Consider the following 54069-nt stretch of genomic DNA (forward strand, 5'->3'; position numbering starts at 1 on the left):
CGCCCTGTTCGCCCTCCACGCCGTGGAGTCGCGCAGGGTTCCGACGATGGCCGTCGACCGGCACTGGCGCTGCTACGTCTCGCCCGCCTTCGTGGACCGGACCCCGGTCGAGGAACTCGCCGGGGTATGGGTGCACGAGGTGTCGCACCTGCTCCGCGACCACCACGGGCGCAGCGACCGGTACGCCAGGGAACACGGGCTGACCGGCCCGGCGGAACGGCTGCGGATGAACATCGCCGCGGACTGCGAGATCAACGACGACGTCTTCGGCGACGGGCTGGCCACACCCGAAGGAGTCGTCCAGCCCCGGCTCTTGGCCCTGTCACCGGGGGAGCTGATGGAGGACTACCTGCGCCAGTTCCGGCTCGGACCCCGTACGGAGGACATCGCCTGGCTGGACTGCGGCAGCGGCGCCGACGGGCTGGAACGGGACTGGGACCTGGGCCCGGACGGCGCGCACGGCCTCAGCGAACAGGAGCGGGACGCGGTCCGGTTCCGGGTGGCGCAGGGCATCGTAGGGCAGCCGGGAGACACCCCGAAGGGGTGGCGGCGGTGGGCGGAGGAGGCCTTCCAGCCGACGCAGCCGTGGCGGGACCTGCTGGGAGCGGCGCTCCGCTCGGCGATCTCCGGCTCCGGTTCGGGCGACGACTACAGCTACGGCAGGCCCTCACGGCGTTCCGCCGGGGTGCCCGGCGCCGTCCTGCCCAGCCTGCGACGCAGGCCGCCCCGGGTGTGCGTGGTCGTCGACACCTCGGGCTCGGTCAGCGACACCGAACTGGGCAGCGCCCTCCGCGAGGTCGCGGAGATCTCCCGGGCGGTGGGCGGCCGCCGCGACCTGGTCTCCGTACTGTCCTGCGACGCGTCCGCGCAGTCGGTCCACACGCTGTGCCGCACCGAGGGGATCGAGCTGGTCGGCGGCGGGGGCACGGACCTGCGCGAGGGCTTCGCCGGTGCCCTGCGGGCCCGGCCCCGGCCGGACGTCGTGGTGGTCCTGACGGACGGCCAGACGCCCTGGCCCTCCCAGCGGCCGCCGTGCCGCACCGTGGTGGGACTGTTCGCCCGGCAGCGCGGCAACGGTTCCCTCGACGAGCAGAACCCCGACTACGTCCCGGACACACCCCCGGAATGGGCCCGCGTGGTCCAGATCGGCTAGTGCCGTGACGAGAGTGCCTAGGTCCGGGCCACCACCAGGTTGCCGTCCGGGGTGCGGCGGGCGAGGAGGCCGGTGCGGAAGTGGCCGTCGGCGGTGAAGGAGCGCGCGTCGTGGTCGGGCGCCCGGTAGTAGCCGCGCACGGTGTGCGGGCCGCGGGCGAGGAGTTCGCCGGGTTCCCCGTCGGGCACGTCCTTGCCGTCGGCGTCCACGATGCGGATCTCGTCGGCGGGGGAGAGCGGGCGGCCCTGCGTCGTGAGCACGGTCTCGGCCGGGTCGGTGAGCCGGGTGAGGGTGAGCAGCCCCTCGGGCATGTCGAGGACCTGCTGGAGGCGGCAGTCCCAGGCCGCGCCCGCCCGTTCGACGGTCTCCCGGTGCGGGGGCGCCCCGCCGATCTGCACGAGGCGCAGACTGCTCAGGTCGGCCCGGACCGAGGGCAGTGCGTCGAGCCAGTGCAGGGCGACGGCGGGTACCACCGACGTGACGGTGACCCGCTCCCGTCCGATGGCCGTCAGGCACGCGGCGGGGTCCGGGCCGTCGGACAGGACGACGGTGCCGCCGACGGACAGGGTTCCGACGATGCCGGGGCAGCCGAAGGCGAAGTTGGACTCGGCGGGCAGCGCGGCGAGGTACACGTCGTCCTCGGTGAGCGACACCAGCTCGGCGGCGCCCCGCACCTGGTGGGCGTAGTCGTCGTGGGTGCGCGGAACGAGCGCGGACGGGCCGGCCGTACCGTCGGAGAGCAGGAAGAACGCGACCTGGTCGGCGCTTTGCGTGAGCGCCGGCTCGGGCGGGGCGTCGATGGACCCGAGCGAGCTGTACTGACAGCCCGACGGGTCGGTCGTCAGGCCGCCGTACGGGGACGAGGTGCCCGGCGCGTCGAGGGTGAACACCCGTCGCAGGAAAGGCCCTTGGGCGGCGATGTCCGCGGTGGTCGCGGCGGTGTCGAAGTCCGGGTGCGCGGCGGGTCCGACGTATCCGACGGCCTGGGTGATCCGCACGAGATCGGCCAGCCGTGACGCGGGGTACGGAACCGGGCAGAACACGGGGACCGTGCCGGCGCGCATGAGGGCGAACACGGTGATGACGAACTCGGGGACGTTCGGCAGCTGGACGACGACCCGCTGTCCGGGCCGGAGGCCGCGCAGCCGGAAACCGGCGGCCATGCGGTCCACGCAGCGGTTCAGGTGCGCGTACGTGAGGCGGGTGCCGTCGTGCACGAGGGCGGTACGCGGACCGTATTGCAGGGCCCAGCCGCGCATGAGGTTGTCCAGCGTGTTGCCGCGCCAGTGCCCGGCCGACCAGTAGCGGTCGACGAACTCCTCGGGCCAGGGCGTGCAGCCCTTGAGCATGGATGCCATTCGCTTCCTCCGCGGTGCCGGGGAGCGCCCCCGCCTTCTTGATCTTGGTCAACCCAATCGGCCGGCAGGCCCACGGGCAAGGCGCTGTCCGCACCATGGCCGCCGGACCCCGTCGGCGGAAGCACCAACGGGCGCCGCTGACCAGGCAGAACGGTGGGGCGGCCACCTCCGCGAGAAAACAGTCGCCATAGACATAGTAGCCATGTATTCTATTTTTCATGAGCAAGGTTTCCCCGGGTCCCACGCCCGGCTTCCTGGTGTGGCGGCTCGCCAACAAGTGGCGCGTCGCGGTCGATCGCGCGGTGGCTCCGCTGGGCCTCACCCACGCGCAGTACTCGCTGGTCGCGTCGCTGCACGGCATGCAGCGCACCGGCGAGCGGCCCAGCCAGCGCCGGCTCGCCGACCACACCGGCCTCGAAGCGCTGTACGTGTCGAAGCTGGCGCGGGCCCTGGAGTCGGCCGGGCTGATCGAGCGCACCCGCGATCCCCGCGACCCGCGCGCCGTACAGCTCGCCCTCACCGCGCAGGGCCGGACCGTCACGCGGCAGGCCATCGAGGTGGTCCAGGAACTGCTCCAGCAGTTGCTGGAGCCGCTCGGCGGCCCCGACGCCCCGCGGACCCACGCGTTCACCGAGGAACTGATGACCCTGCTCGACGCACCCCTCGCTCCATCCGCACCGACCGACGAGACCACCCGGGGGACGACACCATGACCAGCACCGCAGCCACCACCGCAGCCACCACCTCACCCGTCGCCGACGCCCGCGCCCTCGGCCTGGCCCACTACGCCGCCCGCGGGGTCCTGGAGCACGTCCTGGCCCGGCACGGCCGCACCTTCCCGCAGCAGGTCGTCCTGCGCGCCGCCGTCACCGCCGACGCCCCGCGGACACCGGACGAACTCGTCACCGAGGTCCAGGGGTCCCTCAAGGCGGACCCGGCCGACATCCGCACCGTCCTCGACGAGCTGCTGGCCGAACAGCTGCTGGCCGCGGACGGCGCGCACCTGCGCCCCACCGAAGCGGCCCGCGAACTGCTCACGGCCGTCGCCGCGGAGACCGCCCCCCTCACCGCCCGCATCTGGAGCGGCATGCCCGCCGAGGACCTGGCCGCCGCCGGCCGTGTCCTCGCCCTGGTCACCGAACGCGCCAACGCGGAACTCGCCGCACTGACCGCCTGACACCCGACCGCCTCGACTTCTCGGAGCCCGCGGGACACACAGCCGACAAGAAACCGTCACACTGCGGCGGAATGGGGCCCGGCCGCCGCCCGTTCCCCCTGACATGACTGTCGGAGTAGCTCTTCACACGACCGGCCCGGAGAACCAGATCGACGCCACCGTGCGGCTCGCCAGGGAGGCCGCGGCCGCCGGGCTGCGGTCCGCCTGGTTCGGGCAGACCTTCGGGGCCGACTCCCCGCAACTCGCCGCGATCGTGGGGCGCGAGGTGCCGGACCTCCAGGTCGGCACGTCCGCCGTCCCCGTCTTCGGGCGCCACCCCCTGATCGTCTCCAGCCAGGCGCAGACCGCCCAGGCCGCGACGCACGGCCGCTACCACCTCGGACTCGCCCTCGGAACCAAGCTGTTGACCGAAGGCGGCTTCGGCATCCCCTTCGAACGTCCCGTCGCCCGCCTGCGGGAATTCCTCACCGCCCTGCGGCAGCTCACCGACACCGGCACCGCCGACTTCCACGGCGAGCTCCTCACCGCCACCACCCCGATCCCCGCACGCGTGCCCGGAGCCGAGGGCGGCGTGCCGCTGCTCGTCGCCGCCATGGGCCCGCAGGCCCTGCGCGTCAGCGGCGAACTCGCCGACGGCGTACTGCCGTACCTCGCCGGCCCCCGAGCCCTGGACGGGCACATCGTCCCGGCCGTCACGGCGGCGGCCGAGGCCGCGGGACGGCCCGCACCCCGGATCGTCGCGCTGGTCCACGGCGTGGTCACCGACGATGTGGACTCCGTACGCGAGAAGGCCACCGAACAGCTCGCCTTCTACGAGCAGATCCCCTCCTACGCCCGGGCCGTGGAACTCTCCGGCGGCCGGCGCGCGTCCGACGTGGCCGTCATCGGGGACGAGAAGACGGTCGCCGCCGAAGTACGGCGCTACCGGGACGCCGGCGCGACGGAAGTGGTGTTCTCGGGAACCGACCTGGCCGGAGAGGCCGACCGGCTCCGTACCTGGGCGCTCCTCGGAGAACTCGCGAACTGACCTGTCCCGGGACCCGGTTCCGTACCATCGCCGCCATGGTGCCTTCCGAGGAGAACAGCCCGTCCGCCGCCCCCTGGCGCGTCGGCAAGCCGAAGCACGTGCGCCGGACCGGAGTCCCCCCGTACGAGCGGCACGGCGCCGCTGACGGCCGCCCGCTCGCCGAACGGGACGGCCTGAGCATCCACGGACGGGTGGGAAAGATCAGCTGCGTCGACGCCTCGGGCAGCACCCGCTGGACCCGGCCCTGCACGGGCCGCCCCAACGCCGCCCACATCAGCGGCGGCCGGGTCCTGCTCACCACGGACTCCCTCGAGTACACCCCCTGGGGCAACCTCGGCCCGGCCCTGCTGCTGGACCTGTCGGACGGCACCCCGGTCGCCGAACTCCGCGGCGAGCGCGGCGCGGCCCTCCGGGGCGGCCGCTTCCTCCTCGGCCTGGAGGGCTACGACTGCTTCGACACCTGGGAGTACGACCGCGACGGAAATCTCGTCGACTCCTGGCGCACCTACGGCCACTACGTCGTCGGCACCGGGGTCCGGGTCGTCGAATGCGACCGCCGAGTCCCGACCGGCAGCCGGGTGGTCCGGCTGCTCCCCGGCGGCGTCATCGAGCGCGGTCCGCGGCTGACCGACCCGACGGTCCCGCGCCCCCTAGTCCTGGAGGACGGCACCATCCTGGTCCTCGACGCCGGCGTGCTGCGCGCGGTGGACCGCGGCCTGGCCCCCACGGTCCTCGCGGAACTCCTCCCGGTCACCACCGACCGGGCGTCCGCCCGCATCAGCGCCCTCACCCGCGACGCCGGGCGGATCAAGGCGGTCATCGCCGAGCCACAGCCGGACCACCACCCGACCCGGTACACCGTCCACACCTGGACCATGACGCTCCACCCGCCCGGGACCGGGCGGTGACCCGCGCGATTGCGGGTAGGCGCAGGAGGTGCGGCGCGCGAGCGCGCCCGGTTCGACCGCCGACCGATGACGGAATTCGACCGCCGACCGATGACGGAAAGTGACCCCTGATGGCCAGTTCTCTGCAAACGGTGCGTCCGCCGCCGGCCCGGCCGGATCCGGGGAGTGACTTCGCCCGGCTCTCCAAGAAGGTCCAGGCAGCCGGACTGATGGGCCGCCGCCCCGGCTACTACGCACTCCGCACGGCCACCGTGTCGGCCCTCTACGCCGCCGGCTGGACGGCGTTCGTACTGATCGGCGACAGCTGGTGGACGTTGCTCGCCGCCGGCCTCCTCGCCTTCGTCTTCGGACAGGTCGCGCTCCTCGCGCACGACATCGCCCACCGGCAGGTCTTCCGCCTGCGCAAGGCCAGCGAACGGTCGGGCCGGCTCGCCGGGAACCTCGGCATCGGCATGGGGTACGGCTGGTGGCAGGACAAGCACACCCGGCACCACGCCAACCCCAACCACGAGGACCTCGACCCCGACCTCGACCCTGACATCCTCGTCTGGACGCGCGACCAGGCCCGCGCCGCGAAAGGCCTGCCCCGGTTCCTGGGCCGCCACCAGGCGTTCCTGTTCTTCCCCCTGCTCACGCTGGAAGGCTTTAACCTGCACGTGTCCGGGATCCGGTCGCTGGCGGACGAGTCCCTGAAGCACCGGGCCTGGGAGGGCACCCTCCTCTTCGCGCACATCGCGGCCTACCTCGGCGCCCTGTTCCTCGTGCTGCCGCCCGGCAAGGCGATCGTCTTCCTGATCGTCCACCAGTGCCTCTTCGGCATCTACCTCGGCTCCGTCTTCGCCCCGAACCACAAGGGCATGCCGACCCTGCGGGGCACGGACCGGCCCGACTTCCTACGCCGTCAGGTGCTGACCTCGCGCGACGTACGCGGCGGCCCGCTCACCGACATCGTCCTCGGCGGCCTGAACTACCAGATCGAGCACCACCTCTTCCCGAGCATGCCCAGCCCGCACCTGCGCAGGGCCCAGGCCCTCGTCCGCGGCCACTGCCAGGAGCTCGGGATCAGCTACCTGGAGACCAGCCTGATCGACTCCTACCGTCAGACCCTCGCCAGCCTCCACGACGCCGGTTCCCCGATCAGGGAGGCCCGCACCACCTGACCCACCGGCATCATGGGGGGATGATCACCATTCATCTGAAGTACGAGATCGACGTCGACAAGCTCGCGGACTTCGAGGAGTACGGGCGCCGCTGGGTCCGGCTGGTCAACCGGTTCGGTGGCACCCACCACGGCTACTTCCTGCCCAGCGAGGGCGACAGCGACATCGCGTACGCCCTCTTCTCCTTCCCCGGCTTCGCCGCCTACGAGCAGTACCGCACGGACAGCATGTCCGATCCGGAATGCCAGGCGGCCTTCGACCTCGCACGCGAAACCCGCTGCATCAAGCGGTACGAGCGCCGCTTCCTGCGCCCGCTCGACACCTCCGGCGACTGACCCGGCTGCCCCTTCCTGCGGCTCGCGGCCCGGGCCGGCCGTGCATTGGAGTGGCCCGCGGCCCCGCCGATGGCGTGGCTCCCGGCCGGGCCGCGGCCGCTGCCTAGGGTCGGCGGGACCGGACCGGCACGACGTGCGCACGGCCGGCCGTTCCGGAACAGGTGGGTGAATCGTGGAACGCATCACGGCCGAGTCACACGCTCACGAGCCCCCGCCACCCGCCGGGCGGCCCCGACGGCGGCTGCCCCGGCGCCTCGCCGCGCTCACCGGACTGCTGCTCCTGTGCGCGCTGCCCGCGCGCCCCGTGGACGCCGCCCAGTTCCACGACGTGAGCCCGCGGACCGGCCCGCCGCTGTACGTCTCCGACTACGGCAACGACCGCGTGGTCACCCTGCCCACCGACGACGACGGCGACCAGAGCACCCTCGCCCTCGACGGCCTGGTCCGTCCGACGGGCCTTGCCTGGGAACGGGCGGGACGCCTCTACGTCTCCGACACCGGCAACAACCGTGTGGTGCGGTCGTCCCCGGACGGGAGCGGACAGTCCACCGTCCCGACCGACGGCCTCTCGCGCCCCCTCGGACTCGCGGTCGACACCGCCGGCACCCTCTACATCGCCGACAGCTTCAACGACCGCGTCGTGAAGGTGCCGGCCGACGGCAGCGGCCAGACGACCGTTCCCACCACCGGGCTGCTGCACCCCTGGGGCCTGGCCCTGGAATCCGACGGCGACCTCTACGTCTCCGACTTCGTCAACGACCGCGTCGTGAAGGTGCCCGCCGACGGCAGCGGTCAGACCACCGTCCCGACCGCCGGCCTCTCCCAGCCCACCGGACTGGCCCTCAGCGCGACCGGCGACCTCTATATCTCCGACAGCGGCAACAACCGCGTCGTGAAGATCGCCGCCGGCACCGGCACGCAGACGACCGTCCCCACCACCGGGCTGAGCAGCCCGCTCGGCCTGGCCCTCGACCACCGGGGCGACCTCTACGTGGCCGATGCCTTCAACAACCGCGTCGTCCGCGTCCGCGCCGGCGGGGCGCAGACCACCGTGAACTCCACCGGTCTCAACACCCCCACCGGCCTGGCCTTCCCGCCGTCCACCGGCCGCCCGGCGGAACTGGGCCCGTAGACCGGCCGGGCCCCGTCGCGGACTTGACCGATCATCAGGAGGGCTGCCGTGGAACCCGCCGAGAAACCGTCCGCGTCCGGCAGCCTCGGCTGGAACCGTGCGACAGCCATGCTGGCGCTCCTGTCCTTCGCCATGCTGGTCGTCTCGCTCGACCAGTACATCGTCGTCGTGGCGCTCCCCGACATCGCACGTGACCTCGGCTATTCCGCGCAGACCCTCCAGTCGGTGATCAGCGCCTACGCCGTGGCCTCGGCCGGCTTCCTGCTGTTCGGCGGGCGGGCGGCGGACCTGCTCGGACGGCGCCGCGTCCTGGTCACCGGCCTCGCCCTCTACGCCGGGGCGGCGCTCGCGGGCGGACTCGCGACCAGCGCCGGCATGCTCCTCGCCGCCCGCGCGTTCCAGGGTCTCGGCGGAGCCTTCGTCTTCCCCACCACTTTGGCGCTCATCAACACCGCCTTCGCCGAGGGCCGCGCCCGCAACCGCGCGCTGGGGATCTGGGGAGGGGCGGGCGCGGCCGGCCTCGTCATCGGCGTGCTGCTCGGCGGTCTGCTGACGCAGGCGTTCGGCTGGCAGGCGGTCTTCCTCGTCAACGTCGCCCTGGCCGGCCCCGCGCTGCTGCTCGCCTTCGTGGTGATCCCCCGGGACGGCGCACGCGAGGAGGGCCGCGACTTCGACCTGCCCGGGGCGCTCAGCGTCACCTCCGGAGTCACCCTCGTCGTGCTCGCCCTCGTACAGGGCCCCGGATGGGGCTGGCTCTCGCCCGCGGTCCTGGTGAGCGCGGCGGCGGGCGTCCTGCTGATCGGGGCCTTCGTCGTCATCGAGCGGCGCAGCGAGGACCCGCTCATGCCACCCGGGCTGTTCTCCAACCCCAACCTGGTCACCGGTGTCGTCATCGCGTTCATGTTCATGGCGACCTTCGGCTCCGTGCTCTACTTCCTGTCCCTCTACTTCCAGGAGGTCCTGGGGTACGACGCCCTGGAGACCGGCGTCGGCTTCCTCATCCCCACGGCCGTGGTGGTGGCGGGCTCGGCCGTCGCCGGCCATCTCGTGACGCGGTTCGGTCTCCGGCGCACGCTGTCCGCGGCCCTTGCCGTCGGTGCGCTCGGTGCGGTCGCGCTGGGCCTCACGATCTCGCCCGACGGCTCGTACGCCGAACTCGTCCCCGGCCTGGTCGCGCTCGGCATCGGCGACGGGGTGGTGTTCACGGCGATGTTCATCGCCGCCGCCACCGGGATCGCCGACCGCGACCAGGGCATCGCCTCCGGCATCGCCGCCACCGGCTCGGGCGCGGGGGCGGCGGTCGGTCTCGCCGTCCTCGTCCTGGTGGCGACCGCCGGCCTGGAGGGCCTCTCCGGTGAGGAGCTACGGACCGCCACCGCCGAGGGCATCAGCACCACGCTCTTCGTCGTGGCGGGCGGCATCGCGCTGACCTTCCTCGTCGCCGTCAGCCGCTGCCCGACACCACCCCCGCCCGTGCCCGGGGTCGTGCCGTACCAGACCCGCCGCTGCTGAGCCCCGCTCGTCCGCCGGATCGGGAACGGCGGCCCGCGGTGCTGCGTCCTTCCGGGCAATCGGAGATGTGCCGGACCGGGTCCCGGGGCGCCGGCGGAAGGGCGGGGCAGTGCGGGGAGGACGAGGTAGGGGAGCGGGGTGGGTGGCCGTCGTGGTGGCGGTGCCGCTGGGCGTGGCCGCGATCGTCATGGCGGTGGTGTTCACCGGTACCGGTGTCACCGGGACGAGCCCGCTGCACGAGGCGGTGGACACGTACCTCGACACGGTGGGACGCGGCGCGCCCGCGCCCGCCACCGGGCCGGGAAGCGGCTGTCCGGACGGGGACGGGGATCCGGCGGCCGTCCTGCACGGTCTCGCGGAGACCTTCGAACACCGCATCGTGTCCTCCACCGAGACCGACGGCACGGCCGCCGTCAACATCGACCTCACCCCGCCGCACGGAGACCGGATCGCGGTCGTCCTGGACCTGCGCCGGACGGGGGACCGTTGGGACGTCTGCGCGGCCTCGACGGGCCGCGTGGCGATCGATCCGTTCTGAGGATCACACCCAGGTGTAGTCCGCGTCGGTGACGGCACCCAGGGACGCGTCGGTGACCGTGGCACGGGGGTGGGGGAGGGCGGCGAGAGCCGGGCCGATGGGCGGGAAGATCGGCAGGTCGGCGGTCTCGCGGTAGTCGATCCATTCGATCACGCCGACTTCGTGGCTGCCGTCGGGGAGTTCGTCCAGCTCCTGCTCGGCGAGGGTGGCCCGGACGTCGGGGGTGATGTGGAAACGGTAGATCAGGTGGAGCTTGCGCGGGGGCGGGGTGGGGCCGGGGCGGGTGACGCGCTGGTCGACCGTCCACAGCAGCTCTCCGCCGTCGGCCAGCGCCGTGTCGAGGTTCAGTTCCTCGGCGAGTTCGCGGCGCAGGGCGGCGACGAGGTCTTCGCCGTCCTCGACGTTGCCGCCGGGCGGTGTGTAGTGGGTGGCGTGGGCGCGGTCGCGGCGGACGAGGGCGACGTCGTCTCCGCAGAACACGAGCGCCCCGGTCCGGATCTTGATCCGTGAGAACGGGGCGGGTGGGACGGTGTGGTCGGTCATGGCCGCCAGTATCTCCCGGGCCCCTACGCGGCCAAGGGCCCGGACTCCAGGAGTCCGGGCCCTTGGCCAACGGGGGACCGCCGAGCAGCGGACCCTCCGCTACCAGCGGTACCAGCGGCCGCTACCGCCCTTCGGACGGGCGACGAAACCGACCAGCCACAGCACCAGGACGGCGATCGCCACCCACCAGAGGATCTTCAGGGCGAAACCCGCGCCGAAGAGGAGCAGGACCAGCAGCAGAACGAGAAGCAGGGGAACCATAGTTATCAACCTCCGCAACACCGTGTGCCCGACCGTGCCCGGCGCATGCGCAAGATCTTTATGTGTTTCTTATTCGAATACCGGGGCAAGTGACCTCCCCCGAGCCGGGAGCGCGGGCGGTCGCGGACGCATGAACCCGGACGTCCGAAGCATGTGCGTTCCATGGAATGCGTCGTGTACGAAGAACGGTCGGGCAGGTCGGAGGCGGTCGAGTGCGGACTCGACGACGAGGCCTGCCGGCTGGTGTTGAAACGACTGCGCGGGCTGGGCGACGGCGCCTTCGGCTGGGTGCGTCTGGTCGATCCGACCGAAGCCGAACTCCTCCAGCTCGCCGATGAGTTGGGCCTGCATCCGCTGGCCGTCGAGGATGCGGTCCACGCGCGCCAGCGGCCGAAGCGCGAGCGCTTCGGGGACGTCCTGGCCGTCGCGCTGAAGACCCTCTGGTACGTCGAGGAGGAAGCGGCGGTGGAGACCGGCGAGATGATGCTCTTCGTCGGACCCCGTTACGTCCTCACCGTCCGCCACGGCACGGTGGACCCCGCGGCCGAGGCGGCCCGCCGGCTGGACGCCGACCCGTCCGTGCTGCGCCACGGCCCCCTCGCGGTCCTGCACGCCGTCCTGGACTCCGCCGTCGACGCCTACGGCGAGGCCGCCGAGAAGGTGCGCGCCGCGCTCGACCGGCTGGAGGACCGGGTCTTCTCGTCCTCCCGCGTCGACCACACCGAGGAGATCTACTCGCTGAAGCGCGAGGTGCGCGAGTTCCGGGACGCCGTACAGCCCCTGGTGCCGGTCCTCCCGGGCCTGGTGGGCGGGCTGGGCGAGGACGAGCGCTCCGCGACGGTCCTGCCCTACTTCCGCGACGTGGCCGACCACCTGCACCGCACCGACATCGAGGTGCGCACCCTCGACGAGCTGCTGAACTCGGTCCTCGATGCCCAGCAGGCCAGGGTGGGCACCTGGCAGAACGACGACATGAGGCGCATCTCGGCCTGGGCCGCGATCTTCGCCGTCCCGACCATGGTCGCAGGCGTCTACGGAATGAACTTCGAGCACATGCCGGAGCTCGGCTGGAGCTACGGCTACCCGCTCGCCGTCGCACTCATGGTGATCGCGTCGGGCCTCCTCCACCGGGCCTTCCGCCGCAACGGCTGGCTGTAGCGAGCCGGACCGGGAAACCGGCTTTGCCGGGTACCGCGCTGACATGAGTGCCGCCGGCGTGGAAAGCCGCTCGGTATGACACTCGCACCGAACGAAGGCCGCGGCACCGGCCACGAACGTGCCGACCACGAACGCACCGGCACCGACCGGACCGGTACCGGCCCGGCCGCCCGCCCGGGACCGGACGCGCGGATCGAGGAGCGGGCCCCGGACGAGCCCACGGAGCTGCCCGCCCGCTCCTGGCGGGCGGTACTGCGCGGCACGGTCACGGAGTTCCGGAACGACGAGCTCGCCGACCGGGCCGCCTCCCTGACCTACTACGGGGTGCTGGCGATGTTCCCCGCCCTCCTGGTGCTCGTGTCCCTGCTGGGCCTGGCCGGCGAGTCGACGACCGAGCGGGTGCTGGACAACCTGCGGCGGCTCGTTCCCGGCTCCGCCCGGGACGTGATCAGCGACGCGGTCGAGCAGTTGCAGGGCAGCAGCGGCATCGGGTCGCTCATGGCGGTCGTCGGTCTCGTCGTGGCGCTGTGGTCCGCCTCCGGCTACGTCGCCGCGTTCATCCGCTCGGCGAACGCCGTCTACGACGTGCCCGAGGGCCGCCCGGTGTGGAAGGTGCTGCCGCTCCGCCTGGCGCTCACGGTGACCCTGATGGTCCTCGCCTGCGCCGGCGCGCTGATCGTCGTCTTCACCGGCGGCCTGGCCCGGCAGGTGGGCACCGCCCTGGGGATCGGCGACAGCGCGCTGACCGTGTGGTCGATCGCGAAATGGCCCGTCCTGGTGCTCCTCGTCATGGTCATGATCGCGCTGCTGTACTGGGCCGCACCGAACGCCAAGGGCCGCGGGTTCACGTGGGTCACGCCCGGAAGCCTCCTGGCCCTGCTGATCTGGATGATCGCCTCGGCCGGCTTCGCCTTCTACGTCGCGAACTTCGCCTCCTACAACAAGACGTACGGCACGGTCGCGGGTGTCATCGTCTTCCTGGTGTGGCTGTGGATCACCAACCTCGCGATCCTCCTCGGGCTGGAGTTCGACGCCGAACTGGCCCGCCAGCGGGCGATCGCCGGAGGGCTGCCCGAGGACGAGGAGCCCTACGTCCGGCCCCGCGACACCCGGGCCTGGAGCGACCAGGACCGTCGCCGCATGGAGCAGTGACCGTCGCTCCGCATCGGAGTCCGACGGAAGGGACGGCCCGGAACCTCGTGGTCGCGGGGCGGGTGCCGGGCGGATTGATGGGTAGTCGCGCGGTGACGACAGCGTGCGAACACAGGACGAAGGGCAGGGTGACCACGCCATGAGCACGGTAGAGCGGCAGACCCACGGCACCGACGAATCGGTGAGCGTGCTGGTCTCGCGCGCCTCCCAGCAGATCTCCGAGCTCGTCCGCGAGGAGATGCAGCTGGCCCGCGCGGAGATGACCCAGAAGGGCAAACGCTTCGGCAAGGGCGGCGGCATGTTCGGCGCGGCGGGCCTCGTCGGCGTCCTGGCGGCCCAGGCCCTGGTCGCGAGCGGCATCGCGGCCCTCGCACTGGTCCTGCCCGTGTGGGCCGCGGCCCTCATCGTCACGGCGCTGCTCGCGATCGTCGCCGCGATCACGGCCAAGGCCGGGAAGAAGCAGATCGCCGAGGCCGGTAGCCCCGCCCCCCAGCAGACCATCGACAGCGTCAAGGCCGACCTGGCCGAGATCAAGGAGAAGGCACACCGATGAACGACGACGCCCGCACCAACATCGGCACCCCCACCCCCGAGACCCCCACCCCCGAAGAACTGCGGGAGCGGGTCGAACGCACCCGTGACGAACTGGGCCGGACCGTAGAAGCACTGGCGGACAAGGCCGACGTCAAGGCGCACGCGAAGGAGAGGGCCACCGCCGTCAAGGAAGAGGCCCTGGAGAAGACCGCTCAGGCCACCGACCAGATCCGCGCCACGGCCCAGCAGGCCGCCCGGCTGGTCAAGGACAAGACGCCCGACCCCATACTCGACCAGGCCTCCCAGGCCTCCGAGCGCATCGCCCGGGCCACGGCACGCGCCGGCGAACTGGCCGCGGAGCACATGCCCGAGCCGGTGCGCGACATGGCCGGCCGCGCCGCGGCATCCGCGCGCGCCAACCGCAAGCCGCTGCTCGTGGCCGGCGCGGTCCTGGTCGTCCTCCTGCTGGTGCGGCGCGGCCGCGAACGCCGATGAAGGCCTCGAAGGTCGCCTACAAGCCGGTCGGGCTCGCCCTGGGAGCCGTGAGCGGCCTGATCGCGAGCGCCGCGTTCAAACAGGCGTGGAAGGTCATCGAAGGTGACGGCGACGCCCCCAGCGCCACGGACGAGGACCGCTCCTGGCGGCAGATCCTGATCGCCGCCGCCGTCCAGGGCGCGATCTTCGCCGTCGTCAAGGCCGCCGTCGACCGCTCGGGCGCCGTGGCCACCCGGCGCGTGACGGGCACCTGGCCGGGGTGACCGCCGCGGACGGCGGGCACTCCGCCGTCCGCGGCGGGAGCCGTGCCGGACAACACGGAAGATCGGCGGACCCACCGGTAAGGCCGTCGAATGGGGGTAGGCGCGAGGCATGATCTCCAGCGAAATTCTTGCAGCCGAAGGTCAGGGAGCGCTCTTCCTCCTCCTGGCCGGAGTGGTCGTGGTCGTCGTGCTGATCGGCGCCTTCTGGTACGGCAGCCGACGGAGCCGGCGCCGCCGCGCCCCGGCCCGGCCGGCCGAACAGAATCCCGTGGCACGGGAGCGCGAGGACTCCTGGCGGACGCCGGACGACGACATCGACCAAGGGCCCCGCGTGTGAGCCCCGCCTGGCCGCCACCGATCCAGGTGCGCGCAGGACACGGCCCGCCGCAGCAGCCCGCCCCGCGGGCCGCTTCCCACCCCCGGAGGTACGCGGTGCCCAGTACGATCCAGACCTCGGCCACCCTGCCCGGTGGACTGCTGGCCCTGCCCGGCGTCTACCAGCCGCAGGCGGACACCCGGCTCCTCGCCGACGCGCTCGCACGCGAACACCTCCACCCCCGCACGGACGTCCTGGAGATCGGCACGGGCACCGGCGCCCTGGCCCTGCACGCCGCGTCCAGGGGAGCCCGGGTCACCGCGGTGGACGTCTCCTGGCCCGCGGTGGCCACGGCCCGCATCAACGCCTGGCGGCGCCGGCTCCCCCTGCGCGTCCTGCACGGCGATTTCGCGGCACGCACCGCGGGCCGCCGCTTCGACCTCGTCGTCACCAACCCGCCGTACGTCCCCGCCCCCGGCGAACGGCTCCCGTCACGCGGCCCGGAGCGGGCCTGGGACGCGGGCCCCGACGGGCGCGGGGTCATCGACCGGATCTGCGCGGACGCCCCCGCCCTGCTGTGCCCGGGAGGCGTCCTCCTCATGGTGCACTCGGGAATGTGCGGGGCCGACCAGACCGTGGACCGGCTGACGGCGGCCGGCCTGGCCGCGGAGGTGACGGCCACGGCGACCGTGCCGTGGGGCCCCGTCCTGCGTTCACGACGGTCCTGGCTGGAGGAGCAGGGTCTGGCGGCCGAAGCCGAGGACCGGGAAGAGCTGGTGGTCATCCGTGCCCAGTACCTCTGACCGGCCCAGTACCTCTAACACGCCCAGTAGCGCTGACAGCACGCCGCCCCGGGCCCCCGCCGCGGCGGCGCGGGCCCGCCGGGTGGCCGTCGACCCACAGGGCCCGGTCCTGGCCGAGGGCCCGGTCGAAATCGTCCTGGAAGACGGGACCGTCGCCCGGTCCGACCGCTTCATGGTCGCGGTGTGCACCTGCCGCCGCAGCCGGACCTACCCCTGGTGCGACACCAGCCACCGCCGCCGCGAACGAGCCGCCCCACCGCAGGACGTGAACCCGTGATGACCCCTCCCAGCCAGAGCACGACGGCGACCGCGGCCGGACCCCTCCTCGTCGAAGGGCGGGGCGAGCTGTCCGGAGCCGTGACGCGGGCCCTCAGGTCCGGCGGCCCCCCGGCACACGCCCCCACGGCCGTACGGGAAGCCGACCCGTGGGGGGAGGACCTCCAGCTCGCCCTGTACCTGCTGTACGAACTGCACTACCGCGGCTTCGAGGGCGTGGCCGACGAACGGGAATGGGACCCGGACCTGCTGCGGCTGCGCCGAGCGCTGGAAGACCGCGTCCTGGACGCCCTGCGCACCGAACTGTCCGACGCCCCCCGGTCGGTCGACGACGCCTTCGCCCCGCTGCTCGTCGAGCCCGTCGACCTCTCCGGCAGCCTCAGCCACCACCTCGAAACCGCCGGCGAACTCTGGCAGCTGCGCGAGTACGCGGCCCTGCGTTCCCTCTACCACCTCAAGGAGGCCGACCCGCACGCCTGGGTCATCCCCCGGCTCACGGGCCGGGCCAAGGCCGCCATGGTCGCCATCGAGTACGACGAGTTCGGCGCCGGCCGCGCCGACCGCGTCCACGCCCGGCTCTTCGCGGACCTCATGACCGACCTCGAACTGGACCCGACGTACGGCCGCTACCTCGACCGGGCCCCGGCGCCGCTGCTCGCGACCGTGAACCTGATGTCCCTCTTCGGCCTGCACCGGGCGCTGCGCGGAGCACTCGTCGGCCACTTCGCCTGCGTCGAGGTCACCTCGTCGCCAGGCTCCCGCCGCCTCGCCAAGGCCATGCGGCGCTGCGGCGCGGGACCCGCCGCCGAACACTTCTACGCGGAACACGTCGAAGCCGACGCCGTCCACGAACAGGTCGTACGCCACGAGGTCATCGGCGGTCTCCTCGCCGACGAACCGGACCTCGAAGGGGACGTCGCGTTCGGCTGCGCGGCGACCGTCCTGCTCGAAGACCGCCTCGCGGCCCACATCCGCGAAGCCTGGGACCAGGGCCGCAGCGCCCTGCGCCCGCTCTAGGCCGTCCCCTCCGGGGTGTCGTCCTGCCCCTGGGTGCCGGGAGCCCGGTACCGTACCCGCCCGGCCCGGTCCAGGGCGTCGAGGGTTTCGTCGACGGTCAGGAGCACGGTCGTCTCGAAGGAGCCGAGTGCGCCGCCCCCGGTGATCGCCAGCGCGACCGCGGCCATGGACACGTTGTCGGGGGCTTCCCACAGGCTGTAGCCGTCGTGGGTGCCGAAGGCGTACCAGAAGCCGTGGAGCTTCCCGCCGACGGACTCGATGTAGGTCCGCGCGGCCCGCGCACGGTCCTCGGGGTGACCGATCAGCCTCGCCCAGGTCTCCGGGGTGTAGCTGAACTTCGACAGGTAGAGCGGCATCGTGTCTCTCCTTCGCCCGGCCGGGCGGCTGCCCGTGGCGGCACCGTTCCACCGTCGCCGGGGCGGCGCACGTGCGCACTTCGGGGGGCGGCCGCACCATGGCCGTGTACCGTGCCCCGCCCGCCGCGAAGGAGATGGACGACGGTGAACCCGGAAACCCCGCCCCTCGCGGCATCCTCCGTCCCCGTCGGCGAGGAGAGCCGCCGGCTCCTCCTCGTCCGGCACGCCAAGGCCGTGCCCAAGGGGCTGACGGCGGACTTCGACCGGCCCCTGAGCGACCGCGGCCGCAAGGACGCTCCCGCGGCGGGGCGGTGGCTCGCCGCGTCCGGCTTCACGGCCGATCTGGCGCTGTGCTCGCCGGCCCGGCGGACCCGGCAGACGTGGGAGCTGATCCTTCCCGCCCTGACGGACCCGCCCCCGACCGTGTACGACGACCGGCTCTACGACGCGACTCCGAGCGGGCTGGCGGACGTGCTGTCGGCCCGCGGCGGGCGACTCGGCAGCATCCTCCTCGTCGGTCACAACTCCGGCATCCACGAGCTGGCCTCGGCCCTGTGCGGCTACGGCCCGGCGGAACTCCTGGAGCGGCTCCGGGCGGGCCTTCCCACCTCGGGGGTCGTGGCCGTGGACCTTCCGGGAGGGTGGGACGGCCTGATCCCGCACCACGGCAGGCTGACGGCGTTCTGGTCCCCGGCCGACGCCTGAGGAGCCCGGCGGCCGCAGGCGTGCGCGACCGGGGGGCGGGTAGGCGCCGGACACCCCGACCGGTGGGACCAAGGCGTCGCGCCCCCCGCCCGACCGGGGGCAGGAACGGTCTTCCAGGCAGGAGGGCACCACCATGTCCGCACAGTTTCCGTCCGCACCGCTACCGGAACCCGACCCGCGGCTCCGCGCCGCCGGACCCGGCCCGAGCACGGGAGTGCCGCCCGGCGAGACGCCGCCGGGCGAATCGAGCACCGGTTCCGGAGCCGGCCCGTACCGGCCGCTCACCCGCGGCTGGGGCAAGGGGCCCCTCGTGCTCATCTGCCTGCTCGCCCTGGCAGTCGCCCTCTTCTTCCTGGCCTATGCCGTCATGCTGAACATCTGAGCGGGACCTCTGAGCGGGACCTCTGAGCGGAATCCGATCGGCTGCGGTACCAGGCCCCGCCGGGGCCGCTCAGGGCATCTCGTCCGGGTCGCAGCTGGCCCGGCGCAGCCCGATCGTCCGCAAGGCCCGCATCAGGGCTTCGGAGTCCCCCTCGCGCACCACGTGGACGGCTCCCTCGACGGCCAGTCCGGCCACCTCCCGGGGCACCCCCGCCCCGGGAGTCCGCAGCACCACCCCGCCCGGCGGGTCCAGGGCGCGCACCCCGTGGAACACGCGCAGGAGGTCCGGATCGGCCTCGATGCTGTCGATCCCGGCGGGCAGGGACAGGACGGTGATGTCGGGCAGGAGGACGCGGGCGTGCGCGAGGGCGACGGCGGCGTCATGGGCGTGCGACACGACCCTGAAGTGCGGATTGCGCTGGATGCCCGCACGCAGCAGCTCCAGCTGCCCGCCGTCGGGCACGCCCACCAGCAAAACCGTCATCACCCGCCCCATCCTGCTTTCCGCCGGGCCGCACGGCGACCCGGCGGGCCGCTCAGCCCTCCACCCCGGAGCCGTGGCCGCGCCCCGGATGACGGCCCGGGCCGAGGGGAGAGCCGGCCAGCGGGGTGGGGGACAGGTCGGCGTCCCCTTCACCGCTCTCCAGCAGGGTGTCGGCGGCGCCCACGATCAGCGGGTCGGGCACACCGACCGCCGCGGGGTCCTTCCGGTCGTAGTCGATGCGCCCCAAGAGGCTCCGGATCGCCTCCAGCCGCCCCCGCCGCTTGTCGTTGTTCTTGACCACGGTCCACGGCGCGTGCGCGGTGTCGGTCGCCCGGAACATCTCGACCTTGGCGGTGGTGTACGCGTCCCACAGGTCCAGCGAGGCCAGGTCCGTCGGGGACAGCTTCCACTGCCGCACCGGATCGACCTGCCGGATCGCGAAGCGGGTGCGCTGCTCGGCGCGCGACACGGAGAACCAGAACTTCACCAGCAAGATGCCGTCGGCGACCAGCATGTCCTCGAAGGCGGGGCACTGCCGCAGGAACAGGTCGCACGCGGCCGGCGGGCAGAAACCCATGACCCGCTCGACGCCCGCCCGGTTGTACCAGGAGCGGTCGAAGAAGACGATCTCGCCTGCGGTCGGCAGATGGGCGACGTAGCGCTGGAAGTACCACTGCCCCGCCTCCCGCTCGGTCGGCTTGTCCAGGGCGACGATCCGGGCCCCGCGAGGGTTCAGCCGCTCGGTGAACCGCTGGATCGTGCCGCCCTTTCCGGCGGCGTCCCGGCCCTCGCAGACCACCACCAGCCGCGCCCCCGTCTCCCTCACCCAGCGCTGGAGCTTCAACAGTTCGATCTGCAGGATCCGCTTGGTCCGCTCGTACTCCCGCCTGCTCATCTTCCGCTCGTACGGATAGTTCTCCTGCCACGTCCGGATGGGGGCCCCGGCCGCGTCCAGCAGTACCGGCTGCTCCGGACGGTGGTCGTCCACGCGCAGCCCCGCCAGCAGGTCCTCGGCCTCGGGGCGCTTCGACTCTCGTTCGTTCACACAGGACCCCTACCCGCTCTACGCCATCCGATGAATCACGCCGCTTCCGCCGGTACCACCGCGGCCGTCCGGACCCGCCGACAGGGCGCCGACGCGTAAATCTGTGCTGGCCGCAGTAGACATTCGCGGCTCGTGCGGCTACGGTTTTTCCGGTATCTGAGAGCGAGCGGGTCCCGCGGACACGAACGGCCGAGCCGCCCCGCACGCCTCAGCACACACAGTGCGCAGATCGAGTCGAAGTTCTTCGGGGCCCTGGTGCCAGGACGGCGCCAGGGCCCCTCCACGCGTTCCATGAGAGAGGTGCAGATGACGGCACACGACTCCTACGACCGTCTCGACGACGACGACTACCCCGCCTACACGATGGGCCGGGCAGCCGAGATGCTCGGCACCACCCAGGGCTTCCTGCGCGCCATCGGCGAAGCGCGCCTCATCACCCCACTGCGCTCGGCGGGCGGCCACCGCCGCTACTCCCGCTACCAGCTGCGCATCGCCGCCCGCGCCCGCGAACTCGTCGACCAGGGCACCCCCGTCGAGGCCGCCTGCCGCATCATCATCCTCGAGGACCAGCTCGAAGAGGCCCAGCGCATCAACGCCGAATACCGTCGCGCGGCCGAAGCGGAGAACCCGACGGCCCCGGTCTGACACGGCCGGGATCCGCGGCGCTCCGCCCACGGCCGCGGCGCGGGCGGCTCCCCTGCCCGGTGCGGGGAGCCGCGGCGCCGACCCGGCGGAAGGGCCGGGTACGGCCGGGTGCGTGGCACCGGCCGGCCGTGCGCTACCTCAGGTGTGCAGGAGGCTGTTGCGGCCGTCGTGGCCGTCCGCTTCCTCCTCGTCGAGCCAGTGGCCCCCGTCGGCGAGGTAGCGGAACCCGTGGCGCTCGTTCACCGGCAGGGTGAGCGTGACCGCGCGGCTCCCGTCCGGGCGCACGGCCATCGGATGGGCGCCGGGCCGCCAGTCGTTGAAGTCGCCGACCACGCTGATCTCACCGGCCGGATGACCGGCGGGCAGGACGAACGTGATCTCGGTGCGCTTCTTGCGTCGGGTGCGCTCCAGCATGGGACGTCAGCTCCTCAGCTACGGGGGCAATGGCCTCGCCATTCCTGCCCGCCGCGACCGGAATGCCAGCGGGTCACTACGCCACCCGCGACGGATATCACCCGCACGGACGTAGCCACCGGGGTGCGGGACGCACCGGGCGAATCTCGTTGGTGGCGCCGGGCGCCTCCCGGTTAGCATCCGACGATGATCACGCCGGCGGACGAACCCTTCCACGACGCGGTGCGTCGAGCCGACGTCGGCTGGTTGTCCGGCCACGTCGACGCGCAGCTCTGCCCGCCGGGCGTCTTCGGACTCCTCATCCGCCACGGAGATCCCCGCCTGCGGCACTTGGGGCTGCTCCTCCTGACCGAGCGCGTCACATCGGCGGGGGGAGACGCACGGGAGGCGGCCGAGCTCGCGGGACTGCTGCCCGAACGCCTGGAGGGGCCGCCGGAGACGTTGCTCGTCCTGGCGGAGCTCTACGAACGGCTCGGCCCGTACCTCCGGGGCCCGCGCCGACCGCCGTGGCGTACGGCCGAGCCGCCGGTACGGGTACGGATCGCCTGGCTCCGCGCCGAACTCCTCAACGATCCGACGGTGATCTGGAAGGAACCCCGGGGCGAACTGCTGTACCAGGCCGTGCGCGAGACGACTGCGGCCCGCGCGCACCTGCCCGGGCAGCTCGTCCGTGAACTGGTGCACAGCGGTGACCCGGTCCTGCACGCCGCGGCGCTGCGGCTGGCCAGGGAGGGACTGCACGCCGGTCTGCTGGCGCCCGCACGGGTCCGCGACCACCTGATCGCCCTGCTCGGATCAGACGGCGAGGACGTCGTCTCCGCCGCACTGGCCGAACTCGCCGAGCCGTGGGCGGCGTTGGATCCCCTGCCGCCCGGACGCCTGCCCCCCTTCCTCACGGCCGGCTCGGTGGTCACCCGCCCCGGGGCGGCGGACGCCGCCCTCACGGCCGCGGCCCGTCACGGGCACGGCAGCCCGCTATGGCAGGTCATCGAAGACCCGGACCTGCCGCCGGGTCTGCGCCGACGCGCGATGGAACTGCTCGGTGACCTGGCACACCGGGGCGACATCGACGCGCTGACGGCCGTCGCCGCACGGGACCCGCTGCTGTTCGGCGGGCCGGCGGTGACGTGCCTGCGCGGCCTCCACCGGCGCGGCCACTTCCCCGACGCCCCCCACGTCCCGTCCCTCATCGGCCTGGCGCTGGCCGACCACACGATCGCGGCCGACGAGGTCGCGACGATCCTGTTCACCTGCCGCCGGGCGACGTTGCGCGTACTGGTGGACACGGACGCCGACGATCCGGACTGGCCGCGGCGGCTCACACTGCTGGTCGCCCTGGCCGGACAGGGGGCGGGGGAGCTTCCGATCGGGGAGGCCGTCACCCGGATCCTCCCCTCGGCCCCCGCACCGGGGCCGTTCCTGCACGCGATCCGTGCGCTGCGCCACACGGACGCCGAAGACGCCGTGATCGCCCACCTGCCCTCGTCACCCGCCGCGGCCCTGGACGCACTGGAGGCCATCGGCGGCAACCGCACGGTGACGGCGCTGCGGGAGGGGCTCGGTCTCGCCGCGGAGGGGAGCGCGGGCGGGATCGCCCCGCACCTGGGCGCGGTGCGGCACCGCGCCCTCGAAGTGCTGTGGCACCTGACGCACGATCCCGCCGAGCGGCGTGCCCTCCTCAGCCGCCTCGACCCCGCGGACCTGCCCGCGCGCATCGCGGTGGACCTCGGCGGTCCGGACGAGGGAGAACTGGCCTTCCTGAGCTCCCATCTGGACCCGGACGAGCCCGTGGCGGCCCTGTGCAGACTGGCCGCCCACGCCGGTACCGGCACCCTGCCGGCCATCGCGGACCTGCTCATGCGCGTCGTCAGCGAACTGGCGGCGTCCCGGGAGCCCGGCGCGGGCGCCCCGCCAACCGGAGGCGGACAGCCCGCCGGGGCGCCCGTGGTACCCCAGGAGATCCTGGACGCCGTACACGGCCTGGGCCGCCGGCTCCACGAGCGGGGACGCGTCAGGCCGTCCTGCCTGCTCGACGCGGCGACCTCACACGAGGCCGGACACGCACTCGCCGCGACCATGGCACTGGACCTGCTGGACCGGCCCGGACTGTCGAGCGCCGAGCAGGCGATCCTGCTCGAACTCCTGCTGCGGGCGCCCTACGAGCGCACCCGCGCGCGGGTGCACCACCTGCTGCGGCACCGCGACCGGCACGTGCGGGGGCACGTGATCGCGTTGCTGGCCCGGGACGCGACGGGGGACGACGCGCAGGCGTTGTCGGCGACCCTGATCGCGCTGACCGCCGCCCAGGACGTCCAGACCGTCCGCCAGGCACTCCTCGCCCTCGGACACGCCAGGGCCCGCTGGGCCGCCGGCGCGATCGCCGCACGTCTCGGCCATCCGAACATGAACGTCAAGAAGACCGCGGCCCGCGTGCTGGTCCGCGCGGGCACGCCCGCGGCGGTACCGGAACTGCTCCGATGGCTCGGACACCACGACAACCCGGGCCTGCGCGACACCCTGATCGAGGCGCTGCGCGCCGTCCTCGGCGACGCCTACCCGGCGACGGTGCTCGCCGCGGCCGAACGGAGCGAAGCCGGCCGCGCCCGCGAACTGCTGCTGGAAGGCCTCGACCGCACCCTGTCGGCGCGTTCGGTCCTCGCACTGGACGACCAGGCATCGCGGGTCGTACCGAGCCTGCTCGCCCTCGTCGCGACCGGACGGGTCACGCTCGCCTCCGGGCGGCCCGAGGACCTGTCGGCGGTCATGGCCAAGCACGGGACCGGCATTCCCGCCGCGCCGCGGTCGGCGGTCGACGACGTGGCGCACCCCGACATCACGTCCCTCAGGACGGACGGCTGGAACCCGGCCGTCGCGCTCCGCATCGCAGACCGGCGCGAGCTGCCGCACCCCACCTGGCTGCACGGGTTGCGGCCGCTGCTGGCGGACTGGCTCCGCCTGGCCGCCTCCGCGCCGACGTTCCGGGACCGCGTACTGCGTCTCACCTTCCGGCTCTGCCCCGCACCGTGGAGGACCGGGGAAGTGACGGAATTCGCCCGGTACACCGGCGTCCTGCTCGACGGGCTCGCCGAGGCCTCCTCGGCGGAGGAACGGCGCGACCTGGTCTCGGTACTCGAAGCGGTCGCGCCTACCCTGTCCGCGACCGAGAAGCCGGCCCTCGCCGACGCGGTACGGGCACTGCCCCCCGCACCCGCCGGAAGCCGGTCCACCCTGCCGCTGCTCCGCGCCCTCGACGCGGTGCCGGTCCGCGCCGACCTGGAGCGGGCACTGGCTTCGGCCGGGCTCGAGGCCAACCCCCGGCAGGCCGAAACGGCCGTCCTGCGGGACGCGTTCGCCGTCCCGGAGCCCGCTGCCGCCACCGTGCCGGTCACGGCCGCGGCATGGCGGGCCGCGCTGGACACCGCGGCGCGCACACCGGACTCCCTGGAGGAATTCCGCCGACTCGGCCTTCAGGACGACGGCGTCCCGGGTTCCCGGGACCGCCTGACCGCACTGATCGACCTCTACCCCTCCACCGGCTCCGGGGTCCGGGCCGCCCTCATCGACTGGATGACGGGCCTCCAGCCCCTCGACGCACCACCCTGGACCCTCACCGAGACCGCCCGCACGCCCGCGCCACGACCGCGGACCGTGCACATCGACGACCTCGACCAGCCCCGCTCGACCGCACTGCGGGACCGACTGCTCGCCATGCTGCGGGAACCCGCCCCGGACCGGCGGCGCACCGCGGCCCTGGCGCTCTCGGCATGGCCCGAGCCCGCAGCCGGGCTTCCCGTCCTCCGCGCGTTCCTCCGGGGCGGCGTCGACATACCCGTCTCCGCCGACCTGGCCCGCGCCCTGAGCGCCGCCGGCGAGAGGGAACTGCGCGCGGACGGCGTCCTGCACGACAGAGCGGCTCTCGCGGCGAGCCTGCTCGCCCCGTCCGAGCTGGAACCGTTCCTCCCGCTGCTGCTGGAATGGTGGCAGCACGACCCGCCGGCCGGCAGCTCGGCAGCCGGGCGGGCGTTGCTCCGGATGCCCGCCGACGTACTGGCGCAGCACCTCGGCGACCACCTCGACGCGGGCGCCTGGGGGTTCCTCGACCTGCTGCGCGGGCGCCCCCTGCTGCGCACCCCCGCGCTGACGCGGACCTGCCGGCGGCTGCGCGCCGAAGGGCGCGACGACCTCGCGGACGGGCTGCTGCTCGTCGAGGGTCCGCTGCGCCACCCGGACTCCGCACGGCAGGACGCCGCCGCACTGGCCGCGCTCCGCGACCCCGCGTCCGCGTCGGCCGGAGCGGGGTCACGGCCGCCCACCCGGCAGGAGCTGCTGGACCTGGCCCGCACCGGCGACCCGGTGCGGATCCGCCGTGCGCTGACACGGCTGGCCGAGGGGCACCGCGGCCCGGACGCGGACCAGGACCCCGGACTGCGGGACCTGATCGGCGAGTTGCTGCACCACCCCAGGCCCAAGGTCCGCCTGCACGCCCACCGGACGTCGCGGGCCATGCTGGACCGGCAGACCTACCTGCACCACACGTCGATCCTGCTGCACGATCCCCAGCCCGACCTGGTGCGCACGGCGGTCCGGACCCTCTGCCACGCGACCTGGGCACCCGCGATCCCCGTCGTGACCGCGCTGCTGGAGCACCCCCATCCCGTCGTCCGCAAGACCGCGGCCGAGGGGCTCGTCGCCGTGGGAGCGCCGGCGGTCCCCGCACTCAGACGTGCCGCCGACCACGTCCGCCCCGACAAACGGGCCCTCTACACCGACGTCCTCGCACAGATCACGACCGCCGAACCCGAGTAGCACCCCCGCGCCCCGGGATTCCGGCCGCCACCCGCGGAAGGAAGCGTCCATTCGGGTTCCGGTCCCGTGCGTCGGCCCCGGCCGGCCGGCCTGAGACGGCCTGACGAGGACACTGGCTCCCGGACGAGGAAGGCGAGGTGGCCCGGGGTGACGGACCCTACGACGGGCGGGCCGGACGGCGGGAGCGCCGAGGCCGGTGGCTACCGGCAGGAACTGAAGCGGACGCTGGGCTCCTTCCAGGTGTTCGCGATCTCCTTCGCCTTCATCTCGGTGGCGGTCGGGATCTTCGCGACCTTCGACGAGGTGCTGCTGACCGCGGGCCCGGTCGGGATCTGGCTCTGGCTCGTCGCGGCGGCCGGACAGATCCTCGTGGCGCTGGTGGTCGCGCAGTTCGCCGCCCGCATCCCGCTGAGCGGCTCCTCGTACCAATGGGCCTCCCGGCTCGGCAGCCCCAAGGTCGGCTGGTGGTTCGGCTGGCTGACCTTCTGCTACCTGGCCGTCGCCGTGGTCGCCATGGACAACGCCCTGGCGAGCCAGGCGTTCATGCCGCTCGCCGGCATGGGAGCGGACGAGGGCACCGCACGCGTGATCACCCTGGTGGTGCTGGTCGTCCAGGCCCTGATCGCCATCGCCTCGACCCGGCTGGTCAGCTGGATCAACTCGGCGGCCGTCGGACTCGAAGTCGTGCTCGTCGTGGTCGTGGCGATCGCCCTCGTCGTCGCCGTCGTGGTCACGGGCGACGGTTCGGCCGCCAACCTCACCTCCCGGGGAACCACCGAAGGCTCCCGCGACTACTTCGCCGTCGGCGGCGGCCTGATGCTCGCGATGATCATGGGACTGGCCACGCTCGTCGGCTTCGACTCCGCCGCCAACCTCGCCGAGGAGGCGAAGGACCCCCACCGCAGCGTCCCGCGCGCCATCGTCGGATCGGTCGTGGCGGCCGGCGTCCTCGGGATGCTGTTCCTGATCACCCTCACCGTCGCGATCGAGGACATCCCCCGGATCACCCACGAGGCCTCGCCCGTGGCCGCGATCATGCACGACCGTCTCGGCACGGTCGCCGAGCACGTGCTGCTGGTCGCCATCACCTTCGCGTTCTTCGGCGCCGGCATCGTCGTGATGGTCTCCTGCTCCCGGCTCGTCTACGCCATGTCCCGGGACTCCCGCTTCCCCGCCCACCAGGTGATGCGCCGGGTCAGCCCCCGCACGCACACCCCCGTCCCGGCGACCCTGCTGATCCTCGCGCTCGGTGCCGTACTGATGGTCGCGCTGCCCGGCTCCGCCCTGCTGGAACTGATCACCGCGTCGACCATCCTCCCCGCACTCATCTACGGGGCCACGATCGTCCTCTACCTCACCGTCCGCGGACGACTCGGCCGCCAGAAGGGCGCGTTCGACCTCGGACGCTTCGAGTTGCCGGTGGCGCTCTGCGCCCTGGCCTGGACGCTCGTCGCCCTGTTCGTACTCGTGGCACCGGACGAGGCGTTGACCTCCGTCGTCATCGTGGCCGGACTGCTCGTCCTCGGCGCCCTGTTCTTCCTCGGCATGCTGACCTTCGACCGCCAGGCGCTGGAGTCCGAACCCGGCGGCGACCGGAACACCACCACCCGCTGACGCGGACCAGGAGCCGCTCAGGTGACCGGCTCTCCGATGCCCAGCAGATTGCCCTCGCTGTCACGGAACCACGCGCCGCGTTCACCCCGGGCACCCTTGCCGGGATAGTTCCCGTCGATCTCGGCGATCGAGTCCCTCGTCGTGAACCCGGGCAGGTCGACGTCCTCGAACACCACGCCCCGCTCCTTGAGCTCGCGGACCATGGTGGTGATGTCGTCGACCTCGAAGGCCATCTGCGTGAACGTGCCGGGTGACGCACCCGTCGAGCGGAACAGTGCGAACTCGGCACCCCCGCACCGGTACAGCAGGCCCCCGGGCCGCTCGTCGACGGGCTCCAGACCCAACCGCTCGGCGTAGAAACGCCGCGCCCGTTCGAGGTCCTGGGCGGGAAGTCTGGTCGCGACCCGCGCCGCCCGGGCCAGCAGGCCACCGTTCACGTTCATCCGCCCACTGTGCCGCGCGGACCGGCCGACAGGCCGGACGCGGGCGCGCGTCGCGGCGGGGACCGCACCGAAAGGAGCACGCCCGTCAGCGGAATAGGGTGACCCCATGTCTGTCATATTGAGCTCCAGAAGAACGGCTGCCGCACTGCGCACGTCGGCCCGGGTGTCCGCCGAGTTGCTGGTGGTCCTGGTGATGACGGCGGTGGCCCTCTGGGTTCTGGGCCGCATGTGGTCGGTCGTCTGGCCGGTCGTCGTCGCCCTGCTCCTCACCACCCTGACCTGGCCCCTGGCCGCGTTCCTGCGCCGCAAGGGGTGGCCGGCCGCGCTCGCCGCCTCGGTGGTCACCGTGCTCTTCGTCCTCGTGACGGCGGGCGTCGTGGCGCTCATCGCCGTGCCCGTCGCATCCCAGTCGGGCGAACTGGTCGACGGCGTGGGCGAAGGCGTCCAACGACTTCGCGCGTGGGCGGCCGGGCCGCCGCTGAACATCGGCGACGACCAGATCGCCGGCGCCTTCGACGCGGCGACGGCCCGCCTCCAGAGCAGCCTCGGCAGCACGGTCTCCACCGTCGCCACCGGGGTGGGCACCATCTTCAACGGCCTGCTGACCGCGGTCCTGGCGCTCTTCCTGATGTTCTTCTTCCTCAAGGACGGCCCCCGGTTCCTGCCGTGGCTCGCCCGCCAGCTCCCCGGGCGCCTCGCCACGGACGTCCCGGTCGTCGCCGCGCGCGGCTGGAAGACCCTGGCCTCGTTCGTCCGCTCCCAGGCGTTCGTCGGGCTGCTCGACGCCGTGTTCATCGGTCTCGGCCTGTGGATCGTCGGCGTTCCCCTGGTGCTGCCCCTGGCGGTGCTGACCTTCGTGTCCGCGTTCGTGCCGATCGTGGGGGCCCTCTTCGCCGGTCTCGTGGCGGTCCTCATCGCGTTGGTGTCGAACGGCCTCACGGACGCGCTGATCGTGCTGGCGATCATCGTCCTCGTGCAGCAACTCGAAGGCAACGTGTTCCAGCCCATGATCCAGAGCCGCGGACTCGGGCTCCACGCGGCGGTGGTCCTGCTGGCGGTGACGCTGGGCGGCAGCCTCGCCGGCGTCGTGGGCAGCCTGCTGGCGGTACCGGCGGCCGCGCTCATCGCCGTCGTCTGGAACTACCTGCGCGATCAACTCGGCGAGACGCCACACGAGTCGACGGCCGACGAACCGCTGCCCGGTTCCCCCGCCCCGTCCTAGCCGGGCCGCACGGCCCCCTCGGGCCCGGGGCCGCAGCGGACGCCGTCAACGGCCGACGGACGCGGCCACGGGTTCCGGCCGGCCTTCGGTGACGGCGCACCGGAGGCTGTCCGCGGTCACCGGTGCTCCGTCCACGATGTTCCGGTCGTAGGTGACGGCCTTGACCGTGACGGGCTGCGTGCCGACGGACACGTCGAAGAACCTGCCGTGGCCGGGTACCGCTTGCGCGCGGGATCCGGGGAGAGCGGCCGCGAGGGTCGCCGCATCGTCCTCCCGTCCGACGGCGTACCGGATGACCGGGGGCCCGGCCGGGCGGACGGCCGGTGCCGACGCCGAGGTGTCGGTGACCGCGAACCCGTTCGCGCGCAACGCCGCGGCGACGGCGGCGTCGTCCACGCGGACGGCGATCGCCGCGGGGTTGGTCAGGGCCGGTGTCTCCGCGACGGGCTGGATGCGGGTGTCGCCCGTGATCGGACGGTCCGCGCCCAGAGCGTCCCACAGCGCCGCGGAGCGGGCCTCGTCCCATACGAGGGTGGACCCCACGCCGGGGACGCGGTGGTCGAACAGCCGGATCGGGACGGTCGCGAACTCGGTCCGCTCCGCCCGCAGCCGCCCGAGCGCCCAGCCGATCCGGACCAGGTCGTCCAGCCCCGTCCGTTCGTCGGTGCGGACGGACTTCAGCAGGGTGCGGACGGTCCGTGCCGTGCTCACCGGCCCCGAAAGCGCGCCGTCGGCGGTCAGGCGCTCCAGCAGGTCGTTCACCATGCGCTGCTGGCGCCGGACCCGGCCGAGGTCCCCGGGCCGCAGATCGACGTGCCGGGCCCTGACGTAACGCAGCGTCGTGTTCCCGTCGGTGTGGTGCCGGCCGGGGCCGATGTCGAGCCCCGAGTTCTCGTCCTTGACCGGTCGGTCCGTGCACACGGTCGCGCCACCGAGGTTGTTGATCGTCTGCTCGAAGCCGACGAAACCGGTCTCCAGGTAGTGGTCGATGTGCAGACCGGTCGCCTTCTCGACCGTGGCCACCGCGAGCGGGCCGCCGCCGATCTTGTACGCGCCGTTGATCTTTCCCTTGCGGGCGGGGACGGTGCCGTCCGCGTACGCGACGTAGGAGTCGCGGGGAATGGAGACCACGCTCGCCCGCCGTTCGTCGGCGGAGAGGTGCACGAGCATCATCACGTCGGTGCAGTTGCACCCCTCGCCGCCCACATGCAGGCGGCGTTTCTCCGCGGCGGAGATGCCGGTGCGGCTGTCGACGCCGACCACGAGGATGTTCGTACCGCGACTGCCTCCGCCCGCGGGGCCGTGCCCGGCCGAAACGGCCTGCGAGCCCAGGTACGAGCCGGGGATAAGGGTGGCCAGCAGCGTGAGGGCAACGGTGAGTCGACGCAACGCACATCCTCAAATCCGGACGAATCATCTCCAATCGGAACTGTAGTGACCCACGTGCGCGGGGCCGGGCTGTACGCGCCGAGCCCGGCCCCCGCCTGCATCTGTCGGGTGCTCAGGTCTGGCACTGCTTCGTGACCGCGGGAGACCAGCCGCTCCAGGCGGCGCCGTCGGCTCGCGCGTGCACCCGGATCTCGACCTTCACGGGACCGCACACCCGGGTCGTGCTCCCCACTTCCACGGGTCCGACGGACTCGCCGGCCCGGACGTAGGTGCGACCGCTCCCCACCTTCTCCCAGTGGCCGCCGTCGACGACGCGGAAGAAGGCCTCGTAGGAGACGTTCAGCCCCTTGGTGCCGGTATTGCGCGCCTTGATGTGCGCCGTGATCTCTCGCGTGGGGAACCTGCCGGCAGACCCCCGCTGGGCGCTGATGCAGCCGTTGACGGCCACGCGGCCGGTCGACACGCTTCCGCCGCAGGCGACTGCCGCGGCATGAGCGTTCGCCGGGATCGTCATGACGGCCAGCGCGGCCGCGCCCAGGATCGTGCCGATATGCCTCAGGTGCACTGTTCCATCCTCGTTTCGTTCCGAATCCGCTGGACAGACCATGGCGCGCCTCGGGATGCGCTGGGTCAGGTCGCCTCCGTTTTCGCCCGAACGGATGCGGGCGGCCTCTCTCGCGGGGGTACGAGCAGTGACGTTCGGTGAGATTCGGGCGGCTCCGGGGTGAGCCGCCCCATAGGACCCACGTCACATACGACCTGGGGTAGTAGGCCCTGGAGGCCCCTGGCGCACCGCGAGGACGGGCTCCGACCTGCACGGATACGTTCCGGCTCGGCGGCGGGCCGGGGGTCCCCGGCTGCGAGGGCGGGTAGTAAGTGGGTTCGTTGCCAGGGGGGGTGGGGGGTCGGTAGAACTGGATGTGTCGCCGGGCGGCCCGGGTGCTTCGCTCACCCGCCGCTGACGAACCCCTCTCCACCGCGTGAAGGGATCACGCATGCCTTCGGCATGCCGCGACCGCCCTTGTCCCCTGTGGAAGGTTCCCCTGTGTCGAACGCTGTCATCCGCCGCATCGCCGCTTCGAAGAAGACCCTCGCGGGCACCGTCGTCGCCCTCGGTGTCGCCGGTTCGATGCTCGCCACGGTGCCCGCCCAGGCGGCCCCGACGAGCGCCAAGGCGATCGCCCAGCAGATGATCAAGGACCCGGCGCAGTTCGCGGCATTCAACAACATCGTTTCCCGTGAGAGCGGCTGGAACCACACCGCCACGAACTCCTCCTCGGGCGCCTACGGCCTGGTCCAGGCCCTGCCGGCCTCGAAGATGTCGTCGGCCGGTTCGGACTGGAAGACCAACCCGGCCACCCAGATCAAGTGGGGCCTGGACTACATGAACTCCCGCTACGGCAGCCCCGTCGGCGCCTGGAACTTCTGGCAGACCCACCACTGGTACTGAGCCACCAGCGGACCCGAGAACACACCGCGAGACGCCCGGCCGGGACACCCCTGCCGGGCGTCTTCGCGTACCAGGGCGTTGGGTTCCGAACGGTGCGGGCGTCTTGACGCGGCCGTAGCGCTGCGCCTTGAATCAAGTAGTGAACAAAGGGGTCCGGACGGCCCGCTTCCGCGTTCATTCCCTGGCAGGGGATTGTCATGGGCATGTCTTGGCATGTCTCCCCACCCCTTCCCTGCCCCCTTCCCCCCACCCCCGAAGCGATGTGATCACCGTGCACCCCACCTGGCATCGACGCGCTCTCTTATGCGCTCTCGCCCTGGTCTGCTGGGGCGGTCTGGCCGCCCCGGCCACCGGCGCCGCCGAGCCCGCCCCCGCACCCCGGGCCGCCGCGGCGGCCGTGACCTTCTCCGACGACTTCGACGGACCGGCCGGAGCTGCCGTCGACCCCGGGAAATGGCAGATCGAGACCGGCGACAACGTCAACAACCACGAGCGGCAGTACTACACGGCGGGCAACCGCAACGCCGCCCTCGACGGGCAGGGCCACTTGGTCATCACCGCCCGCCGGGAGAACCCGGCCGGCTACACCTGCTGGTACGGCCGCTGCGAGTACACCTCGGCCCGCCTGAACACGGCGGGACGCTTCACCCAGACGTACGGACACGTCGAGGCGAGGCTCAAGGTGCCGCGCGGTCAGGGCATGTGGCCCGCCTTCTGGATGCTCGGCAACGACATCGGCCAGGTCGGCTGGCCGGACTCCGGTGAGATCGACGTGATGGAGAACGTCGGCTTCGAACCGTCGACCGTGCACGGCACCCTCCACGGGCCCGGCTACTCCGGCGCGGGAGGCATCGGGGCGGCGTACTCCCTCCCCGGCGGCCAGGCCTTCGCCGACGCGTTCCACACCTTCGCCGTCGACTGGGGCCCCGACTCGGTCACCTGGTCCGTCGACGGGGTCGTCTACCAGCGACGGACCCCCGCCGACCTGGGCGGGCGCAGCTGGGCCTTCAACAAGCCGTTCTTCCTGATCCTCAACCTCGCGGTCGGCGGATACTGGCCGGGCGACCCCGACGGGACCACGGCCTTCCCCCAGCAACTGGTGGTCGACCACGTCCGCGTCACCTCGTACGACGGCGGCCCCGGCGCCCGGACCGGCCAGATCAGCGGACTCGCCGGCAAGTGCGTCGACGTGAACGGCGCCAACCCGGCCAACGGCACCCCGGTCCAGCTCTACGACTGCAACGGCACCGCCGCCCAGCGGTGGACCTTCGGCTCCGACGGCACCGTACGGGCCCTCGGCAAGTGCCTCGACGTCGCGAGCGGCGGCACCGCCGACGGATCGCCGGTCCAGCTCTACGACTGCAACGGCACCGGCGCCCAGCGCTGGGCGGTGTCCGGGGCCCGGGACGTCGTGAACCCGCAGGCGGACAAGTGTCTCGACGTCACCGGAGGCGGCTCCGCCAACGGGACCCGGCTGCAGCTGTGGACCTGCACCGGGGCCGCCGGGCAGAAGTGGACGGTCCCGGCCGGCTGACCGGGGTCAGAACTTCGGGTCAGGGGACTGGGCCGCGCACAGTTCCGCGGCCTCCTCCGCCGTCTCCACGGAGGGCGGGGAACCGTCCAGCGGCTTCCGTGCGGTCTCCTTCATGCAGGCCACGGAGATGATGCCGACCAGGGCCGCGCCCATCGCGTAGTAGGCGGGCATCAGGTTCGAGCCGCTCCAGCTGATCAGTGCGGTGATCACCAGCGGGGTCGTCCCGCCGAAGACCGACGCCGACAGGTTGTAGCCGACGGACAGCGAGCCGTAGCGGACGTGCGTCGGGAAGAGCGCCGGCAGGGCGGCGGACATCGTGCCCAGCAGGCAGACGAGGGAGACGCCCAGCATGAGCATGCCGATGCTGACCGCCGGGATGGAGCCCTGGCGGATCAGCAGGAACGCGGGGAGGGAGAACACGAAGAAGCCCGCCATGCCGGACATCAGCAGCGGCTTGCGGCCGAAGCGGTCGGACAGCTTGCCGACCTGGCTGATGACGAGCATCAGGAGGAGCATCACGGCGAGCAGGACGAGAAGGCCGTGCGTTTCGCTGTATCCGAGCTCGTCCGACAGGTAGGTCGGCATGTACGACAGCAGCATGTAGTCGGTGATGTTGTACGCGCCGACCAGGCAGACGCAGAGGATCAGCGTCGGCCAGTACCCGCGGAAGATCTTCGCGAGGTCGCCCTTGGCGGTCGTCTCCACGCCGTCGGCGACCTCGCTGGCGCGGGCGCTGCCGCCCTCCAGCTTCTGGAAGGCCGGGGTCTCGTCGAGGCGCAGCCGCAGGTAGAGGCCCACCAGCCCGAGGGGTCCGGCGACGAGGAACGGGACGCGCCAGCCCCACGTCTCCATCTGGGCGTCGTCGAGCACGGCGTACAGCGCGGTGACGAGCCCGGCCGCGCCGACGTATCCGGCCAGCGTGCCGAATTCGAGGAAGCTGCCGAAGTACCCACGGCGCTTGTCGGGCGCGTACTCGGCGATGAAGGTGGAGGCGCCGCCGTACTCCCCGCCCGTCGAGAAGCCCTGGAGCATGCGGAAGAGGATCAGCAGGGCCGGGGCCCACAGGCCGATCGTGCCGTGCGAGGGGATGAGGCCGATGGCGAACGTGCCGACCGCCATCAAGATCATGGTGAGGGCCAGGACCTTCTTGCGGCCGATGCGGTCGCCCATGGGGCCGAAGAACATGCCGCCGAGGGGACGTACCAGGAAGGCGACGGCGAAGGTCGCGAACGAGGACAGCAGCTGCGTGGTGTCGTTCCCCGTCGGGAAGAAGACGTGCCCGAGGGTGACGGCCAGGTAGGAGTAGATGCCGAAGTCGAACCACTCCATGGCGTTGCCGAGCGAGGCCGCCTTCACCGCACGCTTGACCGCCCGGTCGTCCGTGACGGTGATGTCCGTCCTGCGGAGTCTGGGGTTTCGGCGCTGCTTGATGGCGCGGAAGAGCCCGGGATGGCGCTTCACCGCTTCCGGATCGGCCGCCTGCGGGGGATGGGGGGCCGCCATGGCCGGTCCTTTCCTCGGGGGGTGTTCCAGCCCTCCCGCCTGCGCGATCATGGCGTTCGCAAACGGGCCGGACGCCCCGATGAGGCGCGGATCACACTCTGCGGCGCGTGCGCGCGGCCGGGGCCGCCGGCCGCGGCGCCGGGCTGCCCGCGGGTTGACGCCGCGCGGCCCGGGCAGGGGAACCGTGTCGTGCGGCCGCACGTTCACCTGCCGGTCCCGTTCGGTGCGACGACCGCCGGGCCGGGCCCAGTAGTCTGCTGTATCCGCCGGGCGGGCCCATCCCGGACCGGCCGCAACGTCGAGGAGGAGGCCAGGTGAGAGCAGCGCGGGCGCTGGCGACGTTCGACGAGGTCGAGCTCGGTGACCACGTCTGCTGGCTCGTGCACCCGGCCACGACGTCCGCGGGGGACGCGCGGGCCTACGTGGCCGACGGAGCCCTGTACGGGGACAAGATCGTCGTCGTCGGTTCCACCGGCGCCGCCTCCGGGCTCACGCGCGACGCCGTTCCCTCCGCCTCGGTGATCCTCGACTTCCCGAGTCCCGCGCAGCCCGATGTCCTGCTCGCCGCCGTGCGCCGCGAGGCCCGTACCGCGGCCCGCGAGGGCTACCGGTCGGTACGCGTCCTCGCCGAACGGATGCCCGCGACGGAGCCCGGCGCCGCCGAGGAACTCGTGGCCCAGGAGCTGCAGCTCGACGAGTTCGCCTCGGAGACCGGCGCCATCGTGGTCTGCGCCTTCCAGCCGGCGCAGTGGCGGGCGCCTACGCTGGAACACGTGGCATGCGTGCACCCCCACGAAATGGGCAGACGTGCTGAACGCCCGGCCTTCCGGATGTTCAGCACGGGCGCTGACAGCTGGAGCGTGGACGGAGTGATCGACTCGGAGTGCGCGGCGGCGTTCAACGGCGCCGTACGCGCGGCAGTGCGGCGGGCACCCAAGGTGACGCTGCGCTTCGACACCCTCGAGATGATCGACGCCGCCGGAATGCACGCCCTCGTCGACGCGGCCCGCCACGTCCCGGACCGCAGGATCGTCGTGGAGGGCGCCAACGAGACCGTACGCCTGTGCTGGGACCTCGCGGGCTACGCGGGCGCCGACATGCCGGTGGTGATGGGCGCATGACCGCCACCGTGCCCTCGAAGCCGTCCGGCCCGGACGAGGCCGCCTTCCGCCACGAGCTGTACCCCTACAGCGGGGACGCACAGTTCCTCTCCGGCACGCTGGGCTTCGTCCACGAGGCCCTCGACGACGGCGAAGCGGTGGTCATCGCCGTGCCCGCGGACAAGACCTCCCTCCTGCGCAGCGAGCTCGCCGACGAGCCCGCGGTCACCTTCGTCGACACGACGGCGGCGGGCGCCAACCCCGGCCGGCACATCGCCGCCTGGGCGGCCTGGATGAAGGAGCGGGGCGAAGGAGAGCGGCCGGTAAGGGGCATCGGCGAAACGGACTGGCGTCACGTACGCAGCGCCGCGCACCTCTCCGAACTGCGCCATCACGAATGGCTCCTGAACCGGGCCTTCGCGCAGAGCCCCACGTGGTCGATGCTGTGCCCGTACGACGCCGCCGACGGGGACGAGGACGCCCTGCGGGCCCTGTCCCGCTGCCACCCGCTGATCCGCCGGGACGGCCGGTACCTGCCCAACGACGTGTACCTCGCCGTCGACGACTACCCCTTCGACGTCCTCGCCGATCCGTGCGATCCCTACCAGGAGCTGAGTTACACGCACGGTGACCTGTCCGCGATCCGCTCGAAGGTGTCCCAGTGCGCGGCCGACGCGGGCGTCCCGGAGGACCGGCTGCCCAAACTGGCCGTCGCCGTCACGGAGATCGCGACGAACAGCATCCGCCACGGTGGGGGCCGCGGCACCCTGCGCACCTGGGCCCAGCAGTCGACGTTCCTGTGCGAGTTCCGGGACGCGGGCCACATCACCGACCCGATGACGGGCCGGACCCGCCCCACCCCCGGGCAGGTCGGCGGCCGCGGCCTCTGGCTCGCCCACCAGCTGTGCGACCTGGTCGAAATCCGCTCCACCCGCGAACAGGGCACCACCATCCGCCTCCACATGGACACCCGGCCCTAGGCCGCCGATCCAGGCCGGTCCAGGCCGGTCTAGGGCAGCCCGTGCAGCGTGGTCCGGCCGTCGGGGTCCGGCTGCTCGGGGACGGCACCGGCCGTGGTGAGGCCGAGGTACAGCGCGGCGAGTCCCGTGCTGAGGGCGCGGCGGCTGTCGGAAGTCATCGAGTCGAGGGCGTGGGAGAGCGTCTGCTCGCGGGTCTCGCGTATCCGCGCGAGGTGCGTCTCGCCGGCCGGGGTCAGCCGGAGGGTGAGTTCGCGGCCGCTGTGCGGACAGGGGTGGCGTTTGAGGAAGCCGGTGGCCTCCAGGCGGTCGCACAGCCGGGTGACGGAAGGGGCGGCCGCGCCCAGGAGTTGCGACAGGGTGCGCATGCGGATGCCGGGCTGGCGGTCGACCAGGTACATCAGGCGCAGCTGCGACGCGGAGGCGGGGGCCGCGGCGCTGGCCTGACGCGCGTTCTCCCATATGACGTCCAGGAATTCGACGATGTCGCCGACGGACCGTGCCGCGTCGTGGCCGGTGCTGTGGGGCCGGGGGGCCGGTGCCGGCATCTGGTTTCCCTCCGCGCGAGCGGGTCACCCGGCGGCGCCGGTCAGACGTTGGTGTCCGGCCTGCTGGAGCGCACCGGTATGGGTTCATCCGAAGCGGCGGACCGTCTCTCCGCCGCGGACGAGCCGGACTTGCCCGCCGCGTCCGCCGCGGTGAGGTGCTCCAGCGTACCGGTGACCTCCAGGATCCGGTCCAGTCGTACGGGCCGGTCATCGAGGTGCAGGCGCACGCCGGCCGCGCCGGTGCGCCGTCGGATCATCAGCAGCGTCGACAGGCCGGACGAGTCGACGGCGGCGAGTTCCGCACAGTGCAGGTGCAGGTCGCGCAGGCGGGTCCGCTCGGCCAACACCCGGGTCACGGCGTCCAGGAGGACGTCCGCGCAGTGGTGGTCGAGGTCGCCGCGCAACTCCAGGCGCACGGTGTCGCCCGTGTCGATCTGGGTCAGGAGCAGGGAGCCGGAGGGTGTGCTGGTCATTCGGCGGCCCCGGCGGCGGTGAGAAGGGTACTGGTCAGGCGTGCGGCGCCCGCCCGCAGGATCGCGGCGGCGCGGGGGAAGTCCTTCAGTTCGGAACCGAGCAACTCCAGTGCCGGGAGCAGGCTCCGGGCGGGGACCCCGCGCGCGGCGAGGACGCCGGCGGTCCACTGGAGGAACTCGCAGAAGAGGTCTCCGTCGTCCGTGTAGAGGGCCGTGGAGAGGAACTCCAGGATGTGGGCCAGGTCTTCGGCCGTGTGCTCCCGCTGGAGTTCGCTGTAGTCGCGCATCGCGGGGAAGGCGGCCTCCAGCCCGGTGAAGACCATCCGAACGAGTTGCGGACGGCTGCGGGTGACGAGGGTGTACTCCTGGTCGGTCAGGTGAGGGAGGTCGTCGATGGCCTGGTGGTCTGGCTGGGGGCGCGTCAACGGGCCGCGGGCCAGGGCGTCGGCGGCACTGCGGGCGTCGGGGGCCCAGGCGTCGGCGCCCAGGAGGCGGGCGTAGCGTCCGTCGGCGCCGAAGGCGGCTCCGCCGACGAGCACGGGGGTACCGGCGGCCTGGCAGGCGGTGATCGTCGCGTGCGCGGTGGGCAGCCGGGTGGCGATCGAGCTGGAGAGCGCGACGACGTCCGGGCCCGTCCGGTGGATGTGCGTGACCAGGTGGGGCGTGGGGACCTGGGCGCCGAGGTAGTCGACGCGCCAGCCCCGCAGCCGCAGTACCTCGGCCAGGAGACGGGCCGGAAAGGCGTGCCATTCGCCGTCCACGCAGGCCACCGAGATCCGGCCCCGGGTGCGCGGCCCGCGCGCCGACGGGTGCTGCGCGACCACGGCGACGACCCGGTCGTTGATCGCCGTGGCGGCGTGCTCCTGGGCGACGCTGATGCGGTTGGCCGCCCACTCCGTCCCGACCCGGCCCTGGACCGGGGCGATCACGTCGAGAAGCATGCTCTCCGCGTGCAGTCCGTCGTCCAGCGCCTGCCGCACGGCCGCGGTCGCGGCGTGTTCGTCGCCGTGGAGGGCGGCCTCCCACAGCCGGTCCGTCAGGTGTTCGAGTGTCGGGGCGTTCGCCAGATCCGTGGTCATGCGGTGAACCTGCCCCGCGTGTGGCCGTTCACCGCGCTGAGGTGGTTCGTACGGGGGGCGGAGATGACGACGACGGCCATGTCGTCGTGGCGACCGGTCCCCACCCACTGCGAAGCCAGCATCTGCACCCGCTCCACGACGGCTTCGGCCGGCAGGCCCGCGCATTCCGCCAGCGCCCGGCGCAAGCGGTCCTCGCCGAACATGGAACCGCCGAGCGGCCCGCCGCGCGCCTCGGTGATCCCGTCCGTGTAGAGGACGCAGGTCTCGCCCGGCGCCAGCGTCACGAGCGCCGTCTCGGCGGTGACGGCGGGCAGCGCGCCGACCAGCGTTCCCCGGGTGGGGGCCTCCTCGACGCGGCCGTCGCAGCGCAGGATCAGCGGGGCGGGATGGCCGGCGCTGGTCAGCCGCAGCCGGACCGCGTTCTCCTCGCGCATCGCGGAGGCGAGCACCATGGTGGCGAACCGTGCGTTGTGGGTGTTCAGGAGCGAGGTGTTCAGCAGACTCAGCACCCGCTGGTGGTCGTCCGCCATCGGCAGCAGGGCGTGCAGCGTGTTGCGGATCTTCCCCGTCATCACGGCGGCTTCCAGCCCCTTGCCGCACACGTCACCGAGCACGACGAGGGAAGCCTCCCCCTCCACCGCCGCCGGATGGACGTCGTAGAAGTCGCCGCCGATCCGCTCGTGGTCCTGCGAGGGCCGGTAGCCGCCCGCGTACTCCACGCCGGAGACCTGGTGGAGTGCCGGAGGCAGCAGCTCCCGCATCAGGGTCTCGGTGATCGAGGCCTGCTCCGCGTACAGCCGGGCGGCGGACATCGCGGCGCCGGCGCGGGCCGCGAACAGCCGGGCGAAGACCTCCTCGCCCTCCGTGAACGCCTCGCTCCCGGTCCGGCGCAGCAGGACGAGGGCGCCGGCGGGTACGCCGTGTCCGGGCAGGGGAGTGATGACGATCGAGCCGACGTCCCCGAAGCCCTCCGGGATCAGCCACGCGGGAGCGGTGTCGGGGTCGATCCAGCGGGAGGGAACGGGCGGGAACCCCTGGAGCGCTTCCCCCAGCCCCGGCACCTGCTCGGGGTCGGCGCTCACGCCGGACACCGTCGGGGTTCCCCCGCGGAGGCAGGCCACCACGGGCAGCTCGCGCCCGCGGGAAGGGGCGATCACCAGCGCGGCGTCGGCGAGGTGCTCGGCGGCCATCTGCGCCGTGACGTCCATGCACCGGTCCAGATTGAGGGAGGAGAGCAGGAGGTTGGAGGCCCGGGTCAGGAAGGCGGTGCGTTCCCGCTCCATCCGCAGGGCTTCACGGGCCAGGCGGTGGTCGGTGTCGTCGACGAGCCACCACACCACCGTCCCGTCGTCGCGTACCGTGGGGTGCGCCTCGTACGCACGGTCGCCCACCGGGCCCTGCGCCATCGAAGCCCGGTCGGCGCCGGGCCGCTGTGCGGGGACCCGCGACAGGCACTGCCCGTGCGCCGAGGAAAGCCAGGAGGGTACCGAACCCGCCATCGGCGAGCCGGGGCGGGCGTCGGGGAAGACCAGTCCGGCCGCCTCGTTGAGAAGTACCAGCACGGACTGTGCGTCCGCCACGAGGACGGGGTAGGGAGCATCACGCCACGGAACGTCTACCGGGGTGGGAAGGGAAGTTGCCCGGGTGGAATTCACCAAACGCCGAAGGCCCGCTGTGCGAACCCCTCACCTCATCGCCTAGAAAGGATCCTTGCCTTCCGGCAACCATCCTCCATCCGTCCCGCCCCCGCAAACCGAGTCCCCCTCACCGGGGCGTCCCGCACGGCATGCACACGGGAACGACACATCTCCTCCTTCGGATCCCCTTTCGCCAGAGGATTCGGAACGCCACGATCGAGGGTGCTGTGCCGCAACGTGGTCCGTGGTGTAGGAGGATGTCGGCGTGATCGGAGACGAACCGGTGGTCACCACGACCACGCTCGAAGGCATAACTGTCGTCCACCTGCGCGGGGACGTGGACGAGGACAGCGCACCCGCCCTCGCCCGGACCCTCGCCGAGGCCGCGGCCAGTGGTTCTCCGCGTACGGTCGTGGACCTCGCGCGGACACGCTTCGCGGACTCCTACGCCCTTCACGCCCTGCTCGACGCCCGGAAGATCCACGAGGCGGCGGGATCGGCGTTCGTCCTCGCCGGCCCGCTGCAGGCGTCGGTCCGCAGGCTGTTCGACGTCACCGGCACCGGATCCGCGTTCCGCATGACGGACAGCCTGGAGACCGCGATGACATGCTGACCACGACGTTCACCGTGCGGACGGGCGTGCGGCCGCATGCCCCGCACGACTCCGGGCAGGCGATGACGGTATGAACCCGCCCACGGCTGACGACACATGGGGATCCACGCGGGGGAGCGAGGGCCACCCCACGGCCGGCGCCACGCCGGCCACGGCCTCCGCGGCCCGCGACAGGGTCGCCGACCTGCTGCTGCGCGCGGGCATCGGGCTCGACGGCGTGACGGCCGCGGACGCGCTCCTGATCACCTCGGAGCTCGTCACCAACGCGATCCGCCACGGCGGCGGCATCACCGCCTTCCACGGCGACATCACGGACGACGTCCTGCACTTGTCCGTGAGCGACACCAACCCCCGGCACCCCGTCGCCCGTACGGGGACGCCGGACCACCCGGGCGGCTACGGATGGCCCCTCATCCGGCAACTCGCCGAACACGTCGAGATCCACAGCCACCCCGACGGCAAGACCATCACCACCGCCCTGCGCCTCCTGTGACGACGGGGCGCCGCCCCTCGGGACGGGAGCGCGTATCGGTGGGATGACCGATGTGCCGGGAGACGGGCCCTGGCCATGATCTTCGGGAGATGTACGCGGGCGGCCGTAGGGGCCCCCGCATCCCGAAAGGACCCTTCTGTGGACACGTATGCGGATCTGGTATTCCTCGGCGGGCGGGTGGTCACCGTCGACGCGCAGTTCTCCGTGGCCTCGGCCCTGGCGGTGACCGACGGGCTCATCAGTGCCGTCGGCGGACGGGACGACGTCGCGCCGCTGGTCGGACCCCGCACCCGCGTCGTCGACCTGCGGGGGGCGACACTGCTTCCCGGAATCAACGATTCCCATCTGCACGGATGTGCCTTCGGCATGGCGACGCCCCCGCTCTCCCTCGAACTCGCCCACCCCGCCGTGTCCTCCCTCGCGGACGTGGCCGAGGCCGTACGGGAGGCCGTCGGGCGGGTTCTCGACGGGCAGTGGATCACGGGACACGGCTGGGACACCGGCTACCTCGCCGAGTGCGCCGCCGACCCGTCCCGGCTGCCCTCGCGGCGCGACATCGACGCGGTGAGCCCGGACCACCCCGTCGTCCTGTACTCCTTCTCCGGCCACGCCACCTGGGTCAACTCCAAGGCCCTGGAGCTCATCGGGGTCGACCGGCACACCGTCGCGCCGCCCGGCGGGGCCGTCGTCGTGGACGAGGAGGGGGAGCCGACCGGGCTGCTCCACGAGGGAGCCCAGGCCCTCGTCCAGAACGCCCTGCCCGCGCTCAGCCGCCAGGAGCGGACGGACGCGATCAGGTCGACCCTCGCCACCCTCGCCCGGCTCGGCGTGACCAGCTACACCGAGCCCGGTCTCGGCCCCGGCGGCGACGGCATCATGCGGGGAGCGCTCGGCGCGGAGACCCTCGACGTCTACCGCCGACTGCTCGCCGACGGCGAACTGACCGCCCGTGTCGGCGTCCTGCTCCTGCCCACCGGAATGGCGAGCACCGCCGAGGAGTTCACCCGCTCCCTCACCGCACTCGGCGAGCCCGGCGACGCCGATCCCCGCCGCCTCGCGATCCACGGCGTCAAGATCTTCGCCGACGGAATCGTCCCCAACAAGACGGCCTGGATGCACGAGCCGTACGTCGGCGGCGGCTGCGGCTCCCTGTCCGTCGGCGGTGAGACCGACACCGACCGGACCGCCGAGATCGACGCCATGATCCGGCAGGCCCACACCCGCGGCCATCAGCTGGGAGTCCACGTCACCGGAGACCGGGCCATCGACACCGTCGCGGACGCCTTCGCCACGGCCATCGCCGAACACCCGCGATCCGACCCCCGCCACTACGTCATCCACGGCGACTTCCTCACCGCGCACAGCATGAAGGTCCTGGCCGCACACGGCCTCGGCGTCAACATGAACCCCACCATCAAGTGGACCGTCGCCGACATGGAGGAGGAGTTCGTCGGCCCCGAACGGGCCGCCTACGCATGGCCCTACCGCGACGCCATCGACGCCGGCGTACGGGTCGCGAGCGGATCGGACGCCCCCGTCACGTACCCGGACTGGCGCCAGGGCGTCGCCACCATGGTCCTGCGCGAATCGAAGGCCGGAGGCCGGGTCAGCGGTCCCGAGCAGCGCATCGGTCTGGCCGAGGCGATCCGTACCTACACGATCGAGGCGGCCTGGCAGGACTTCGCCGACGACTGGAAGGGCTCCCTGGAGCCCGGCAAGGTCGCCGACCTCTGCGTGCTCGACGGGGACCTGCTCGCCGCCGACCCCCACGACATCCCGCGGATGCCCGTCGTCCTCACCGTCGTGGACGGGCAGGTCGTACACGACACCCTGCGCGATTGACGTATTCCAGACACATGATCATCATGGGGGCATGGCAGCGGAGCGGAGCACGGCGGACATCCTGGACGCGGCCGTACACGTCCGCGAGGCCGCCCGGAGCGCCACCAGCGGCGAGACCGGCGTCGACACGGTCCTGGCGGCGCTGTCCGAGGTGATGGAGTACGACCACGCCTCCCTGACCCGGTGGGACCCGCTGCGCCGCCGCCACACCACGCTGGCCGGGAGCTATCCGCAGGAGGCGACGGCCTACATCGAGACCCGCCTCCACGACGACCCCGTGTTCTCCGTACTCCGGAGCCCGGCCCGGGGCGGTCTCTGGATGAAGGACGTCCCCCGGCAGCTCCTGGCGGCGTCCCCGGGCTTCCAGGAGGTGCTGCGCCCCCTCGGCATCGAGGACGGCGTCGCCCAGTGCCTGTTCACCGCCGACGGCGGGTACGTGGGCATGCTGAACGTCAGCACCCGGCGGTCACGGCACACACCCGATCCGGCGCGTGCCGTGGTCACCCTCCTCACCGAGGCCCTCGCCGCGACCGTCGCCCCCCGGGCGGTACCGCCGGCCGAGCGGGCCGCCGCCGAACCCGCCGCGGAAGCGCGGCGGCCCGGCGGGCTCTCGCCGCGCGAGCTCCAGGTGCTGTCCGAACTGACGACCGGCCGCACCAACCGGGAGATCGCCGGGCGGCTGTACATCACACCGCGCACCGTGGGGACCCACATCGAGCACATCCTCGCCAAGCTGGACGTCCCCAACCGCGCGGCGGCCGCAGCCCGGGCCGCCGCGTGGGGAATCGAACCGTCCCGCTGACGCGCGGCGGGATCAGACGGGGGTGTCCGGCAGGGTGGTGAAGCCGGGCGCGCAGGCGGTGGGCAGGTTCGACGGGGTGAAGGGGGCGTTTCTGTTGGTGGCGCAGGTGGCCTGGTGCAAGGTGCCGTCGCTGGCCAGCAGCGTGATGAACAGGTGGCCGGGGCTCTCCTCCGTGACCGCGACGGAGGTGTCGTAGACACAGCGGGGGGCGCCGGGGACGAGTGCGAGGTTGATCCAGACGCCGGGGTTGCGGCTGTCGTTGAGGAACGCGTGGCCCTGCTCGTCCGTGGCGGAGCGGAACACCGTCTCGAAGAGCCCGGAAGCAACGAAGTCGACCACCGTGGAGCTGACGTCGCGGGAGGTGCTGCACTTGGTGCCCGTCGCCAGTTCGCTCGCCCCCGGCTCCGTGACCGGTGCGGGCCGCGCCGGGGCCGGCTTCGGCGCCTGTTTGACCGGCTGCTTCTTGGTGGGCTGCTTCTTGACCGGTTGCTTCTTGGCGGGTTGCTTCTTAGCCGCCTGCTTGGCCGGGGCCTTGGGGTCGGGGCCCTGGTGTGCTGCCGCGGCGGGCGCCAGGAGCGTTCCGGCGAGTACCGCGCCGGAAACGGCCGCCACGCAGCGTGCCGCCCAAGTGAGGGTTGTCATGTGTGTGCTCCGTCGTCACCGAGGACCGGCCCGCGCTGGGCCGGCCCGTGCGTGCAGGGATGACGGACCCTCCCCGGTCCGGCGCGAGCACCGGCGCGTCGAGTCGGTGCACACGAGGTGCTGAACGGGTCGGGTCCGCGGCTGTCTCGAAACCGTGGACGAACATCGCACGCATTTTCTGGCGGAGACCGGATGCCGGTCCGTCGGGTCACCCGTGCGGGGTGAGGCCGGGAACCGAATGGCGGCACGAGGAGACGGACACGGCCGCGAGCGGGCCGGCGAGCCACCGACACGTTTCCGGTGGGCACCCCAGGGCAGGCGCCGGGGTAAAGCGAGGAAGGCGGTGGACCATGGGCCGGAAGGACCCGAACCCGCGCCCGGTGCTGCTCCCCGACGAGGGAGCCATGGTGGACGAACACGGCCGCCCGCCGGGAGCGCCGTCGCGGACCGGCCCGGACGCCGGTCCGACCGCCGACCCGGACCGCGTGGACCGCGCCCGCGCCGAGGGGGGACACGACGCAGCTGCGGGGGACGACGCCGACCGCACCCCCGAGTCCGACCGCCCCCGCAAGGCCGGACGTGACGACGAACGGTGACGTCGACGACGGGTGACCCCGCTCCTCCTCGTCGCCGCACTTCCGGGGACACCCGGGCGGACGTCCCGCCCGCGTCGCGATGAGTCCGGGCTCCGCCGCCGGTCTACCCTGCAGACCCAGCGTCCCGGAGGAGCGGCAGATGACCGACACGACGACCCTCGACCTCGGACCGCAAGCCCGGATCGTGGCCCGCCTCGCGGAGGGCGTCCCGGACGCCCGGCTCGCCGACCCGACTCCCTGCCCCGCGTACGAGGTCAGAGACCTGCTGGGCCACCTCACCCACCTGGCGGTCGCGTTCCGCGACGCCGCCGGCAAGGACCTGGGCCCCACGACGGACACGGCCCCCGACTCGGCCGTTCCCCACCCCCTGCCCGCGGGCTGGCGCGAGGAGCTGCCCCGGGTCCTCGGTGAGCTGGCCGAAGCCTGGAACGATCCGGCCGCCTGGACCGGCATGACCCGCGCGGGCGGCATCGACCTGCCCGGCGACATCGCGGCCGCGGTGGCCGTCGACGAACTGGTCCTGCACGGATGGGACCTGGCGCGGGCAACCGGCCAGGAGTACGCGCCCGACCGGGCCGCGCTGGAAGCCTCGTACGCGTTCCTGCTGGAGGCCGCCGAGGACGAGGACCGGGGCGGGGGCATCTTCGGTCCCGTCGTGCCCGTACCGGACGACGCTCCGCTGCTGGACCGGGCGGTCGGGCTGAGCGGGCGCGATCCGGGCTGGACACCGCCGACGCCCGCCTGACCCGATGCCCGCCTGACCCGAGGCCCGTCCGCCCCTGGCTCGGGGAACGGCGCGGGGCGTCGGGCCAGGGGACGTCGGGCCAAGCGGGCCTCGGGTCGGTTGCCTCAGTTGCCCATGTCGTCGCTGAAACGGTCGGAGCAGTCCTGCTGCTCCTGCTGCGTCCGGGCGTCGTTCAGGCAGGACCGCAGGTTCCTGCCCTCGTCGGAGTTGAGGACGGACGCCCCGACGGCGATCAGGATTCCCGCGAGGACCACGGTGACGGCGCCGAGGGTGAGGCCGGTGATGGCCTTACCGCGACCACCGGCGCCGCTCCGGGTTCTGCGGAGGGCCGCCACGCCGAGACCGATGGCGACCAGGGCCAGCGGGATGCCCACGAACCACAGCCACAGCAGCAGCAGGGACGCGATACCGGTGACCAACGCGGCCACGGCCAGGCCGTTGCGTTGCTTCCCGGGGGCGTGCGTGGGGGCGTGCGCGGGGGCGGGGTGGGCGCCGGCGTCAGTGCCGGTGCTGTCCGGGGAGCGGTACACGTCGGACACGGGATGGTCCCTTCACGGATCGGCTGATGGGCAACTCGGTTGCGGAGCAGTGGTGTTCCGCCCGTCTGCCACGCAGCGGCCACCGCAAACCCGGCAAGGCCCGTACACGGCAGCCGAACTCGCGAAATTCATTTCACGTATTGCTTGACGGGTGTGTGTCGAGCGGCGATGCTCTAGGGGCAGCAGCCGCACAGGCAGCGGCGTCCGGGGGGAGCCTCCGGTGACAAAGTCGAGTACCTCGGGGAGTTGCAATGAACGCCGTCACCACGCAGCCCGTCACCACGCAGTCCGTGACCGGTGCGGTCGAGACCGTGGCGGAGATCACCGCGGAGACCACCACCGTGGAGTATGCCGAGCGGCTTCCGCGCGTCGCCGAGCCCCGCGAGGTCGCCCCCGCTGACGCCCGGGCCCTCTCCAAGACCTTCTTCGAGCGGCTCCGCGCCCTGGACGAGGGCACCCCCGAGCGCCAGTACGTCCGCAACACGCTGATCGAGATGAACCTGTCCCTGGTCCACTTCGCGGTGCGGCGCTTCCGCAACCGCACCGACGGCACGGACATCGACGACATCATCCAGGTCGGCACCATCGGCCTGATCAAGGCCATCGACCGCTTCGACCCGGCCCTCGGCAACGAGTTCGTGACCCTGGCCCTCCCCTACATCACCGGGGAGATCAAGCGGCACTTCCGCGACACCACCTGGGCCGTCCGCGTCCCGCGACGCCTCCAGGAACTCCGCATCGAACTGGCGCGGGGCAAGGAGGACCTCAGCACCGTCCTCGACCGCGCGCCGACGGTCCGTGAGCTCGCCGAGCACATGGGACTCAGTGACGAAGAGGTGATCGAGGGGCTGGTCGCCGCCAACGGCCACTCCAGCCAGTCCCTCGACAGCGACCAGGACGAATCCTCCGACACCGCTCCGCGCCCCCTGGCCGACGTGCTCGGGAGCGAGGACCCGGCCATGGAACTCTTCGAGGACATCCACAGCCTCGCCCCGCTGCTGGAGAAGCTCGAAGGGCGCGAGAAGCTGATCCTGCAGATGCGCTTCGGGCAGGAGATGACTCAGGCGCAGATCGGTGCCCGTCTGGGGATCTCCCAGATGCAGATCTCCCGGCTCCTCACCCGAACCCTCACCCGTCTCCGCGAGGGCATGCTCGCCGACTGACCCCGGCCCCGCCGACCTCCCCGTGTTCCCGAGAGCCGCCGCGCAAGCGCATGGACCGGCCGGGACCGGTCAGGAGGGTGGAGGACGACGACGTGCACACAGTGGATGGAGGTACGACGATGAACTGGCGCGACGAAGCCGCCTGTCGATGGGAAGACCCCGACCTGTTCTTCCCGGTGGGCTCCAGCGGCCCGGCCCTGTTGCAGGTCGAGGAGGCCAAGGCGGTCTGCCACCGCTGCCCCGTCATGGCGGAGTGCCTTCGGTGGGCGCTCGAAGGGGGCCAGGACCTCGGCGTCTGCGGAGGCATGAGCGAAGAGGAACGACGGACCGTCAGGCGGCGCGAGGCCCGGGCCCGCGCCCGGGACACGCGCTGACCCGCGCCTCGCGCGGCTCTTCAGGACCGGTGATCGGTGTCCCGGTCCGACGGGTCGGTCAGTGAGACGGACGCGGTGATGCTCTTGCCGACGGTCTCCCGCTGGATGCGGAAGCTCTGGGCGGTGGCCATGACGATCTCCAGCCCGTGCCTGCCGACGCGGTAGGGGTCGGGCGGTGAGATCGACGGCAGAGAGGGATTGCTGTCCCACACGCTCACCTCGACGAGGCCGTCCCGGAGTTCGAGGCTGAGCAGGTAGGGGCCGGGGGCGTATTTGCGGGTGTTCGTCACCAGCTCGCTGACCACCAGCTCGACCAGGTCCGTGGCGGTTTCGGACACGGTGAGCCCGTGTGTGTCCCGCAGGTCGGCCAGGAACGACCGGGCCTGATCCCGGGCCTGGCCGATGGTCTCGGTGCCCTCGAACGCCGCGGAGACCGATACCGGGCGGCCCGCCCGCATCCGCTGGTACTCGCCCTCCGCTGCCTGGTTCATGTGGTCCGCCTTGCCTGCCGGGCGACTGCCCTGGGTGCCTGTGTCCCAACACCCTACGGAACCGGGCCGACAATCCCACCGTCCGAGTTCTTTCCGGGACCTCTTCTTCCGGGACCTCTTGATCCCGGGGCCGCCCCCGGACGGGTCAGCGGTCCAAGAGCTCTTCGAGGAGTCCGTCGGCATCGAAGGTCTCGGACCCCGGCGCGGTGACGGCGTACGTCGCCTCCAGGAATCCGGTGACCGCCCGGACTCCGGCGAGGAGGACCGCGCCCCGCCCGTCAGGGAAGTCGCGCAGCCCGATGCGGAGGGCCTCGCCGCCATCCGTCCACTGCGGCCGGAAGGTGACCTCCCCTTCGCCCACCGGGCGGTGGAGGCCCTCGGCCAGCATCTGACGGTCGAAGCACCAGGACGGCAGTGCGGTGTCCTCGGCGAGGAATTCCACCCGCACCGCGTACGGGTCGACGCGGGCGTAGGAGAAGCGGGCGACGAGCGGAACGTCGCTCCCGAAGGCCGGCTGGAGACGGACAGCGACCAGGGCGGACACACACGACAGCAAACGGGCCTCCAGGGACGGGCTGCTCAGCCGCTGCTCGTGTGCCCCCGCCGCGGCGGAGCACGCTGCCCCATCCGGATGAATCACGCGGCCCGCACGGTGGCGCGAACGCCCCGCAGACCTCGGCCGAGTGTCGCGATCGACGGGCCGCCGGCCCGGGCAGGAGAATAGAATCGGCTCTCATGTCGAAGCCTGACGAACTGCTCGTGGACGTCGCCGCACTGGTGGAGTCCGGGCAAAGCAATCAGATGTCCCTGACCGTGGTCACCGGCGGTGCCGTCATCACCGGTCGCCTGGCTCCCGAAGCCGTGTGGCGGCAACGGGTGTCGGAGGTCCTCACGGATTCCGCCCGGCTGAGCGAGTTCTCCGCCATCTTCACCTCGACGGCACGCAAGGAGGGACCGCCCACGCACCTGCACTTCCACGTGGCGCGGATCCTTCAGGGAACCGTGGGGATCCCGGAGACCGGCGGGATGTACCGGGTCGCGATCGAGGGCGTCAGTGCCTGGACCATGGGCGACTTCAGCTACTCCGACTGACCCCTCACGACGGCCGGACCCGTCGGTACCGCGGTGCCGGCGGGTCCGGCCGGGGCTCGAACGCCGGCACCCGCCCGCCCGAACGTACGTAAGGACCCTTGCATGCGGACCGTGACCCTGAACAACGGCGTCGAGATGCCCGTCCTCGGCTTCGGCGTCTACCAGATCCCGCCCGAGCAGACCGAGCGGGCCGTCGGCGACGCCCTCGCCGCCGGATACCGCTCGCTCGACACCGCGGCCGCGTACGGCAACGAGGAGGCCGTGGGCCGGGCGATCAGGGCCAGCGGCATTCCGCGCGAGGAACTGTTCGTCACCACCAAGCTGTGGGTCTCCGACACCGGCGAGGACAGGACCCGGCGCGCGTTCGAGACCTCCCTGCGCAAGCTCGGCCTCGACCACCTCGACCTGTACCTGATCCACCAGCCCTACGGTGACGTGTACGGATCCTGGCGCGCCATGGAAGCCCTGCACCGGCAGGGCCTCACCCGGGCCATCGGCGTCTCGAACTTCCACGGCGACCGGCTCGTGGACCTGATCGACCACAACGAGGTCACCCCGGCTGTCAACCAGGTCGAGACCCACCCCTTCCACCAGCGCACCGCCGATCAGGAGCTCATGCGCGGGCGCGGCGTGCAGATCGAGTCGTGGGGTCCCTTCGCCGAGGGCCGCAACGGCCTCTTCACCCACCCGGAGCTCGGCAAGATCGCCGCCGCGCACGGCAAGTCGGTGGCGCAGGTCGTACTGCGCTGGCTCGTTCAGCGGGACGTCGTCGTGATTCCGAAGTCGGTCCGGGCCGAGCGCATGGCGGAGAACCTCGACGTCTTCGACTTCGAGCTCACCGCCGACGAGATGACCGCCATCGCCACCCTGGACACCGGGGCGTCCGTGTTCTTCGACCACCGCGACCCGGCCATGGTCAGCCGCCTCGGCAACGCCACCCTCGACAGCTGATCCGCGCCGTCGGCCGGCTGCCGTCAGCGGGGGCCGTCCGGCGGCCGGTGGTGGCCGTCGAGGGGGACGGCCAGTCGGTCGGCCACGGCGGTGAGGGTCGCGCCCAGGGGCAGGGCGACCCGGGTGACGGCCTCGTGGTCGCCGCGGGTCGGGTCCCGGTTGACGATCAGCACCGGCTTGCCGGTCCGGGCTGCCTGACGGACGAACCGGAGCCCGGACATCACCGTCAGGGAAGATCCCAGGACCAGCAGTGAGGTCGCCCGGCCCACCAGTTCGCGGCAGTGCGCGACCCGCTGCGGGGGAACGGCCTCGCCGAAGAACACCACGTCCGGTTTGAGGACGCCGCCGCACTCCGAGCAGGGCACGACGCGGAAGTCACCGACCTGGTCGTCGGTGAGGTCGGCGTCACCGTCGGGGTTCAGTCCGGCGGCCACCGGCCGGAAGCCTGCATTGGCCTCTTCGAGCCGCCGGGCGAGTTCACGGCGCGGGCTGGAAGCGCCGCAGGACAGACACACGACCCGGGCCAGGCTTCCGTGCAGTTCCACCACGCCTTCGCTCCCGGCGGCCTGGTGCAGGCCGTCGACGTTCTGGGTGATCACACCCGAGAGCAGGCCGTGCCGCCCGAACGCCGCCACGGCCCGGTGCCCGGTGTTGGGCCGGGCGCGGCCGAAGGTCCGCCAGCCGAGGTGACTGCGCGCCCAGTACCGGCGACGGGCCCGGGCGTCGGCGGTGAATTCCTGGTAGGTCATCGGGGTGTGCCGGCTCAGGCTGCCGCCCTTCCCCCGGTAGTCGGGGATGCCCGACTCCGTGGAGAGGCCCGCGCCGCTGAGCACCAGCACTCCTCCGGCCCGCAGCGCGTCGGCGACCGGCTCCGGATCCGTGCTGCCGGGCCGCAGGTCCTCGGTGGGCGTCCAGCTCAAGGTGGGGCGCATGCGCATGCCGCCAGCGTACGGAACGGCCGGGGCACCGGCGCAAGACCCCGCAACCCGCGCGGGCCGTGCCGAGCCGGTCCGCACCGGTGCCGCGCGGTGGATCCGACCCCGTGGCCGCACCCCTGCGGTCAGGCGACGGGCTGCTTGATCACGAGGGAGATGATGGCCTCGTAGAGGCCCTCTCCGGGGTCGCCGGGCCGGGTCTGGGTGATCTCCAGCGGCAGGACCACCGACGCACCCGGGACGGCGGAGTCCGCGAAGAGCTCGGCCGCGCTGAAGACCACCGCGGCGAGGGACAGCGCTCGGCCGCCCAGTTCCACGCCGAGCGGCAGGGCCTTGGAGGCGCCTCCGAGGGTGCGCAGCAAGGACGGCTCGTGGGCCAGCCGTACCGCGACGTCCCTGGAGGTGTCGGAGGCGAGGAGGCGGACGTGTTCCACGTGGGGACGCAGCCCCGAACCGGCCTGGAGCGTTACCTCGGTCACCTCCGGCAGCGGTTCCGCGCCGGGCCGTACCAGGGACAGGTCTCCACCGGACTCGGTGCGGATCTTGATGTGTGCTTCGCTCACGGCCGTCCCCCGAACCCGAAGGCGGGGGAACCGGTGACCGCGCGGGCCGCATGACCGGCGGGTGGGACGAACGTGATCTCGGTGCGCTTCTCGCGCCGGGTCCGCTCCAGCATGGGGCGTCAGCTCCTCGTCTCCAGGGGGCACGGGCCTCGCCATTCCTGCCCGCCGCGACGGCGGCGCAGCGGACGACTACGCCACTCGCGACGGCTACCACCCGCACGGACGTACCCGCCCGCTGCCGGGCCGGCCCGACTACGCGGTGTCGCGCCCCGGGCGGCCGCCGTCGTCCCCGGGCCGGGCCCGCTTCCCGCCGGGCCGGGGAGGCAGGTCCAGCATGGCGAGGAGCGAGGCCAGGTCGCCGGGGCCGGTGGTACGGGACGCGACCGCTTCGCGGGCCCGCTCGCGGGCGTCGGCGGTGCCGGGGCGGGTGTCCCGGCACCGCGGCCGGCCCGCGGTACCCGCTCCGTACCCGCCCTCCCGGCCGGAGCACGACTGCTGCTCGGCGGCGCCCGCGCAGCTCGCCGCGGCGCCGGAGGCACCTCGGCGCCGGGCACCGCGTCTCCGCACGGCGGCCAGGGTCTCCGTGAAGAGCCGCGGGCCGAGTGCGGCGGGCCGCGGCAGCGGGCCGGCGGACGGTCGTCGGTCGGTACGTCGGGGGTCTGTCATGGCGCCCGCCGTCAGTGGGAGCCGGTGAGGGCGGCGGTCATCGTCCTGGCGCGGCGGGCCGTCTTCGCCGCGACCGCCTTCGCGGGCCGGCGGACGGCCCGTACCGGGTGCCGGCGGTCGAACGCGTGCCGGGAGCGGTAGGCGAACGAGGGCCTGCCGTGGGTGTCCGCGGCGGCGATGAGGAGACCTCCCACCGCGGAGAGGTCGGTCAGGAGGCGAGCGCGCTGCCGTGAGCGCTCATCCGGGTCCTCCACGGTCCAGAAGGCGTGTGCGGCCAGGGAGGCCGGCACCACCGTGGCGGCGAGGGTCAGGGCGGCGAGGCGCGGGGCGCGTCCCGTCGCGAGCAGCAGACCCGCGGCGGCCTGGACCGTGGCGTTGACGCGTACCAGTTGCCGCGGATCCCCGGCGAGGACCGGGACGCGCCCGGCGGCGGCACGCAGGACGGGCCCGGCGGCCTCCGCGACGGCCTCGGGGCGGCGCAGGGTGCGCAGTCCGCCGGTGACGAACGGGGCGGCGAGCAGGGGGCGGGCGAGCTTTCGTAGGACAGCCATGTTCCGCTGCTGCCCAGAGCCGGCCCGTCCATCCGGTCCGGACCGGCACGTCTGCCCGAGGAGGTCCGCGGGGGGCCGGGTGTTCGGC

The 54069-nt window shown here is 72.7% G+C and carries 62 protein-coding genes (1 of these 62 only partly in view); 39 read left to right on the top strand and 23 right to left on the bottom strand.

Annotation, left to right across the window (positions count from 1 at the left end; translation table 11 throughout):
• Positions 1–1153: the 3' portion of a DUF2201 family putative metallopeptidase gene (locus AC07B0_RS02395; protein WP_478896302.1), read on the top strand. Its footprint begins 224 nt before the window's first position; the window shows 1153 of its 1377 coding nt (coding positions 225–1377); its start codon lies beyond the left edge, outside the window; it ends in the stop codon at positions 1151–1153.
• A gap of 17 nt (positions 1154–1170) precedes the next feature.
• On the opposite strand, the gene AC07B0_RS02400 is transcribed toward AC07B0_RS02395, so the two are convergent.
• Positions 1171–2511 (bottom strand): AMP-binding protein, encoded by a 1341-nt coding sequence (locus AC07B0_RS02400; protein WP_478896303.1) that lies wholly within the window; start codon positions 2509–2511, stop codon positions 1171–1173.
• Positions 2512–2729: 218 nt separating this feature from the next.
• Here AC07B0_RS02400 and AC07B0_RS02405 point away from each other — a divergent pair, with 218 nt between their 5' ends.
• The 9 genes from AC07B0_RS02405 (at position 2730) to AC07B0_RS02445 (ending at position 10300) form a co-directional block, all read left to right on the top strand.
• On the top strand, positions 2730–3224 hold the full coding sequence (locus AC07B0_RS02405; RefSeq protein WP_469384689.1) for a MarR family winged helix-turn-helix transcriptional regulator: 495 nt from the start codon (positions 2730–2732) through the stop codon (positions 3222–3224).
• The gene (locus AC07B0_RS02410; protein ID WP_469384691.1) at positions 3221–3688 is read left to right on the top strand and encodes a MarR family transcriptional regulator; all 468 of its coding nucleotides are present in this window, start codon (positions 3221–3223) and stop codon (positions 3686–3688) included. Before AC07B0_RS02405 ends, AC07B0_RS02410 begins: the two co-directional genes overlap by 4 nt.
• A 103-nt stretch (positions 3689–3791) precedes the next feature.
• Entirely contained in the window at positions 3792–4715 is a 924-nt protein-coding gene (locus tag AC07B0_RS02415; protein ID WP_469384693.1) for an LLM class F420-dependent oxidoreductase, read from the top strand.
• Positions 4716–4750: 35 nt separating this feature from the next.
• On the top strand, positions 4751–5623 hold the full coding sequence (locus AC07B0_RS02420) for a hypothetical protein (protein WP_469384695.1): 873 nt from the start codon (positions 4751–4753) through the stop codon (positions 5621–5623).
• Positions 5624–5733: 110 nt separating this feature from the next.
• Positions 5734–6783, top strand: a complete 1050-nt coding sequence (locus AC07B0_RS02425; protein ID WP_356875060.1) for a fatty acid desaturase family protein — start codon at positions 5734–5736, stop codon at positions 6781–6783.
• A 20-nt stretch (positions 6784–6803) separates the two neighbouring features.
• Positions 6804–7118 carry an NIPSNAP family protein gene (locus AC07B0_RS02430; RefSeq protein WP_356875062.1) on the top strand — a complete coding sequence of 105 codons (315 nt, stop codon included), beginning with the start codon at positions 6804–6806 and terminating at the stop codon, positions 7116–7118.
• A 172-nt stretch (positions 7119–7290) separates the two neighbouring features.
• A complete protein-coding gene (locus AC07B0_RS02435) occupies positions 7291–8250 on the top strand; it encodes a virginiamycin B lyase family protein (protein ID WP_469384698.1) in 960 nt (319 codons plus the stop codon).
• 48 nt (positions 8251–8298) lie between these two features.
• Complete coding sequence (locus tag AC07B0_RS02440) at positions 8299–9762, top strand: MFS transporter (protein WP_469384701.1); 1464 nt, start codon at positions 8299–8301, stop codon at positions 9760–9762.
• 142 nt (positions 9763–9904) lie between these two features.
• On the top strand, positions 9905–10300 hold the full coding sequence (locus tag AC07B0_RS02445; RefSeq protein WP_478896306.1) for a hypothetical protein: 396 nt from the start codon (positions 9905–9907) through the stop codon (positions 10298–10300).
• A gap of 3 nt (positions 10301–10303) precedes the next feature.
• Here the strand turns inward: AC07B0_RS02445 and AC07B0_RS02450 are convergent, their stop codons facing one another.
• A complete protein-coding gene (locus AC07B0_RS02450; RefSeq protein WP_478896308.1) occupies positions 10304–10843 on the bottom strand; it encodes an NUDIX hydrolase in 540 nt (179 codons plus the stop codon).
• 99 nt (positions 10844–10942) lie between these two features.
• Positions 10943–11104, bottom strand: a complete 162-nt coding sequence (locus AC07B0_RS02455) for a hydrophobic protein (RefSeq protein ID WP_283453945.1) — start codon at positions 11102–11104, stop codon at positions 10943–10945.
• Positions 11105–11278: 174 nt separating this feature from the next.
• On the opposite strand from AC07B0_RS02455, the gene AC07B0_RS02460 reads away from it, so the two are divergent.
• The 9 genes from AC07B0_RS02460 (at position 11279) to AC07B0_RS02500 (ending at position 17118) form a co-directional block, all read left to right on the top strand.
• The gene (locus AC07B0_RS02460; RefSeq protein ID WP_478864760.1) at positions 11279–12262 is read left to right on the top strand and encodes a magnesium and cobalt transport protein CorA; all 984 of its coding nucleotides are present in this window, start codon (positions 11279–11281) and stop codon (positions 12260–12262) included.
• Between the two features lie 75 nt (positions 12263–12337).
• Positions 12338–13414: a YihY/virulence factor BrkB family protein gene (locus AC07B0_RS02465; protein WP_469384710.1), complete on the top strand. Its 1077-nt coding sequence runs from the start codon at positions 12338–12340 to the stop codon at positions 13412–13414.
• A 139-nt stretch (positions 13415–13553) separates the two neighbouring features.
• Entirely contained in the window at positions 13554–13967 is a 414-nt protein-coding gene (locus AC07B0_RS02470) for a phage holin family protein (RefSeq protein WP_356875074.1), read from the top strand.
• Positions 13964–14443, top strand: a complete 480-nt coding sequence (locus AC07B0_RS02475; protein WP_478896310.1) for a DUF3618 domain-containing protein — start codon at positions 13964–13966, stop codon at positions 14441–14443. Before AC07B0_RS02470 ends, AC07B0_RS02475 begins: the two co-directional genes overlap by 4 nt.
• Positions 14440–14706, top strand: a complete 267-nt coding sequence (locus AC07B0_RS02480) for a DUF4235 domain-containing protein (RefSeq protein WP_356875078.1) — start codon at positions 14440–14442, stop codon at positions 14704–14706. The genes AC07B0_RS02475 and AC07B0_RS02480 overlap by 4 nt, the downstream gene beginning before the upstream one ends.
• 109 nt (positions 14707–14815) lie before the next feature.
• Complete coding sequence (locus AC07B0_RS02485; RefSeq protein ID WP_478896312.1) at positions 14816–15043, top strand: DUF6479 family protein; 228 nt, start codon at positions 14816–14818, stop codon at positions 15041–15043.
• 95 nt (positions 15044–15138) lie between these two features.
• The gene (locus tag AC07B0_RS02490) at positions 15139–15825 is read left to right on the top strand and encodes a HemK2/MTQ2 family protein methyltransferase (RefSeq protein WP_469384713.1); all 687 of its coding nucleotides are present in this window, start codon (positions 15139–15141) and stop codon (positions 15823–15825) included.
• 82 nt (positions 15826–15907) lie between these two features.
• Positions 15908–16102, top strand: coding sequence for a CDGSH iron-sulfur domain-containing protein (locus AC07B0_RS02495; RefSeq protein WP_478896315.1), 195 nt, complete (start codon positions 15908–15910; stop codon positions 16100–16102).
• On the top strand, positions 16102–17118 hold the full coding sequence (locus tag AC07B0_RS02500) for an iron-containing redox enzyme family protein (RefSeq protein WP_469384717.1): 1017 nt from the start codon (positions 16102–16104) through the stop codon (positions 17116–17118). The genes AC07B0_RS02495 and AC07B0_RS02500 overlap by 1 nt, the downstream gene beginning before the upstream one ends.
• Here AC07B0_RS02500 and AC07B0_RS02505 read toward each other — a convergent pair.
• Positions 17115–17474, bottom strand: a complete 360-nt coding sequence (locus AC07B0_RS02505; RefSeq protein ID WP_356875088.1) for a GYD domain-containing protein — start codon at positions 17472–17474, stop codon at positions 17115–17117. The genes AC07B0_RS02500 and AC07B0_RS02505 overlap by 4 nt on opposite strands.
• A gap of 144 nt (positions 17475–17618) precedes the next feature.
• Between AC07B0_RS02505 and AC07B0_RS02510 the strand changes: the two genes are divergently transcribed.
• Both AC07B0_RS02510 and AC07B0_RS02515 read left to right on the top strand, forming a co-directional pair.
• Entirely contained in the window at positions 17619–18179 is a 561-nt protein-coding gene (locus AC07B0_RS02510; protein WP_478896317.1) for a SixA phosphatase family protein, read from the top strand.
• Positions 18180–18312: 133 nt separating this feature from the next.
• A complete protein-coding gene (locus AC07B0_RS02515) occupies positions 18313–18561 on the top strand; it encodes a DUF6480 family protein (RefSeq protein WP_356875092.1) in 249 nt (82 codons plus the stop codon).
• Positions 18562–18630: 69 nt separating this feature from the next.
• Here AC07B0_RS02515 and AC07B0_RS02520 read toward each other — a convergent pair whose 3' ends face one another.
• Entirely contained in the window at positions 18631–19044 is a 414-nt protein-coding gene (locus AC07B0_RS02520; protein WP_478896319.1) for a response regulator, read from the bottom strand.
• A 52-nt stretch (positions 19045–19096) separates the two neighbouring features.
• Complete coding sequence (gene ppk2, locus AC07B0_RS02525; RefSeq protein WP_356875096.1) at positions 19097–20089, bottom strand: polyphosphate kinase 2; 993 nt, start codon at positions 20087–20089, stop codon at positions 19097–19099.
• A 306-nt stretch (positions 20090–20395) separates the two neighbouring features.
• On the opposite strand from ppk2, the gene AC07B0_RS02530 reads away from it, so the two are divergent.
• The gene (locus AC07B0_RS02530; protein ID WP_356875098.1) at positions 20396–20734 is read left to right on the top strand and encodes a MerR family transcriptional regulator; all 339 of its coding nucleotides are present in this window, start codon (positions 20396–20398) and stop codon (positions 20732–20734) included.
• Between the two features lie 138 nt (positions 20735–20872).
• Here the strand turns inward: AC07B0_RS02530 and AC07B0_RS02535 are convergent, their stop codons facing one another.
• Positions 20873–21148: an isoamylase early set domain-containing protein gene (locus tag AC07B0_RS02535; protein WP_356875100.1), complete on the bottom strand. Its 276-nt coding sequence runs from the start codon at positions 21146–21148 to the stop codon at positions 20873–20875.
• Positions 21149–21334: 186 nt separating this feature from the next.
• On the opposite strand from AC07B0_RS02535, the gene AC07B0_RS02540 reads away from it, so the two are divergent.
• Both AC07B0_RS02540 and AC07B0_RS02545 read left to right on the top strand, forming a co-directional pair.
• A complete protein-coding gene (locus AC07B0_RS02540) occupies positions 21335–25954 on the top strand; it encodes a HEAT repeat domain-containing protein (RefSeq protein ID WP_478896321.1) in 4620 nt (1539 codons plus the stop codon).
• Between the two features lie 147 nt (positions 25955–26101).
• The gene (locus AC07B0_RS02545) at positions 26102–27568 is read left to right on the top strand and encodes an APC family permease (protein ID WP_478864771.1); all 1467 of its coding nucleotides are present in this window, start codon (positions 26102–26104) and stop codon (positions 27566–27568) included.
• Between the two features lie 17 nt (positions 27569–27585).
• On the opposite strand, the gene AC07B0_RS02550 is transcribed toward AC07B0_RS02545, so the two are convergent.
• Positions 27586–28011, bottom strand: a complete 426-nt coding sequence (locus AC07B0_RS02550) for a VOC family protein (RefSeq protein ID WP_356875106.1) — start codon at positions 28009–28011, stop codon at positions 27586–27588.
• Positions 28012–28117: 106 nt separating this feature from the next.
• Between AC07B0_RS02550 and AC07B0_RS02555 the strand changes: the two genes are divergently transcribed.
• On the top strand, positions 28118–29233 hold the full coding sequence (locus tag AC07B0_RS02555; protein ID WP_356875108.1) for an AI-2E family transporter: 1116 nt from the start codon (positions 28118–28120) through the stop codon (positions 29231–29233).
• 45 nt (positions 29234–29278) lie between these two features.
• On the opposite strand, the gene AC07B0_RS02560 is transcribed toward AC07B0_RS02555, so the two are convergent.
• Together AC07B0_RS02560 and AC07B0_RS02565 are read right to left on the bottom strand one after the other, a co-directional pair.
• On the bottom strand, positions 29279–30622 hold the full coding sequence (locus tag AC07B0_RS02560) for an LCP family protein (protein WP_478896324.1): 1344 nt from the start codon (positions 30620–30622) through the stop codon (positions 29279–29281).
• Positions 30623–30734: 112 nt separating this feature from the next.
• A complete protein-coding gene (locus AC07B0_RS02565; RefSeq protein WP_356875112.1) occupies positions 30735–31187 on the bottom strand; it encodes a hypothetical protein in 453 nt (150 codons plus the stop codon).
• Positions 31188–31667: 480 nt separating this feature from the next.
• On the opposite strand from AC07B0_RS02565, the gene AC07B0_RS02570 reads away from it, so the two are divergent.
• The gene (locus AC07B0_RS02570; protein ID WP_478896325.1) at positions 31668–32072 is read left to right on the top strand and encodes an aggregation-promoting factor C-terminal-like domain-containing protein; all 405 of its coding nucleotides are present in this window, start codon (positions 31668–31670) and stop codon (positions 32070–32072) included.
• A gap of 271 nt (positions 32073–32343) precedes the next feature.
• The gene (locus AC07B0_RS02575) at positions 32344–33606 is read left to right on the top strand and encodes a ricin-type beta-trefoil lectin domain protein (protein WP_478896700.1); all 1263 of its coding nucleotides are present in this window, start codon (positions 32344–32346) and stop codon (positions 33604–33606) included.
• A gap of 6 nt (positions 33607–33612) precedes the next feature.
• On the opposite strand, the gene proP is transcribed toward AC07B0_RS02575, so the two are convergent.
• Complete coding sequence (gene proP, locus AC07B0_RS02580; RefSeq protein WP_356875116.1) at positions 33613–35109, bottom strand: glycine betaine/L-proline transporter ProP; 1497 nt, start codon at positions 35107–35109, stop codon at positions 33613–33615.
• Between the two features lie 314 nt (positions 35110–35423).
• On the opposite strand from proP, the gene AC07B0_RS02585 reads away from it, so the two are divergent.
• A complete protein-coding gene (locus tag AC07B0_RS02585) occupies positions 35424–36230 on the top strand; it encodes an MEDS domain-containing protein (RefSeq protein ID WP_469384521.1) in 807 nt (268 codons plus the stop codon).
• Entirely contained in the window at positions 36227–37189 is a 963-nt protein-coding gene (locus AC07B0_RS02590) for a sensor histidine kinase (protein ID WP_356875120.1), read from the top strand. Before AC07B0_RS02585 ends, AC07B0_RS02590 begins: the two co-directional genes overlap by 4 nt.
• A gap of 29 nt (positions 37190–37218) precedes the next feature.
• Here the strand turns inward: AC07B0_RS02590 and AC07B0_RS02595 are convergent, their stop codons facing one another.
• From AC07B0_RS02595 to AC07B0_RS02610, 4 genes are read right to left on the bottom strand one after another with little or no spacing between them, the layout of a single operon-like run.
• Positions 37219–37734: a MarR family winged helix-turn-helix transcriptional regulator gene (locus tag AC07B0_RS02595; RefSeq protein WP_356875122.1), complete on the bottom strand. Its 516-nt coding sequence runs from the start codon at positions 37732–37734 to the stop codon at positions 37219–37221.
• A 41-nt stretch (positions 37735–37775) separates the two neighbouring features.
• Positions 37776–38207: an STAS domain-containing protein gene (locus AC07B0_RS02600; protein ID WP_356875124.1), complete on the bottom strand. Its 432-nt coding sequence runs from the start codon at positions 38205–38207 to the stop codon at positions 37776–37778.
• Positions 38204–39286: a cobalamin B12-binding domain-containing protein gene (locus tag AC07B0_RS02605; RefSeq protein ID WP_478896328.1), complete on the bottom strand. Its 1083-nt coding sequence runs from the start codon at positions 39284–39286 to the stop codon at positions 38204–38206. The genes AC07B0_RS02600 and AC07B0_RS02605 overlap by 4 nt, the downstream gene beginning before the upstream one ends.
• Positions 39283–40785 carry a PP2C family protein-serine/threonine phosphatase gene (locus tag AC07B0_RS02610; RefSeq protein WP_469384523.1) on the bottom strand — a complete coding sequence of 501 codons (1503 nt, stop codon included), beginning with the start codon at positions 40783–40785 and terminating at the stop codon, positions 39283–39285. The genes AC07B0_RS02605 and AC07B0_RS02610 overlap by 4 nt, the downstream gene beginning before the upstream one ends.
• A gap of 403 nt (positions 40786–41188) precedes the next feature.
• Between AC07B0_RS02610 and AC07B0_RS02615 the strand changes: the two genes are divergently transcribed.
• From AC07B0_RS02615 to AC07B0_RS02630, 4 genes are all read left to right on the top strand, one after another.
• Positions 41189–41536 (top strand): STAS domain-containing protein, encoded by a 348-nt coding sequence (locus tag AC07B0_RS02615; protein ID WP_356875130.1) that lies wholly within the window; start codon positions 41189–41191, stop codon positions 41534–41536.
• A 70-nt stretch (positions 41537–41606) separates the two neighbouring features.
• Complete coding sequence (locus AC07B0_RS02620; protein WP_356875132.1) at positions 41607–42029, top strand: ATP-binding protein; 423 nt, start codon at positions 41607–41609, stop codon at positions 42027–42029.
• Between the two features lie 138 nt (positions 42030–42167).
• Entirely contained in the window at positions 42168–43871 is a 1704-nt protein-coding gene (locus AC07B0_RS02625; protein ID WP_478896330.1) for an amidohydrolase, read from the top strand.
• A 31-nt stretch (positions 43872–43902) separates the two neighbouring features.
• Positions 43903–44673 carry a helix-turn-helix transcriptional regulator gene (locus tag AC07B0_RS02630; RefSeq protein WP_469384515.1) on the top strand — a complete coding sequence of 257 codons (771 nt, stop codon included), beginning with the start codon at positions 43903–43905 and terminating at the stop codon, positions 44671–44673.
• 12 nt (positions 44674–44685) lie between these two features.
• Here AC07B0_RS02630 and AC07B0_RS02635 read toward each other — a convergent pair whose 3' ends face one another.
• Positions 44686–45315, bottom strand: a complete 630-nt coding sequence (locus tag AC07B0_RS02635; RefSeq protein WP_478896333.1) for a hypothetical protein — start codon at positions 45313–45315, stop codon at positions 44686–44688.
• Between the two features lie 350 nt (positions 45316–45665).
• Between AC07B0_RS02635 and AC07B0_RS02640 the strand changes: the two genes are divergently transcribed.
• Both AC07B0_RS02640 and AC07B0_RS02645 read left to right on the top strand, forming a co-directional pair.
• On the top strand, positions 45666–45911 hold the full coding sequence (locus tag AC07B0_RS02640; protein ID WP_469384513.1) for a hypothetical protein: 246 nt from the start codon (positions 45666–45668) through the stop codon (positions 45909–45911).
• Positions 45912–46050: 139 nt separating this feature from the next.
• Positions 46051–46656 carry a TIGR03086 family metal-binding protein gene (locus AC07B0_RS02645; protein ID WP_469384512.1) on the top strand — a complete coding sequence of 202 codons (606 nt, stop codon included), beginning with the start codon at positions 46051–46053 and terminating at the stop codon, positions 46654–46656.
• Positions 46657–46760: 104 nt separating this feature from the next.
• Here the strand turns inward: AC07B0_RS02645 and AC07B0_RS02650 are convergent, their stop codons facing one another.
• A complete protein-coding gene (locus tag AC07B0_RS02650; RefSeq protein ID WP_469384511.1) occupies positions 46761–47195 on the bottom strand; it encodes a DUF4190 domain-containing protein in 435 nt (144 codons plus the stop codon).
• A 251-nt stretch (positions 47196–47446) separates the two neighbouring features.
• On the opposite strand from AC07B0_RS02650, the gene AC07B0_RS02655 reads away from it, so the two are divergent.
• Both AC07B0_RS02655 and AC07B0_RS02660 read left to right on the top strand, forming a co-directional pair.
• Positions 47447–48358 (top strand): SigB/SigF/SigG family RNA polymerase sigma factor, encoded by a 912-nt coding sequence (locus AC07B0_RS02655; protein WP_478896336.1) that lies wholly within the window; start codon positions 47447–47449, stop codon positions 48356–48358.
• A 119-nt stretch (positions 48359–48477) separates the two neighbouring features.
• Positions 48478–48732 carry a WhiB family transcriptional regulator gene (locus tag AC07B0_RS02660; protein ID WP_356875148.1) on the top strand — a complete coding sequence of 85 codons (255 nt, stop codon included), beginning with the start codon at positions 48478–48480 and terminating at the stop codon, positions 48730–48732.
• A gap of 20 nt (positions 48733–48752) precedes the next feature.
• Here AC07B0_RS02660 and AC07B0_RS02665 read toward each other — a convergent pair whose 3' ends face one another.
• Both AC07B0_RS02665 and AC07B0_RS02670 read right to left on the bottom strand, forming a co-directional pair.
• The gene (locus tag AC07B0_RS02665; RefSeq protein WP_467297687.1) at positions 48753–49223 is read right to left on the bottom strand and encodes an ATP-binding protein; all 471 of its coding nucleotides are present in this window, start codon (positions 49221–49223) and stop codon (positions 48753–48755) included.
• A gap of 145 nt (positions 49224–49368) precedes the next feature.
• Positions 49369–49767, bottom strand: coding sequence for an SsgA family sporulation/cell division regulator (locus AC07B0_RS02670; RefSeq protein ID WP_356875152.1), 399 nt, complete (start codon positions 49765–49767; stop codon positions 49369–49371).
• A gap of 191 nt (positions 49768–49958) precedes the next feature.
• Between AC07B0_RS02670 and AC07B0_RS02675 the strand changes: the two genes are divergently transcribed.
• Both AC07B0_RS02675 and AC07B0_RS02680 read left to right on the top strand, forming a co-directional pair.
• On the top strand, positions 49959–50315 hold the full coding sequence (locus tag AC07B0_RS02675) for a hypothetical protein (RefSeq protein ID WP_356875154.1): 357 nt from the start codon (positions 49959–49961) through the stop codon (positions 50313–50315).
• A 102-nt stretch (positions 50316–50417) separates the two neighbouring features.
• On the top strand, positions 50418–51266 hold the full coding sequence (locus AC07B0_RS02680) for an aldo/keto reductase (protein WP_469384507.1): 849 nt from the start codon (positions 50418–50420) through the stop codon (positions 51264–51266).
• 23 nt (positions 51267–51289) lie between these two features.
• Here the strand turns inward: AC07B0_RS02680 and AC07B0_RS02685 are convergent, their stop codons facing one another.
• The 4 genes from AC07B0_RS02685 to AC07B0_RS02700 all read right to left on the bottom strand — a co-directional run bounded on the left by AC07B0_RS02685 (position 51290) and on the right by AC07B0_RS02700 (position 53981).
• Entirely contained in the window at positions 51290–52204 is a 915-nt protein-coding gene (locus tag AC07B0_RS02685) for an NAD-dependent protein deacetylase (protein ID WP_356875158.1), read from the bottom strand.
• Between the two features lie 122 nt (positions 52205–52326).
• Positions 52327–52764: a CS1 type fimbrial major subunit gene (locus AC07B0_RS02690; RefSeq protein ID WP_469384505.1), complete on the bottom strand. Its 438-nt coding sequence runs from the start codon at positions 52762–52764 to the stop codon at positions 52327–52329.
• Between the two features lie 252 nt (positions 52765–53016).
• Positions 53017–53430, bottom strand: coding sequence for a hypothetical protein (locus tag AC07B0_RS02695; RefSeq protein ID WP_478896339.1), 414 nt, complete (start codon positions 53428–53430; stop codon positions 53017–53019).
• An 11-nt stretch (positions 53431–53441) separates the two neighbouring features.
• Positions 53442–53981, bottom strand: coding sequence for a DoxX family protein (locus AC07B0_RS02700; protein ID WP_478896340.1), 540 nt, complete (start codon positions 53979–53981; stop codon positions 53442–53444).
• Positions 53982–54069 lie beyond the last annotated feature (88 nt).

It is taken from the genome of Streptomyces sp. NPDC044704 (genome assembly GCF_056433525.1).

Coding starts and splice junctions, on each gene's coding strand:
- AC07B0_RS02640 (WP_469384513.1), top strand. CDS start 45,666: ATGGGCCGGAAGGACCCGAACCCGCGCCCGGTGCTGCTCCCCGACGAG.
- AC07B0_RS02405 (WP_469384689.1), top strand. CDS start 2,730: ATGAGCAAGGTTTCCCCGGGTCCCACGCCCGGCTTCCTGGTGTGGCGG.
- AC07B0_RS02530 (WP_356875098.1), top strand. CDS start 20,396: ATGACGGCACACGACTCCTACGACCGTCTCGACGACGACGACTACCCC.
- AC07B0_RS02550 (WP_356875106.1), bottom strand. CDS start 28,011: ATGAACGTGAACGGTGGCCTGCTGGCCCGGGCGGCGCGGGTCGCGACC.
- AC07B0_RS02555 (WP_356875108.1), top strand. CDS start 28,118: ATGTCTGTCATATTGAGCTCCAGAAGAACGGCTGCCGCACTGCGCACG.
- AC07B0_RS02425 (WP_356875060.1), top strand. CDS start 5,734: ATGGCCAGTTCTCTGCAAACGGTGCGTCCGCCGCCGGCCCGGCCGGAT.
- AC07B0_RS02430 (WP_356875062.1), top strand. CDS start 6,804: ATGATCACCATTCATCTGAAGTACGAGATCGACGTCGACAAGCTCGCG.
- AC07B0_RS02680 (WP_469384507.1), top strand. CDS start 50,418: ATGCGGACCGTGACCCTGAACAACGGCGTCGAGATGCCCGTCCTCGGC.
- AC07B0_RS02480 (WP_356875078.1), top strand. CDS start 14,440: ATGAAGGCCTCGAAGGTCGCCTACAAGCCGGTCGGGCTCGCCCTGGGA.
- AC07B0_RS02695 (WP_478896339.1), bottom strand. CDS start 53,430: ATGACAGACCCCCGACGTACCGACCGACGACCGTCCGCCGGCCCGCTG.
- AC07B0_RS02540 (WP_478896321.1), top strand. CDS start 21,335: ATGATCACGCCGGCGGACGAACCCTTCCACGACGCGGTGCGTCGAGCC.
- AC07B0_RS02485 (WP_478896312.1), top strand. CDS start 14,816: ATGATCTCCAGCGAAATTCTTGCAGCCGAAGGTCAGGGAGCGCTCTTC.
- AC07B0_RS02535 (WP_356875100.1), bottom strand. CDS start 21,148: ATGCTGGAGCGCACCCGACGCAAGAAGCGCACCGAGATCACGTTCGTC.
- AC07B0_RS02515 (WP_356875092.1), top strand. CDS start 18,313: ATGTCCGCACAGTTTCCGTCCGCACCGCTACCGGAACCCGACCCGCGG.
- AC07B0_RS02520 (WP_478896319.1), bottom strand. CDS start 19,044: ATGACGGTTTTGCTGGTGGGCGTGCCCGACGGCGGGCAGCTGGAGCTG.
- AC07B0_RS02505 (WP_356875088.1), bottom strand. CDS start 17,474: ATGCCGCTCTACCTGTCGAAGTTCAGCTACACCCCGGAGACCTGGGCG.
- AC07B0_RS02450 (WP_478896308.1), bottom strand. CDS start 10,843: ATGACCGACCACACCGTCCCACCCGCCCCGTTCTCACGGATCAAGATC.
- AC07B0_RS02665 (WP_467297687.1), bottom strand. CDS start 49,223: ATGAACCAGGCAGCGGAGGGCGAGTACCAGCGGATGCGGGCGGGCCGC.
- AC07B0_RS02420 (WP_469384695.1), top strand. CDS start 4,751: ATGGTGCCTTCCGAGGAGAACAGCCCGTCCGCCGCCCCCTGGCGCGTC.
- AC07B0_RS02595 (WP_356875122.1), bottom strand. CDS start 37,734: ATGCCGGCACCGGCCCCCCGGCCCCACAGCACCGGCCACGACGCGGCA.
- AC07B0_RS02465 (WP_469384710.1), top strand. CDS start 12,338: ATGACACTCGCACCGAACGAAGGCCGCGGCACCGGCCACGAACGTGCC.
- AC07B0_RS02685 (WP_356875158.1), bottom strand. CDS start 52,204: ATGCGCATGCGCCCCACCTTGAGCTGGACGCCCACCGAGGACCTGCGG.
- AC07B0_RS02700 (WP_478896340.1), bottom strand. CDS start 53,981: ATGGCTGTCCTACGAAAGCTCGCCCGCCCCCTGCTCGCCGCCCCGTTC.
- AC07B0_RS02610 (WP_469384523.1), bottom strand. CDS start 40,785: ATGGCGGGTTCGGTACCCTCCTGGCTTTCCTCGGCGCACGGGCAGTGC.
- AC07B0_RS02645 (WP_469384512.1), top strand. CDS start 46,051: ATGACCGACACGACGACCCTCGACCTCGGACCGCAAGCCCGGATCGTG.
- AC07B0_RS02655 (WP_478896336.1), top strand. CDS start 47,447: ATGAACGCCGTCACCACGCAGCCCGTCACCACGCAGTCCGTGACCGGT.
- AC07B0_RS02620 (WP_356875132.1), top strand. CDS start 41,607: ATGAACCCGCCCACGGCTGACGACACATGGGGATCCACGCGGGGGAGC.
- proP (WP_356875116.1), bottom strand. CDS start 35,109: ATGGCGGCCCCCCATCCCCCGCAGGCGGCCGATCCGGAAGCGGTGAAG.
- AC07B0_RS02475 (WP_478896310.1), top strand. CDS start 13,964: ATGAACGACGACGCCCGCACCAACATCGGCACCCCCACCCCCGAGACC.
- AC07B0_RS02605 (WP_478896328.1), bottom strand. CDS start 39,286: ATGACCACGGATCTGGCGAACGCCCCGACACTCGAACACCTGACGGAC.
- AC07B0_RS02415 (WP_469384693.1), top strand. CDS start 3,792: ATGACTGTCGGAGTAGCTCTTCACACGACCGGCCCGGAGAACCAGATC.
- AC07B0_RS02660 (WP_356875148.1), top strand. CDS start 48,478: ATGAACTGGCGCGACGAAGCCGCCTGTCGATGGGAAGACCCCGACCTG.
- AC07B0_RS02675 (WP_356875154.1), top strand. CDS start 49,959: ATGTCGAAGCCTGACGAACTGCTCGTGGACGTCGCCGCACTGGTGGAG.
- AC07B0_RS02590 (WP_356875120.1), top strand. CDS start 36,227: ATGACCGCCACCGTGCCCTCGAAGCCGTCCGGCCCGGACGAGGCCGCC.
- AC07B0_RS02500 (WP_469384717.1), top strand. CDS start 16,102: ATGACCCCTCCCAGCCAGAGCACGACGGCGACCGCGGCCGGACCCCTC.
- AC07B0_RS02410 (WP_469384691.1), top strand. CDS start 3,221: ATGACCAGCACCGCAGCCACCACCGCAGCCACCACCTCACCCGTCGCC.
- AC07B0_RS02455 (WP_283453945.1), bottom strand. CDS start 11,104: ATGGTTCCCCTGCTTCTCGTTCTGCTGCTGGTCCTGCTCCTCTTCGGC.
- AC07B0_RS02635 (WP_478896333.1), bottom strand. CDS start 45,315: ATGACAACCCTCACTTGGGCGGCACGCTGCGTGGCGGCCGTTTCCGGC.
- AC07B0_RS02630 (WP_469384515.1), top strand. CDS start 43,903: ATGGCAGCGGAGCGGAGCACGGCGGACATCCTGGACGCGGCCGTACAC.
- AC07B0_RS02470 (WP_356875074.1), top strand. CDS start 13,554: ATGAGCACGGTAGAGCGGCAGACCCACGGCACCGACGAATCGGTGAGC.
- AC07B0_RS02400 (WP_478896303.1), bottom strand. CDS start 2,511: ATGGCATCCATGCTCAAGGGCTGCACGCCCTGGCCCGAGGAGTTCGTC.
- AC07B0_RS02600 (WP_356875124.1), bottom strand. CDS start 38,207: ATGACCAGCACACCCTCCGGCTCCCTGCTCCTGACCCAGATCGACACG.